This window comes from Bradyrhizobium sp. WYCCWR 12699, from assembly GCF_032144035.1.
Lineage (GTDB): Bacteria > Pseudomonadota > Alphaproteobacteria > Rhizobiales > Xanthobacteraceae > Bradyrhizobium.
Genome location: NZ_JAVTJN010000032.1, coordinates 167,876 through 222,528 on the forward strand (window position 1 = coordinate 167,876; position 54,653 = coordinate 222,528).

The following is a 54,653-nucleotide window of genomic DNA, read 5'->3' on the forward strand; positions in this document are numbered from 1 at the left end:
GAGGTCGACTTGAAGCCGCCATGGATGTAATTCGCCTCGATGCTGAGAACCACGTCGTCCCATTGCCCGTTATATCCGGCAAACACGCCGTAACCGGCCGTGCTGCTCTGCGCGGCGCCAAGCGGCTGCCAGTTGTAGCCTGGCCCGGGAGTGACGAAAGTCGATTGCAGATCGCTGTTGATCGTCGAGGAGACTTTCGAGGTGATCGTGCCGTAGTCACCCTGACCACCGACGTAGTAGCCCTGCCAATTCGGCCGGGCATTGGTCAGGCCGTCGGTGAAGCTCCCGCGCAGGATCGGCAGATCCGGCATGTCGGCCGCGTGCGCAGCTGACACCGTCCCCAACATCACCGCTGCCAACAAAAGCCCACGCATCGCAACGCTCCATCGAACTCGAACTTTTCGCTCGTGATCATGGCTCGTTAACCTTAACCAATGGTTGCGGCGGAGGCACCCATCGCCGCTTGCCATGAAAAATACGCAAAGCAAAACGGCGCGGGATGATCCCGCGCCGTTAAGAGAGTTTAACCGATGAGGCTTGTCAGCGAGAAAGCTTACGATCAGCCCTTGGTGACGAGCGGCGGCGGCGCGTAGACCGGCGGGCTGTCGAGATTCCAGCGCACGCCGAGCTTGAGGTCGTGCGACGTGATATCCTTGAACTTGAAGACGTTGTTGGTCGTCGCTCCGGTGTAATCCGACAGGATACCGGTCTGGCCCGGGCCCAGATCGACATAGCTGTAGGCCAGTTCGAGGACCAGGTTCGGATTGACCTTGTAGGCAAGACCCGCATGAGCCGCCCAGGCGAAATTCCACTTCGAGCTCGTCGGAGCCGTGGCGAAGCTCGTGGTGGAGAACGGCAGGCTGTTGGTGCCCGTGTCGGTGAAGTTCGAGATCGAGACCCGCGCGCCGCCGACGCCGGCGCCGACGAACGGCGTGATGCACCACCACGTACCAAGATCGACATACGCGTTGGCCAGGACCAGCCATTCGGACTTGCTGGCGCTGTAGTTGTCGATCCCGTTATAGGCAAGACCGCCCGCGGTGCCCGTGAAACGATCCGTGCCCTTGAAATTCGAATTGCCGCGGTATTGTCCGGTCACGTCGGCCCGGAACCAGTTGTTGAACCGGTAGCCCACGCCCACGCCGTAGATGCCGGCGGTATCGAACGACGTCTTCTGGTCGAACGACGTGAGCTGCGAATAGGCGGACTCGCGACCGTAGTGGAGATCACTGGTCTTCTGATTGCTGAAGCCGATGTCGCCGCGCAGATACCAGCCTCCGAAGTCGGCGGGCGGAGCCGGCGGCGCGTACATGGGAGGGGGCGCCGCGATCGGCATATCGGCGGCGAACGCCATCGACGAGATCAGGGTTGCCGCACCCGCGGCAAGGAGAGACTTAACGCTACGCATTGGCTTCGTCCTTTTGGCCGGTGAGGCAAATACGCAGGCCTCACGTTCTGGAAACTCACGGAGCGGACGATGCCAGCAAATGTTTAAGCGCCACTTAACCCTAATTTTTAAGGTTGATTTTTTCTGACTGCTCGCGCGCGCGGCGCGTGAGCGTTGCAGGAATGCCGCATCAATTGCGACGCCTCGGCCGCAATTGCTAACGATCCGTGAAAGTGCGCTGCAGCGAGAGAGGAAGTGTTAACGCGTGTGCCGCGGCAGCTTGGGCAGGAACACCGCAAGCAGGCCGATCGCCGGCAGATAAGCGCAGACCTGATAGACGAACTCGATCGAGGTGTGGTCTGCGAGCTTGCCGAGCACGGCGGCCCCGAGGCCCCCGATGCCGAAGGCGACGCCGAAGAAAACGCCGGAGATCATGCCGAAACGGTGCGGCACCAGCTCCTGCGCGAACACGATGATCGACGACGTCGTCGAGGAAATGATGAGGCCGATAATCACGCTGAGCACTGCGCTCGCATGGAGCCCGGCATAGGGCAGCGCCAGCGTGAACGGCAGCGCGCCCAGGATCGAAATCCAGATCACGATCTTGCGGCCGAAGCGGTCACCCAGGGGCCCGCCGAGAAATGCGCCGACCGCATTCGCCGCGAGGAAGATGAAGAGGTAGATCTGCGCGGCCTGCGTCGACACGCCGAAGCGGTCGATCAGATAGAAGATGTAGTAGCTGGACAGGCTCGATACGTAGAGCTGCTTCGAGAACAGCAGCGCGACCAGCACGAGCAGTGCGACGACGACGCGGCGCGAGCTCGGCGCGTCCGGATGAGCCTGAACGGCAGTCGTCTTCTTCGCCTTGATCTGCGGCGCGTACCAGCGGCCGATGCGCCAGAGGATGAGGATCGCGAGAAACGCGATCGAGGAGAACCAGGCGATGCTGCCCTGCCCGAACGGCACCACGATCAGCGCCGCCAGCACCGGCCCCATCGAGGTGCCGAAGCTGCCGCCGAGCTGGAACACCGATTGCGCAAAGCCGTAGCGGCCGCCGGAGGCGAGCCGCGCGATGCGCGCGGACTCCGGGTGAAACACCGCCGAGCCGAGACCGACGAAGGCCGCCGCGACGAGGATGACGAGATATTGCTGCGCGACGCTGAGCAGCAGCAGGCCGAAGAAGGTCGAGGCCATGCCGATCGCCAGCGAGTAAGGCTGTGCCTTCTTGTCAGTGTAGTGCCCGACCACGGGCTGCAGCAGCGAGGCGGTGAACTGGAACGCCAGCGTGATCATGCCGATCTGCGCGAAATCGAGCGCGTAGGTGTCCTTCAGGATCGGATACACCGAGGCGATCAGCGACTGCATGGTGTCGTTGAGGAAGTGCGAGACGCTGATGCCGGCGAGCACGATGTAGGCCGGCCCTGCCGCCTTGGCAGCTGACTTGGCGGCGGGTGCCACGTCAGCGACGACGACGGGTTCGGTCAGCGTTTCCTCTGAGACGACGACAGGCTTGTTCAATGCAGCGATCCCGGCAGGCGCGGCGAACCGCCGCATCCGCTCATTACGATGCAAGCGGATGCGGAACCAGCGTCAATCGCAAATGGCTGGGATGCGCGGGTGCTCTCGTCCCGGACCTCCAAGGGAGGGTAAGAGAGTCTTACGCCGCCGCCTGGCCCAGCGCCAAAACGATGGTGTCGACGACGTCCTCGACCAGGATGCGGTCCTCGCCCTCGCCCATCACGCGGATCACGGGCTCGGTGCCGGAGGAGCGGATCAAGAGGCGGCCGTGGCCGTTGAGCCGCTTCTCGCCGTCGGAGATCGCCGACTTCACATCGGTATCGTCGAGGGGCTTGCCGCCCTTGTGGCGGACGTTCTTGAGGATCTGCGGCAGCGGATCGAAGCGGTGGCAGACCTCGGATACGGGGCGGCGCAGCTTCTGCACCACGGCCAGCACCTGCAACGCCGCCACGAAGCCGTCGCCGGTGGTGGCGTAGTCGGACAGGATGATGTGGCCGGACTGCTCGCCGCCGAGATTGTAGCCGCCGTTCAACATCTGCTCGAGCACGTAGCGGTCGCCGACCGGCGTGCGGACGAGATCGAGCCCCTGCCCTTTCAGGAAGCGCTCGAGGCCGAGATTGGACATCACGGTGGCGACGATGCCAGGCCGCGACAGCCGGCCGTCTTCCTTCCAGCTCTGCGCGATCACCGCCAGCAGCTGGTCGCCGTCGACGACATGGCCGCGCTCGTCGACCAGGATGACGCGATCGGCGTCACCGTCGAGCGCGATGCCGATGTCGGCGCGCATCTCGCGCACCTTCCGCGACAACGCTTCCGGCGAGGTCGAACCGCAATCCTTGTTGATGTTGAAGCCGTCGGGCTCGACGCCGATCGGCACGACGTCCGCGCCCAGCTCCCACAGCGCTTCCGGCACCACCTTGTAGGCGGCGCCATTGGCGCAATCGATCACGACGCGCAGGCCGTCGAGCGAAAGGTCGCGCGGCAGCGTGCGCTTGGCGAATTCGATGTAGCGGTCATGCACGCCGTCGATGCGGCGGGCGCGCCCCAGGCTCGCGCTCTGTGCGAGCCGCTTGTCGATGGGCTCGTCGAGCAGCTGCTCGATCTGCCGCTCGACGTCGTCGGAGAGCTTGAAGCCCTGCGGGCCGAACAGCTTGATGCCGTTGTCCTCGAACAGATTGTGCGACGCCGAGATCATGACGCCGAGATCGGCGCGCATCGACTTGGTCAGCATGGCGACGGCCGGCGTCGGCATCGGGCCGACCAGCAGCACGTCCATTCCGACCGAGGTGAAGCCGGCGACCATCGCGTATTCGATCATGTAACCGGAGAGGCGGGTGTCCTTGCCGATCACGACACGGTGGCGGTGGTCACCGCGCTGAAACGCAAGGCCTGCGGCCTGGCCGACCTTGAGCGCGAGCTCCGGCGTGATCAGTCCGTTGGCGCGGCCCCGGATCCCGTCCGTCCCGAAATATTTGCGGCTCATATCGTCCCCCAACGCAACAATCAGGGACTCCCCTGAGACAACCACGGGGTGCCCGAACAGACCCCGCATCCCTGATTTGCTGGGGTCTTATAATGCCTGCGCGGCTAACTTGGCTTCAAAAAATATGATGAATCATTACGGAACCGGGCCGGCCGCCATTCAGATAAGATGTTGTTAACGCTTCATTTCCTTCCCTAGCGCCGGAGTCGGGCGGAACCTGCCCTAGCTGCTGCGCTTCACATGGCTGTCGCCGCGGCTCGGCGCCGGCTGGGTGACGTTGACGGGATCGGACCCCGGAAAGGTCTCCTCCAGCCCCTCTTCCAGGGCTTCCTCCAGATCATGCTTTTCCTTGATCTCTTCCGGGGACGGTGCGGCGTGCGGCCTCGTCATGGCGCTCTCCTGCAAAACGTTCTGCAAACGATTTGGCTGTGCATCCAACCATGCTAGATGACCTCAAAATGTTCTGATGCAAGTCTCTTGAGACAAGAACTCTTGAGACAAGACGGGCCGGGGGACACGAGCATGAAGCATATTACCTGTATCGACGATCTTCGCGCCCTGCATAAGCGCCGCGTGCCGAAGGCGTTCTTCGACTATTGCGACCGCGGCTCCTATGCCGAGGAGACGCTGCGCGCCAACCGCGAGGACATGCAGGCGATCAAGTTCCGCCAGCGTATCCTGGTCGACGTCTCCAAGCGCGACACCTCGACCACCATCCTCGGCGAGCCCTCGACCATGCCGCTGATGCTGGCGCCCGTCGGCCTGCTCGGCATGCAGCATGGCGACGGCGAGATCCACGCCTGCCGCGCGGCACAGGCCGCGGGTATCCCGTTCACGCAATCGACCATGTCGATCTGCTCGATCGAGGACATCGCCGCCAGCGTCGAGAAGCCGTTCTGGTTCCAGCTCTACGTCATGAAGGACCGCGGCTTCATCAAGGAATTGATCCAGCGCGCGATCGCGGCCAAGTGCAGCGCGCTGGTGCTGACCGTGGACCTGCAGGTGATCGGCCAGCGCCACGCCGACATCAAGAACGGCATGACGGTGCCGCCGGAATGGTCGCTGTCGAAGCTTTTGGATTTCGCCAGCAAGCCCGCCTGGGTCTCCGGCGTGCTGCAGGGCAAGCGCCGCACCTTCGGCAACATCGCCGGCCACGTGAAGAACACCGAGGATCTCAACCGCCTCGCCGAATGGACGGCGTCGCAATTCGACACCTCGCTGAGCTGGAAGGACGTCGAGTGGGTCCGCAGCATCTGGCCGGGCAAGCTGATCATCAAGGGCATCCTCGACGTCGAGGACGCCGAGGAAGCCGCCAAGACCGGCGCGCAGGCCCTCGTCATCTCCAACCATGGCGGCCGCCAGCTCGACGGCGCGCCGTCCTCGATCGAGGTGCTGCCGGAGATCGCGGACGCCGTCGGTGACAAGATGGAGATCATGTTCGACGGCGGCATCCGCTCCGGCCAGGACGTGATGCGCGCGCTCGCGCTCGGCGCAAAATCCTGCATGCTCGGCCGTGCCTATGCCTATGGCTTGGGAGCCGGCGGCCAGGCCGGCGTCGCCAAGGCCATCGACATCATCCAGAAGGAGCTGCTCACCACCATGGGCCTGTGCGGCGTCAACCGGATCGACGAGATCGACGATCATATCATCGCGGTGTAGCCGCAAGAGCGGTGCCGTAGGGTGGGTTAGCTCTGCGGCTGCGCGAAGCGCAGTCGCTGGGCGTAACCCACCAACTTGGATCGTCATATTTGGAAGCATGGTGGGTTACGGCTGCGCCTAACCCACTCTACGGGTTCGGTGCCTGGTCCTCACATCGGCGGCGTAATTCCGTCCCGCCCCACATTCACCCGGTTCGCTTCCAGCGAGCCGTCGTCCTTCTTCGCCGCGCCGAAGATGATCAGCTTGGCGCCCGGCTTCACTTCCGACTTGTCGCCGGCGACGAAGGTGACGATCGGCGTGTCCGGCGGCACCACGACCTTCTTCTCGCCGTCCTTGTATTTGACCGTAATGTTCTGGCCGTCGGTGCCCTTCACCGTCTGCGCCACGGTGGCGTTGGTCATGGTCGAGTTGGCGCGGGCGTCCCACGGGCGAAAGCCTTCGGCGGCGCCGCGCTGGTTCTCCGGGAAGATGTGCACCGCGATCGCCTTCTGGGTGCCGTCGGGCTCGGGCAGGCCGGTAACGCCGATATAGGAGCCTTCCTTGATCTCGGACAGCTGCGTCTTCACGACGGCGAACACCGCGACATTGTCGGTCATCTTCACCTTCACGTCGCTGCCTTCGCGCGTCTTGATGGCCAGCGTGTTGCCGTCGACGCTCTCGATGGTGCCGCGGATGCGCACCGTCGGCGCCTGCTGCGCGATTGCGCCGCCGATTGACAGAGCCACCATCGCGACGGCGATCAGCGGACGTGTGAAAGTTGCACGTTGAACAGACATGACGGTCTCCGATTGTCCCCACGAATGGAGAACTCCGGAAGACCTGAGCTATTCTCTCAAGTCTTTGTGAGATCGGCCTCGACCAAGGCGCGCAGCTCGGCAGTGACCTCCGGCCGCCGGCCGAACCACAGCTCGAAGCCGCGCACCGCCTGATGCAGCAGCATGCCGAGACCGTCGGCGGTCCGCAGACCCCGCGCCGTCGCGGCGGCGAGCAGCGGCGTCACCAGCGGAACATAGACGAGATCGGCAACCACTGCCGCCGGCGACAGGCGTGCGACATCGACCTCGAGCGACGGCTGGCCGTGCATGCCGAGCGAGGTCGTGTTCACGAGAAGTTTTGCGCGCGGCAGCGCGTCGTTGATCGCGTCCCATGCCAGCGGATGCACGCTCGGCCCAAACTGGCTTGCCAGCGCCTCGGCCCGCGCGATGGTGCGGTTGGCGAGATGCACGCGCTTGATGCCGCGTTCGAGCAGCCCGAACACGACCGCCCGCGAGGAACCGCCGGCGCCCAGCACCAGCGCCTCCTCGGCCGCGTCCCAGCCGGGCGCGCTGGCGTCGAGATTGCCGATGAAGCCTTCGACGTCGGTATTTGTCGCGCGCAGCTCGCCATCGGCAAACCACAGCGTGTTGGCCGCGCCCACGGCCTTGGCGCGGGCGTCGGGCACCGACAGCGCCAGCACGCCCTCCTTGTGCGGGATGGTGACGTTGGCGCCGACGAAGCCGCGCAACGACAGCCGCAGCACGAAATCCCTGAGGTCCTCGGGCGGCACCGCCTCGATGACGTAGCCGCCTTCGATGCCCAGCGTGCGCAGCCAGTAATGATGGATCAGCGGCGAGCGCGAATGCGCGGCCGGCCATCCGATCAGACAGGCTGCAGGCGTCTTGAGCGCGGTCATTTTTCCCTCGGAGTCGTCTTCCCGAGGCGATCCATTTCGCGTCACGCCCGCTCTGTCAAGCGCGCGGGCGCCCCGCGGTGGCGGCTGGAGAACGGCCCCCTCAGCCCGCCGCAGCCTCCTCGCTTGCGCCGCCCTTGATGTCGGCGATCGCGCGCTCGAGGCTCGTGCGATAGCGCGCGCGCGGCGGCGTCACGCCATGGGTGAGCAGCGCGCGGCGGACCGCGGGCGAGGCCCCTGTGATGAACAGCTTTATGCCCTGGCGGTGCGCCTTGACGGCGACGCGGCCGAGCACGTTGGCGGCCGTCGAATCCAGGAACGGCACCGCGGCGAAATCGACCACGAAGGCCTTGCGCTTGTCGGCGACTTCGTCGAGCACGCTTCCGATGGCGGAGGCCGCGCCGAAGAAGAACGCGCCGGTGATGCGATAGACCAGCACGTCACGATCGACCGCCAGCGCGGGATTGTAGGGCACGCGCTCGCCATTGCCGTCGTCGGGACGATCGGCCGCGACCAGCGGCGAGCGTTCCTCGATGCCCGTCATCTCCGCCATGCGATGGATGAACAGCACCGCGCCGAGCGCGAAGCCGACCAGGATGCCTTCCGTCAGGTCGCGGAAGACCGTCAGCAGGAAGGTCGCGAGCAGCACGACGGCATCGCCCCAGGACGAGCGCAGCAACGTGCCGAACTCATGCTTCTCCGCCATGGTCCAGGCCACCACGACCAGCACCGAGGCGAGCGCGGCGAGCGGGATGTAGCTGGCGAGCGGCGCCGCGATCAGCATGAACAGCAGCAGGAAGACCGCATGCAGCATGCCCGCGAGCGGCCCGCGGGCGCCGGCGCGGATGTTGGTGGCGGTACGCGCGATCAGCCCGGTGACGCAGATGCCGCCGAACAGCGCCGAGCCGATATTGGCCGCGCCTTGCGCCACCAGCTCGCAATTGGAGCGGTGACGACGCCCGGTCATGCCGTCGGCGACCACCGCAGACAGCAGCGATTCGATGGCAGCCAGCAGCGCGAACGCGATCGCGTCCGGCAGCACGGCGCTCGCCTTCGCGAGCGAGAACGCCGGCAACGCCGGCGAGGGCAATTCGCGCGGAATGCCGCCGAAGCGCGAGCCGATGGTCTCGACCGGCAGCGCGAACACCGCACAGATGACGGCCGCGAACACCACCGCGATCAGGATCCCCGGCCAGGACGGCCGCCAGATCCGCAAGGCGGCGATGATGGCGATGCTGACGACGGCGACCGCGACGGCGGACGGATTGATGGTGTTGAGGCCGCCGGCAAGCGCCAGGAGTTTCGGCACGAATTCGCTGGGCTCCTTGCCCGCGAGCGTGATGCCGGAGAGATCGCGGAGCTGGCTGGCGAAGATGATCACGGCGATGCCGGCCGTGAAGCCGACCGTCACCGGATAGGGAATGAACTTGATGTAGGTCCCGACCCTGAGCAGGCCCGCGGCGATCAGGAACAGGCCCGCCATCAGGGTGGCGAGAATGACGCCGTCGACGCCATGGCGCTCCGCCGTCGCCGCGACCAGGACAATAAACGCGCCGGCAGGTCCGCCGATCTGGAACCGGCTGCCGCCGAGCAGCGAGGCGATGAAGCCGCCGACGACCGCGGTGTAGAGGCCGCGGTCCGGCGTCACGCCCGAGGCGATCGCGATCGCCATCGACAGCGGCAGCGCCACGATCGCAACCGTCAGGCCTGCAAAAACGTCGGCGCGGAAATCCTCGAGCCCGTAGCCTTCACGCCAGACGGTGACCAGCTTCGGCAGATAGAGTTCGGCAAAGCTCGGCCGACGCAGCTGGTGCAGCCGGCTCGTGTGATCGCCTGTGATGCTCATCAGCAAAGTGCCCCACGATGCTCCGAAGCATCGTGCGTCCCGTGTTGCCGAGGTGCGACGATGCGCTAGCCCATTTTGATCCCGGGCACGATCACCGGCTGATCATGCTCCGACGCGGCGCGGCGGCCCGGGCTCCTTGAGGCGAACGCCACGCCCGCCGCTGTCGCTGCGGACCTGCTCGCCGATCAGCTCGACGCCGGCCCGGTCGAACGCCTCGACCACCTTGATCAGGGTCTCGACCACGCCACGCACGTTGCCGGTCGAGGCCTCCATCCGCTGGATGGTCGGCAATGACACGCCGGCAAGCTCGGCCAAGGTTTTCTGGTCAATGCCAAGCAGCGCGCGGGCTGCCCGCATCTGGAATGACGTAATCACCGCGGCCTCACTTACCAGAACTTATAAATGATATCTGAGACATATACAATGATGTAAAATACATCATTCCGCGGTAAGCGCAAGGGCCGCGTCGGTGATGCAGTTGTGCGTGGAAACACCGCTCTCGTGTCCCGGACGCAGCGCAGCACGAAGTGATGCGCTGCAGAGCCGGGACCCAAGCAGCGGCGCACTCCGTGGCTTTCTGGGTCCCGGCTCTGCGCAGCAATACTGCGCGTTGCAGCGCGTCCGGGACACGCTGCAGGGATCATCGCAGCCTCCCCGCGAGCGCGGAGAGAGTTGCGTCTCGACAGCTCACGCCGCGTGCTGATGCGCGGCGATGATCTGGTCGGCGGCACGGCCGGTGACTTCGGCCATGTGGTCGAACTGGCGGGTGAAGCTGCCCGCACCTGCTGTGGCCGAGCGCAGCTCGACGATGAGCTCGCCGATCTCGGCTTCCGGCATCATGGCGCGGACGCAGTCCCAGCCGCTCCAGCCATCGCGGGTGTCGAAGCCGAGGATCTGGCCGCGCCGCGCCGACAGGATCGCGTTGATCTTGGCGGTGGCCTCGGTCGGGCAGACGATCTCGACCACGTGGATCGGCTCCAGCAGCACGGGCTGGCATTGCGGCAGGCCTTCGTTGAGCCCGATCCGCGCCGCCGTGCGGAAGGCGAGGTCGGAGGAGTCGACGCTGTGATAGGAGCCGTCGGTCAGCGTCACCTGCACGTCGGTGACGGGGAAGCCGAGCGGACCGCGCGCCAATCCGTCGACGACGCCTTCCTCCACCGCGCCGATGTAGTTACGCGGCACGGCGCCACCCACCACCTTCTCCGTGAATTTGAAGCCGTCGCCGCGCGGCAGCGGCTTGATGTCGAGCACGACGTCGCCGAACTGGCCGTGGCCGCCGGACTGCTTCTTGTGGCGCCCGCGCTGGGTGATCGGCTTGCGGATGGTCTCCTGGTAGCCAATCCCGGGCGGATGCGAGGTGAGCTTGATACCGAAGCGGTCGCGCAGCCGCTCGCTGGCGACGCGTAGATGCATCTCGCCCTGCCCCCACAAGACGGTGTCGTGGGTCTGGGCGTTCTGCACGACGATGAGCGAGGGATCCTCCTCGTGCAGCCGGGCCAGCGCCTGGCCGAGCTTGACGTCGTCCTTGCGGTCGGTGGCCGCGATCGAGATCGCAAGCACCGGCGGCGTCGGCTCCGTGACGGCCAGCGCGGCCGGCGGAGCCTTGCCGTTCGAGACCGTGTCGCCGGTCTTGACGGGATCGAGCTTGGCGAGCGCCACGGTGTCACCGGCCTCCGCCGCGGCACGCTTGGTGTCGTAGGCGCCGTTGACGGCGAGGATGCCGGAGATGCGTCCTGAGCCGCCGGAGGCGGATTGCAGCGTCGCACCGTCGTCGAGATGGCCGGCAAGCAGCCGGGTCAGCGACAGCTTTCCGCCATGCTGCGAATGCAGCGTCTTGAAGACGTAGCCGAGCGCATCCTTGGTTTCGGGCACACCGAGACGCTTTGCGGTCTCAGCGATGCCCGGCGCCTCGTGACGCAGCGCCTTCATCAGGCGCAGCACGCCGTTCTCGCGCGCGGCGGCGCCCAGCAGCACCGGGCAGATCAGCCCGTCGCGCAACTCGCGGGCGAGATCGTCGAACACGGCATCGCGCGGCGGCTGGATGTCTTCGAGCAGTTGCTCCATCAGCGCATCGTCGTGATCGGCGAGCTTCTCCAGCATCGAGAAGCGGGCTTCCTTCTCGCGATCGAGATCGCCGCCTTCGAGCGCGACCACTTCGGAGGCTCTGTGCTCGCGATAGACGAAGGCGCGCTCCAGCGCGAGATCGACGAAGCCCTCGATCAGGTCGTCCTTCCAAATCGGGATCTGGCGCAGCACCAGCGGCACGCGCGAGGCGGGCTGCAGCATCGCGAGCGACTCGCGGATACGCTGGCTCGCGCGGTCGATCTTGTTGAGGAACAGGAAACGCGGGATCTTCAGCTCCTCCAGCTCGCGCAGGATGATCTGGAGCTGCGGCAGCTTCTTCTCATCGGCCTCGCAGACCACGATCGCCGCGTCGACCGCGGGCAACGCGGCGCGCATGTCATGGGCGAATTCGACGGAACCGGGACAATCGAGGAAGGTGTAGCTGTCGCCCATGAAACTCGTGGTAGCGGCAGTCAGCCCGACGGTCATCTTGTGATGACGGGCCTCTGGCGTGGCGTCGCCGACGGAAGTTCCGGCATCGACACTGCCGGCGCGCGGGATTGCGCCCGTTCGCGCCAGTATTGCTTCGAGAAGTGTGGTTTTACCGCTTTGGAAAGGGCCCACCAGCGCGATGCACCGTGGACCTCGGGGACTTCTGACGTCTTGTCCCATTCGCCGCCTCCTTGGTGTGGAGCTCGGCCCATGATTGGGTCGGCAAACGCAGATGCTCTGCCCGTCGCCGAGATTTGGCAAGCGTCAAACGTCGCTGCGGTGCGTCGTCAGTTAGATCAAGCCTTATAATTCCACGGCTTGTCGGCTCGGCGTTCCACCTCGCCAAAGGGAGAGGTGGAACGAGAGTTCGTCCGCAAATCGTTAGCGGCCCGGGCGAAGTTCCAGGCTCTCGAGGCCGGCGGCGACGTTGAGACCGACCTGGCCTTGCACGCTGAGCGGCTGCAGCGCGATCGAATTGTTGGAGCCGCCGACCAGCACGTTGCCCCCCAGGCCGACACCGACCGAGGCGCTGCCCTGCGCGCCGGCATAATTGCCGGAGAGGTCGCCCGGGCCGAGCCGGTCGACCGGTGCGAACACGCCCCACGCCAAAGCCGTCTCCTGGGTGATGCCGATGTCGAGACCCACTTTCCGGATCGTGGCGACGTAGCGATCGTCGGGCAGGCCGTCGGCGCGCAGCACGCAGCCGAGATGGGTCACCGATCCCACGATGAAGCCGACGCTGGCGCCGCCGCGGCATTCGAGCACGCCGACCCGCGCCATCCGCTGCTGCGCGCTGCTGCCGACGCTGGAGGCAACGAGGCTGGCAGCGGCGAGCCCGGCGAAGATGAACGAACGACGCATGACATATCTCCGGCGATGATGTGATGCGAGCAGAGAGAGCGCCCCACCCGCGTTGCGCGTCTATGCCACAAGAGCCGTGGTCGTGCCAGATCGTGCACGGCGATTGGCCTGCAAACAAGGAAAGGGCCCGCCAAAGGCGGGCCCTTTCGCAGAGGTCGCAGGGTGGGCAAAGCGAAGCGTGCCCACCCGCTTTTCGCGATCGAGAGAGAGAGATGGTGGGCACGGCGCACGTGCGCCTTGCCCACCCTACGATTCCAGACTCGCGGAGAGAACTCCGCTTGCCGCGACAGGCTTACCGCAGATTGCCGCAGAAGCGCTGGATGCGCTTGCAGGCGTCTTCGAGATCCGAGGTCTTGGTGGCATAGGAGATGCGGAACGCGGGTCCAAGGCCGAAGGCCGAACCCTGCACCACCGCGACGCCTTCGGTCTCCAGCAGCTCGGTGACGAAGTCCTCGTCATTGGCGATGACCTTGCCCGACGGCGCGGTCTTGCCGATCGTGCCGGCGCAGGACGGATAGACGTAGAAGGCGCCTTCCGGACGCGGGCACTCGATCCCCTTGGCCTGGTTGAGCATGGAGACGACGAGGTCGCGCCGCTCCTTGAACACCTTGTTGTTGGCGGGGATGAAGTCCTGCGGACCGTTCAGCGCTTCCACCGCGGCCCATTGCGCGATCGAGGACGGGTTCGAGGTCGACTGCGACTGGATCGTCGACATCGCCTTGATCAACTGCGCGGGGCCGCCGGCATAGCCGATACGCCAGCCGGTCATGCAATAGGCCTTCGATACGCCGTTCACGGTGAGGGTGCGGTCGTAGAGTTTCGGCTCCACTTGCGCGACCGTGGTGAACTGGAAATCGTCATAGACGAGGTGCTCGTACATGTCGTCGGTCATCACCCAGACGTGAGGATGCTTGACCAGCACGTCGGTGAGCGCCTTCAGCTCGGACTTCGTGTAGGCCGCGCCGGTCGGGTTCGACGGCGAGCACAGGATGACCCATTTGGTCTTCGGCGTGATGGCGCGCTCGAGCGCCTCGGCCTGGAGCTTGAAACCGGTCGCGGCGGTGCAGACCACCGGCACCGGCTCGCCACCTGCGAGCGCCACCATTTCGGGATAGCTGACCCAATACGGCGCGGGAATGATCACCTCGTCGCCCGGATTGATGGTGGCCATCAGCGCGTTGTACAGCACCTGCTTGCCGCCGGTGCCGACGATGATCTGGTTCGGCTTGTAGGTGACGCCGTTCTCGCGCTGAAACTTGGCGATGATCGCCTCCTTCAGCTCGGGAATGCCGTCGACCGCGGTGTATTTGGTCTTGCCGGCTTCGATGGCGCGGATCGCCGCCAGCTTGATGTTGGCGGGCGTGTCGAAGTCGGGCTCGCCGGCACCGAGGCCGATGACGTTGCGGCCCGCCGCTTTCAGCGCACGTGCTTTATCCGTGACCGCGATGGTCGCGGACGGCTTCACACGGTCGAGCGCAGCGGCAAGGAAGGACATCGTCATCTCCTGACAAGCGTCGTGAAACCTTTCGTCTCACGACTCCGATTGTGGGAATGCAGCCACCCTAAAACGTGAGCCGCTGCACCGCAAGAAACTTCGGCCCGATCCCGCAAAAGTTTACGAATTTGGCGCAGTCCAGCCGCGCATTCCGGCAATTTTGCGCAAACTTGCCGCGCAAACCCCTCATATCCGGCAAGCCTTGTCCTCGGAGCAATTTTACGCCCTCAACGGTCTCAACATGAGGGGGCATCATGCCCGCGCTTGCCGTCTTCGCCGGCCCGACATCGAGTACCCGGCGTAGCTTTGGAGTAGCCCGGTCCCGGGCATCCACGCTCTTGTGCCGCAGTTAAGACGCGGACGGACGGGTCAAACTCGGCCATGACGACGTGCAGATTTGAGCGGCCGTCTTACTGCCGTCAGCCTGCTGTCAGGTCTTCACACAAACGCATGCCGCGATAAGTCCGCTCGTTGACGCAAGCGTGAACTGATTTGCAGCGTCGCGCAGAAATGATCTTCCGCCGCATTGCAATGCGGTAGGGTTTTCGAGTTTTTCTATTGGCTGGCTCTTGCGGCGGATTCGCATCGGCATCATTGTTTAGCCGCGCTGCGGGGCAGCGAGCGCCGCGTCTTCCCGTCCTCGGAATCGAACTCCTGGAATGTACAAGCTCTATTCGATGCAACGCTCGGGCAACAGCTACAAGGTCCGCCTTGCGCTGGCGCTGCTCAACGTGCCCTACGAAGCGATCGAGGTGGACATTCTGCGGGGCGAGAGTCGCACGCCGGATTTTCTGAGCAAGAATCCGTCGGGACAGGTGCCGCTGCTCGAGGTCGGCGGCGACCGTTATCTGGCCGAGTCCAACGCCATCCTTTGGTACGTCGCCGTCGGCACCCCGCTCGCGCCCGAGAATCGCATCGACCGCGCCGAGGCGCTGCAATGGATGTTCTTCGAGCAGCACGCGCTCGAGCCGAATATCGGCGCCGCCTATTTCTGGCTGTCTCTGGTCAAGGGCGGCCGCGACCTGCAGACCCATTCGCTGGAGGACTGGATGGAGCGCGGCTATGCCGCGCTGCAGGTGATGGAGAACCACCTGAAGACCAACGCCTATTTCGCCGCGCGCCAGCTCACGGTCGCCGACATCGCGCTGTACGGCTACACCCATCTGGCCGACCGCTGCGACTTCGACCTCCAGACCTTCCCGGCGATCCGGGACTGGCTGCAGCGGGTGGAATCCGCGCCCGGCTTCGTGGCGATGGACTGGCGGCCGGCCGACATCGACGACCCCGCCAGCATCGCTGCCGGCGCATGACCCGGACCGCGCCCCGTTATGGGGAATAGCGGGTATAAAGGTAACATTTGCCGCATTCTGGCCATTTTCAGCGTGGTGGCCGCCGCAATGTTGCCGGTTGAAACTGGGAAATTCTGGAAAGTCGCGGGTGATTCGCTCGCGTGTTGAAGGATTTAGACCAATGACACGGGCGTTCGGCACGGCAGGCTTTCAGGGCCATCCCGCTACCGTCGCGTCTTCCCGGCTGACCAACGCGGTCGCGGCCTCGCTCGCCGTCGCCGCGCTCTCGCTGTGCCTGATCGTCACCCTGACGGTGCTGTCGACCAAGGCAACCATGGCGATGGGTCTGCCGGTCTGATTCCCGTTTCATCCCGGACCAGCCTTCAAGGCGCCGCATGCCCCGCGTCGGCCGGCATCGCGACAGGACGTCGATGAAATCACCTGTGGTAGTCGTTGCAATCACACTGACTGCGGCCATTCTGGTCGCGGCGTCCCTGTTGATTGTCGTCACGCGCAAGGGCCCGGGCATTTCGACGCTGAATGCGCCGGCGCTGCGACAGCCCCTCAAGCACGCGCACTTGGTTTAAAATCATCCGAAAGCCTTAGGCTTGCACGCAGGCGCGCCTTAAGCACGCCGCGCAAAAGCGCATCGCAATGGCGCAACGATCAGTCAGAGTTGCGGTCTTACCTCGTTCGGGAGGAGCGAGACTGGTCCATGCGGTTCGGATGGCGTGCCATCTCCGGTCCGGTACTGACGGCAGCAACTCTGCTGCTGGCGATGCTCCTCGATCGCGTGATCCCCATGCCCTCGCCAGTGCCGCTGCTCGTCGGCATCGTGGCGCTCGCCGGCGCGTTGTCGGGCCTCGCCTCCGCCGTCACAAGCGCAACCATCGGGGTGATCGGTGCGACTCTGTTCCTGATCAGCCGCCACGGCGTGTCCCCCTCTTTCGCCGATCTGGTCCAGCTCGGCCTACTGGCCATCACCACTGCCGGCACCGCCGGCGTCACCGGCCTGATGCGGGAGCGGCTGCTCGGCACCTTCGCGGCCGAGCGCCGCAGCCACGCGACCGCCGCGCGGCTGTCGGCCGCGCTCGACCAGGTCGATATCGGCATCGTGCTGCTCGATGCCGAAACACGGGCCGAGTTCATCAACCGCGCGTTTCGCGACTATTTCGCCCTGCCGGACGAGATCGCCGACGGCAAGCCGCCTTTCATCGCGCTGATGTATCACGGCCGCGACACCGGCGCGTTCGAGCTACCCGAAGACGAATTGGGCACCTTCATCGCGCAGCGCATGGAGATGGTGCGGACCGGCGATGCCACGCCGATCAACATCGCCCTGCGCACCGGCGAGGTGCTGCGCTTCGTCTGCACCGCGCTGCCGGACGGCGGACGGATGCTCAGCTACACCCCGGTGACCGACCTCGTGCGTCACACCGACGCGCCTGCAAGCGCCGACTACTACCGCTCGCTACGCGACCCCGCGGGCCGCGGGCTGATCCGGTATCTGCGCGTCGCGGAGTGATGTCACGGCGCGATTGATCGGCAATGCGATCATCACGTATGAAGGACATCATTTCGTCGTGCAGCACCGAGATCGCGGAAATCCACATGTCGCTCACCGTTCGCTCTGTCACCAAGCAGGACTATGATCAATGGGTGCCGCTGTGGGACGGCTACAATGCCTTCTACGGCCGCTCCGGCCCGACCGCGCTTGCACCCGAGATCACGCACATGACATGGCAGCGCTTCTTCGATGCCTATGAGCCGGTGCACGGCCTCGTCGCCGAGAGCGAGGGCAAGCTGCTCGGCATGACGAACTATCTGTTTCATCGCAGCACCACCGCGATCGAGCCGTCCTGCTATCTGCAGGATCTGTTCACGCTCGAGGCCGCGCGCGGCAAGGGCGTCGGCGCGGCGCTGATCCATGGGGTGTACGAGCGGGCGAAACTGGCGGGATCGCCACGCGTCTATTGGCAGACCCACGAGACCAACCTCACGGCGCAGCGCCTGTACGACAAGGTCGCCGAGCGCTCCGGCTTCATCGTCTATCGCAAGCTGTTTTGATCCCCGCGCGCATCCTGTGGATAACTCCCGCTGTCACCCGCGCGTAACATAGGGGGACTAGGCTGCACCTGCGTCTGATCAGGCCCCCCGTCACCGATCAAGCGCCCCAAAGCGGTCCCCGTCAGTCGCCGCGTCTGACTGGGGCCGCGTTTTTTTGTCCGCCCGGCCGGCATGGCAGCAGCGCGGCGCGCGCCTTGCTGCTGCGGCGCAGGGTGGTCAGAATGCCGCCCTCATCGCTGACAGGATATTCCATGGAAATTCGCAATCTCGGCGCCTCCGGCCTTCGCGTGTCCGCGGTCGGGCTCGGCTGCAACAATTTCGGGCAGCGCACGGACCTGGAGACCTCCCGCAAGGTCATCCATCGCGCGCTCGACCTCGGCATCACGCTGTTCGACACCGCCGACATCTATTCGAACATGGGCGGCTCGGAGACGGTGCTCGGCACGGTCCTGGGCGATCGCCGCAAGGACATCGTGCTGGCGACGAAATACGCCAAGCCCATGGCGGAAGACGGCACCAAGCAGGGCGCCTCGCGCCGCTACATCATGGCGGCCGTGGAAGCGAGCCTGAAACGGCTGAAGACCGACTACATCGATCTCTATCAACAGCACGATTACGATCCGCTGACGCCGATCGAGGAGAGCCTGCGCGCACTCGACGATCTCGTCCGCCAGGGCAAGGTGCGCTACATCGGCAATTCCAACTTTCCGGCCTGGCGCATCGCGGAAGCGGAGTACGTCGCCCGCGCGATGAACGTGAGCCGCTTCGTCTCCTGCCAGGACGAATATTCCCTCGTCATGCGCGATATCGAGAAGGATCTGTTGCCGGCCGCGACCGAATACCAGCTCGGCCTGTTGCCGTTCTTTCCACTCGCGAGCGGACTCCTCACCGGCAAATACAGGAAGGGCGAGGCCGCGCCCGGCGACACCCGCTTCGGCCAGACGCCGCGGCTGCGCGACCGCTACGTCACGCCGCGCAACGAGGACATGGTCGAGAAGCTCCAGGCCTTTGCCAAAGCACGCGGCCACAGCATGCTCGAGCTCGCCTTCTCCTGGCTCGCCGCGCGCCCGCAGGTGTCGAGCGTGATCGCCGGCGCCACCCGTGTCGAGCAGATCGAGCAGAACGTGAAGGCGATCGCCTGGAAGCTCAGCGCCGAGGACATGGCGGAGATCGACAAGATCACGCTGGGCTGATCTTCGGCGCAGATCTCCGAGGCGCGGCGCTATTTGGCGCCGCGTCCGACCGTCTGCATCACCTCGAAACCTTCGAACTGGGGATGACCGAGATAGGCCGGCTTGGTGTCACCGGCCCGCGCATGCGCCGCGCGAAACGCCTCCGACTTGGTCCAGGCCTCGAACGCCGCGTAGTTCGTCCACACCGTATGCGAGGCGTAGAGCGTGTGGTCCTCGGCTTCCGGTCCGCGCAGCAGATGGAATTCGACGAAGCCCGGCACCTTGTCCAGATGCGTGTCGCGCGTGAGCCAGACCTGCTCGAAAGCGGCCTCGGAGCCCTTGGCGACGCGGAAGCGGTTCATGGCGATGTACATGGGGATTCTCCTGATGCTCCGCCCATTATCTCGTCATTCCGGGATGCGCCGCAAGGCGCGGGCCCCGGAATGACGGCGCTTGTGGGTTAGGCAACCAGCCCCTTCATCGGCTTTGCGCTGGCGCTATCAGGGAACACCGTCTCCGCCAGCACGCGGTCCGACAGCCCGAACTGATCCTGCAGCACGCCCTTGATCACCGAGCGCAGATCGGCGGTGGGCTTGAGGTCGCGGCCTTCGTGGAGGTTGGCGAGCTTGAGGCCCGGCCAGTCCGAGATGACGCGGCCGCCCTTCACGGCGCCGCCGGCGAGCAGCGCGATCGTGCCAGTGCCGTGATCGGTGCCGTCGGTGCCGTTGATGCGCGCGGTGCGGCCGAATTCGGTGGCGACGACGACGACGGTGTCGCGCCAGCGCTCGCTGAGGCCGCTTTCGAATTCGGCGAGCGCGCCGTCGAGCCCGCCGAGCAGGAAGGCGAGACGGCCGACCGGGCCGCCTTCATTGGCATGCGTGTCCCAGCCGTCGAAGGCGAGCGCGGCGATCCGCGGGCCGTCGTCCGCCGCCATCAGTTTTGCGGCGCCGCGTGCCACCTGGCGCATTTGTGCGACGGCGTTACCGGGCTTGCGTTTCATGTCGTCGCCGCTCGCAGCCTTCTCGAGCTGCAACCCTTGCGACAGCGCCGTCGCCAGCGCGGGGTCGCGGTGACGGTAGAGATCGACGAGGCGCATCGCGGTATCGTCATCCGCCTGCGGTAGCGCCACCGGCGCCCAGCCGACGGTCGGCGCATTGCCGCGCAGCACCAGCGGCGTCGTGGGCCCGACCGCAAGGCCGCTCGACACGCGCTCGCCGCGCGGCAGCGCTTCCAGCGCGCGGTTGAGCCAGCCGGACTGGACGCGGCCCGGCCCGGCATAGCCGCTTTCGAGCACGTCCTGGCCGTCGAAATGCGAGCGGTCGCGATAGGGCGTCGCCACCGCATGGATCACCGCGGCGCACTTGTCGCGGTACATGCGCGAAAATTCCGGCATCGCCGGATGCAACGCGAAGAAGGAATCGAGCATGATCGCGGGATGGGCGCCATCCGCGGCGAGCGCGATCGAGCCGTGCAGGCCGGCATAATCGGGGTCACCGATCGGCGCGACGGTCGCAAGCCCGTCGAGCGCACCGCGCAGGATCACCACGACCAGGCGCGGATCGCGCCCATCGGCCGCGCGCGCGAATTTCGGCAGGTAGGCCCAGGCCGCGAACGAGGCGCCGCCAAGCAGGAGGCTGCGGCGTGAGGTGAGGAGCCGGTTCTCGACGCAGTCGATCATCATCATCTCCTCTGCATTTCCGGCGACATCAGGAGCAGTGCCAGCGCCTGCTGCCGCGACTCCGCACGCTCGATGGTTCGCCGCGTCTCGATCGAGGCCGCATCGGCCGCCGCGAACTCCAGCAGATCGAGCGGATCGATGTTGTTGCCGAGCCGCGCGCCCATCTGCGCGGCGATATCGAGCCTGAGCTTCATCCCTTCCGGCGCAGCCCAGGCCGCGCTGGTGTCCGGGAAACCGTTTGGCCCTGCCGGCGACCACAGCGGCTGGCCCAGCAGATTGAGATTGTTGAGGTAGGCGCCGGGATCCTCCGGCACGCGCGCGAGCAGCCGGCCGCTCGCGACGAGGAAATCGTAAGGGTTTCGCATCTTGGTCAGCGGCGCTTTCCACGCTTCATCGGAATCGACCAGCGTGGTCGCCATCGCCTTGAGATCGCCGTCGGTCCTAACGAAGACATCGCGCAGCCGCGCAACCAGCGCCGGCGGCGGATCGTCGGCCACGAAGTGGCGGACGAATTTGGTGGCGATGAAATTCGCGGTCGAGGGATGGCGCGCGATGTCGGCGAGCGCGGCCTCGCCCTGCGCAAGGCCGGTCGGCTCATAGGTCTTGCCGAGCAGCATTTGCGGCCCGGGTTGATGCGCATTGGTGTTGAAGACGAAGGAGCCCGGCGTGCCGAGCTGTCCTTGCCGTCCCGCAAAAGTCCAGCCGGTGATGATGCGCGCGAGCGAGGTGACGTCTTCCTGCGTATAGCCGCCGCCGACGCCGAGCGTATGCAGCTCCATGATCTCGCGCGCGAGATTTTCGTTCAGGCCGCGCTTGCGGTTCTGGCCCGCGCGCGAGTCCGGCCCGAGCGATTGCTGGTTGTCGAGGAAGAACAGCATCGCCGGATGCTGCTCGACCGCTTTCAGCATGTCGGCGAAGCGTCCGAGCACGTGCGGCCTGATCGCCTCGCGCTCGAATGCGCCGGCCCAGATCCGCGCCAGTTCGCCCTTGCTCGCGGAGATGCAGAAATGGTTGGACCAGAACACGACGAGGCGCTCGGTGAAGCCGCACGTGGTCAGCGTCGCGCGCTGCAGCCGCGCCAGCGCTTCAGCGCGGAAGGTCTTCTGGATCACGTTGAGCGGCTGCGGCGCGGGCTTTGCCGCCGGCGCGGCAACGCCCGGCTGCATCGTCTCGGGCTTCGCTGCATTGTCGGCCGGTTTGCCATCGGTCATCTGGCCGGCGATCTCGGTCGCGGCCGCGTTCAGCGAGAGATTGCGGCGGAGCGCTGGCTTCTGTTCGGCCGGCGCCGGCGTGTCGGCAGGTGCGGCAGCCTTCGCCGCCCCGCGCGCCTGCTTGACCTGGTCCTGATAGGCGAACACCGCCTGCCCGAGTTGCTGCGCCGATTGCAGGCCGGGGGCCTCCAGCAGCACGCTGCTGGGCCGCGCAAGCTCCGCCTTCACGAAGCCGCGCGGATCTGAGCTTGCGTTGATCAGATCGCCCGAGGCGCCGCCGCGGGCACCGAAGCCAAAACGGTTGAGCGCAACGAGCGCGGCTTGCGAATCGCGGGCCATCGATTTGTCCTTGGCGTGCCTGGAGCCGCTTTCCGAGTCCGCGCGCGGCGCCTAATATACCGCACCGACCGATGAACCCGACATGAAAATCACGGCGAAGCTTCGACGCAAATCATGACAAATCCGCAAGAAACCTCGGCCCCGGAACCGCGCCGCCTGACCTGCTCACGCTGCGGCACCGAGTTCGGCTGCGATCTCTCGGGCAATTGCTGGTGCGCGGAGGAAACAGCAAAGCTGCCGATGCCGGTCGAGGGCGAGGACTGCCTGTGCCGCGAGTGTCTAAGGAAAGCGGCGGCGAAGGCCCGTCGTTTCGGTGCTGCGACCACCCACACTCGATAGATCACGCGGGATGGGTCCCCGCGTTCGCGGGGACGACCCGAGGAGATATCGCGCCCTACACTTGATGCCCCGGCGACTTCCGCGCCATGCCGTCGAATGCGTCGAGCAATTTTTCCCGCCAGGCGTAGACCGGATCGTCCGCCTCCAGCAGCTTGAACGGGCTCACCACGCGCGCCCATTGGAAACCGCCGAACACGATGTAGTCGGCGTAGTTCGGCGCCTCGCCGCCGAGATAGGGCTGCTTCTTCAGCGTCTGCCGCATCACCTCGAGCGACTTGCGGAACGTGACCACGTCGGTGTCGCGGCTCGCCATCACCTCTTCCAGGCTCTTGCCGCCAAAGCGCGCCTCGCGCGATTTGCGGAAATAGGCGGCGTCGATTTCGGCGAGATTGCTCGGGATATCGGCGACGATCAGCGGGAAGATTCCGCCGACGATGGCAATGTCGCCGAAGGCGTTGATCATGCGCGCCATGGCACGGCCGCCCTCGCCGCCGAACAGCGACGGACGGCCCGGGAAAGTGTCTTCGAGATAATTCGCGATCGTCCAGGAATCGACCACCGGCTTGTCGTCATGCAGCAGCACCGGGACCTTTTCCGAGCCGTGCGGCGCAAGCGCGCTCTTCTCGGTGAAGCGCCAGGGAAGCGATTCCGCCGACAGGCCCTTGTGCGCCAGCGCCATCCGCGTGCGCCAGCAATACGGGCTGAACGGACGCGAGGGGTCGGTGCCGACGAGTTCGTAGAGTTTGAGCGACATATGCTGTTCCGTCATTGCGAGCGCAGCGAAGCAATCCAGACTGCCGCCGCGAAAGACATTCTGGATTGCTTCGCCGGCGCTCGCAATGACGATGTGGAGCGGAAGTGCCGGTCACCGCCCGTTGGTGCGCAGCAACCTCTCGCCATGCTCCGTCACCGCGATGACGAGCCCGAGGCCTGGCAGTGTCTCACGCGTGACAAGCCCGCGCTCGCTGGCGTCTTCCCAGATGGTGAGGCGCGGACACGAGGTTTTCCAGGTCGCGACCACCTCGGCATAGGCGCGCGGCTCGCGCGCGACCCATTCGACGAAGTCCAGCACCAACGGATCGGCAGTTTCGCTCATTGCAAACCTCCCTTGTCGAAGGCGGCCAGCACCGGCGCACGCAGCAACAGCCAGCCGCCATAGGCGATGTAGTAGCAGGCAATGGTGGTGATCAGCTTGTTCGACCAGGCGACGAATTGCTGGTCGGTCATGGCTTCCAGGATGCGCCGCGCCAGCGTGGTGCCGAGCATCGAGGCTGCGATCGCAACGCCGGCGAGCACGGGATCGAGGCTTGCGGCCTGATCGATGATGCCGCCGAAATAGATCAGCTTGGTGAAATGGCTGACGAGCTGGCACATCGCTTTCGTCGCCACCTTCTCGCGCCGGCCGAAATTGCCGCCAAGGAAGAAGGTGTCGAGCAGCGGGCCGGAGACGCCCGTCATCAGCATCAGGCCCATGCAGATCGTGCCGTAGACCGTGCCCTGCCAGAGCCTGTCAGGATCCGGCTTGATGTTAGCGGGCAGCAGCCGCGCCATGAACGGAGTGATGCCGAGCAGCAGCAGCGCCATCGGCTTGTCGGGCACGTAGCGCGTGAGCGACCAGGCCGCGAGCGCGACGGCAGCGCCGACCATGTAGTTCGCAACCGGCCGCCAGCGGATATGCGCCCGCCACAGGAACGCGCGCCAGCCGTTCGAGGCCATCTGCGTGATCGCGTGCAGCACCATCGCGGTCGGCAGCGGCATCAGGGCCAAGAGCACGCCGATCAGGATCAGCCCGCCCGCCATGCCGAACAGCCCCGACAGGAACGCGGTGGCGACCATCAGCAATCCGAGGGCAGCGATCATGATGGGCGTCACGTGAGGTTCTCCTGCCGGCAGGTAAGGGACGCGAGATGCCGATTTTGCCCGTCCGCTTGCGGGAAAAGCATAGAAGCCGCGCCCGCGTTCAACAAATCAGCCCAAATCTACATCGCAAAACCTGCCTCGCTTGCCGCCGCCGCGCAAACTGAGTTATCTTGCCCTGGCCTCAGCTTTCCTGAGGGTCTGGCGTAGGGGTCTTGCATTTGCGGCGGCTGCTGTTTCTCAACGGCATTAAGGCATTCGAGGCGGCGGCGCGGACCGGCAGCTTTGCCGCGGCCGGGCTCGAGCTGAGCGTGTCAGCGGCCGCCGTCAGCCGCATGGTGCATCTGCTCGAAGAGCGGCTCGGCGTCGCGCTGTTCGAGCGCAAGGCCAATCGCCTGGTGCTGACGCAGGCCGGCCGCGCCTATCAAAGCGGGCTGACGCCGATCTTCGACGCACTGGCCAGCCTCACCGCGCAGGTGACGGCGCCTGCCAGCGTCCGCGTGCTCACCATCGGCGTCGGCCACACCTTTGCGATGCGCTGGCTGATCCCGCGCCTGTCGGAATTCCGCAACGAGGAGCCCGATATCGAGGTGCGCTTCACCACGGGCGGCGCGGCGGTGCCGTTCGGCGAGGACTGGAACTGCGGCATCAAGCTTGGCACCGGCGACTGGCCGGGCCTCGTCGCCGAGCCGCTGTTCGCCGGCGACCTCACGCCGGTCTGCGTGCCCCGCCTCGCGAGCGGCCTGAAGCGCCCGGCCGACCTGAAAGGCCCAAGCCTGATCCGCGTCGCGCATTCACCTGAAGACTGGCCGATCTGGCTGAAGGCGGCGGGCGTTGCGCGGGTCAGCGCGCGCGGGCCCGAGTTCCAGTTCTACGGCCAGGCGCTGCAGGCCGCCGCCGACGGGCTCGGCATCGCCATGGGCATCCGCCCCTATATCGACGACGACCTCGCCGCCGGCCGGCTGGTCGCACCGTTCGACCTATCGGTGCCCAAGGGCATGCGCTGGTACCTGCTTTATCGCAGCTTCCAGACCGAGCAGCGCGACTTCGCCGCGTTCCGCCGCTGGATCATGCGCGCGGCGGCGGAACCCGCCGCCCGGCCGGTGAAGCGGATCGGCCGTACGGCCGCGCGGAACTGACGCGAGAGCAAAAAAGCCGGCCGCTTGTGAACGGCTTCACATCCCGAACTCTGCAAACGTGGTCCCCTGACTCTCCAACAAGACACGTACGGAACACTCGGGGACGACCATGACGACGCTCTACGACGGTTTTGACATCGAATCCTTCGAGGCCGGCAAAGGCCTCTGGCACGCCCGCATCCGCCGCGCCGATCTCAGCCCCCTCGCCATCGACGGCGTGCTGTTTCCGGCCATGGAAGTCGGTTTTGCCTGGCCCGATCAGAACGCCGCGATCGCCGACGCCAAGCACCACATCGACCGCTTCCGCCGGCGGACCGACAGCGACGACGAATAGATGGGCAGGACGGCAAGCGAAGCAGGGACAGCACAGCGCAAAAGGGGGCAACCGGTCATGTCAGTCATCGAATTCGAGGATGCATCACGGCCGAGCATCTACAGCCGCGCGGTGCTGTCGAATTGCCCGGAATGCGACGGCGATCTCGCCGTGCTCCGCGTGATCGGCGGGCGCGCCGGAAGCGAGTACTGGACCATGCGCTGCACCGATTGCGGCGGCATCCATCTCGACATCCTCACGCCAAATCAGGCGGGCGAGGACGACGAGGGTCCGCCGCCGGCGGCGTGAGGCCCTGCCCTGCTGCCAACCTGCTGTCAGCAGCCTGCATAGCGGGAGGCATTCGCCCTTTATTGCGCGACTGACTCGTCCCATATTCGCCTCATGGCGAAAAAACCTGCATCCTCCGAAAAATCCGGCAAATCCCCCAAGACCAAGACCCCGAACTCGAAGGCGCACCGCCCTGACGTGCAGCCGATCGGGCCGGCGCTGGCCGAATTGCTCAATCCCGCGATCAACCGTGGCGATGCCGGGCTGGGATCCGGCACCGGGCTGCAGCCCCCGCCGGATAATTCGCGCGACCGGCGATCCGGGGGCGAGGCCGCCGCGCATCGCGCGCGGGCTTCGACGCCGAAGGAGTTTCCGCAGGATGCGGCGCGCCCGATGCCGCTGCGGCCCAATCCGCAGCCGCCAGGCGCCCGGGCGTCGACCGAGGGTTTCGACGAGGCGCCGCAGGCCAATTACGGCACCGCGGCCACGATCCCGACGCTCGATCCGGAACTGGCGCGGCAGCTTGGCCTGCCCACCGAGGAGGACGATGCCGAGGCGCTGGCGCGGCCGCCGCGCAGCAAGATGGAAGCGCTCGGCGTCAAGGCGACCGCCAATGCGCTGGAATCGCTGATCCGTGAGGGCCGGCCTGAGTTCCGCAAGAACGACGGCTCCACCAAGGTGTGGACGCCGCACCGGCCGCCGCGCCCGGAAAAGTCCGAAGGCGGCGTGCGCTTCGAGATCAAGTCGCACTATCAGCCCAAGGGCGACCAGCCCACCGCGATCGCGGAACTGGTCGAAGGCGTCCAGCGCAACGACCGCACCCAGGTGCTGCTCGGCGTCACCGGCTCGGGCAAGACCTACACCATGGCGCAGGTGATCGAGAAGACGCAGCGCCCGGCGCTGATCCTGGCGCCGAACAAGACGCTCGCCGCCCAGCTCTACGGCGAGTTCAAGAACTTCTTCCCGGACAACGCGGTCGAATATTTCGTCTCGTATTACGACTACTACCAGCCGGAAGCCTATGTCCCTCGCACGGACACCTACATAGAAAAGGACTCCTCGATCAACGAGCAGATCGACCGCATGCGCCACTCGGCGACGCGTGCGCTGCTCGAACGCGACGACGTCATCATCGTCGCCTCGGTGTCCTGCATCTACGGTATCGGCTCGGTCGAGACCTACACCGCGATGACTTTCGCGCTGAAGAAGGGCGAGCGCATCGACCAGCGCCAGCTCATCGCCGACCTCGTCGCGCTGCAATACAAGCGCACCCAGGCCGATTTCACCCGCGGCACCTTCCGTGTCCGGGGCGACGTCATCGACATCTTCCCGGCGCACTATGAGGACCGCGCCTGGCGGGTGAATTTGTTCGGCGACACCATCGAGACCATCGAGGAATTCGATCCGCTCACCGGCCACAAGCAGGACGAGCTCGAATTCATCAAGATGTACGCCAATTCGCACTATGTGACGCCGCGCCCGACGCTGGTGCAGGCGATCAAGTCGATCAAATCAGAGCTGAAGCAGCGGCTCGACCAGCTCAACAACCAGGGCCGCCTCTTGGAAGCGCAGCGGCTGGAGCAGCGCACCACCTTCGACCTCGAGATGATGGAGGCGACGGGAAGCTGCGCCGGCATCGAAAACTATTCGCGCTACCTCACCGGGCGCCGCCCCGGCGAGCCGCCGCCGACGCTGTTCGAATACGTGCCCGACAACGCGCTGATCTTCGCCGACGAAAGCCACGTCACCATCCCGCAGATCGGCGCCATGTTCCGCGGCGACTTCCGCCGCAAGGCGACGCTGGCCGAGTACGGCTTCCGCCTGCCCTCCTGCATGGACAATCGCCCGCTCCGCTTCGAGGAGTGGGACATGATGCGGCCTCAGACCGTCGCGGTGTCGGCGACGCCGAGCGGCTGGGAACTGAACGAGAGCGGCGGCGTGTTCGTCGAGCAGGTCATCCGCCCGACGGGCTTGATCGATCCGCCCGTCGATATCCGTCCGGCCCGCACCCAGGTCGACGATCTCGTCGGCGAGGTGCGTGCCACCGCGCAGGCCGGCTATCGCTCGCTGATCACGGTTCTCACAAAACGCATGGCGGAGGACCTCACCGAATATCTGCACGAGCAGGGCATTCGTGTCCGCTACATGCACTCGGACATCGACACCATCGAGCGCATCGAGATCATCCGCGATCTTCGCCTCGGCGCCTTCGACGCGCTGGTCGGCATCAACCTGTTGCGCGAAGGCCTCGACATTCCCGAATGCGCGCTGGTCGCCATTCTCGACGCCGACAAGGAAGGTTTTCTGCGCAGCGAGACCTCGCTGATCCAGACCATCGGCCGCGCCGCGCGCAACGTCGACGGCAAGGTGATCCTCTATGCCGACCAGATGACGGGCTCGATGGAGCGCGCCATCGCCGAGACCAACCGCCGCCGCGAGAAGCAGGTCGAATACAATACCGCCAACGGCATCACGCCGGAGAGCGTCAAGAAGCAGATCGGCGACATCCTCAACTCCGTCTACGAGCGCGATCACGTGCTGGTGGAGGTCGGCGGCCACGACATGACCGACGACGTCATCTCGATCGGCCACAATTTCGAAGCCGTGCTGGGCGATTTGGAAACGCGGATGCGCGAGGCCGCGGCCGATCTGAACTTCGAGGAAGCCGCGCGCCTGCGCGACGAAGTCAAACGCCTGCGCGCCACCGAGCTGGCCGTGGTCGACGACCCCACCGCAAAACAGCGAGCGGTCACGGGCAAGGCCGGCGCCTATGCCGGCACCAGGAAGTACGGCGACTCGGCGAACCTGCCGGTCAGCGCCATGAAGAACAAGAGCGCCGCAACCGCGCTCAAGGCCGGCGGCGGCAAGGGCTCCCGCGTGCACAAGCCGCATCTCGACGAAATGCACGGCCCGGAATCGCTGCCTTACCGCGAAGGCCGCGCCTTGCCGTCAAAGCCGTTCGGCGGCGAGAGCCGGATCATCCAGCCGACAGATTCCAGGCAGTCGGGGCCGGAGTTCGGGCCGGCGCCGAAGTCGACGGGCGGGATGCCGGGGCGCCGGGGTGGGTGGAAGAAGCGGTAGGGGCGGCGTCGCTCTTCATTTCCGTTCGGGGTTATGGATTCTCAGATGCGCAATTGCGCATCATAGCTCGCCGCTTTGCGGCGCCCCGGAATGACGAGAGCCCCTCACCCCACGCTCGCCGTCACCACCGCCATCACCGACAGCAGCAGCACGATCGTCACCAGTTGCAGCGAGGCGACGGGCTGGGTGCGCCATGCCGTGATCTTGTCGGACAGCGACAGATGGGCCTCGAAGAATTTCGGCTCGTAGACGGTCTTGAAGAACGCCGGGAAGCTCGGGCCGAAGCTCACCGCGAACATCGCGTGGGCGAACGAGGCGATCGCGACGAAGATGGCGACGCCGGGATCGCCGACGAGATCGTGGTTGCCGCAGAGCTTGAGCAGGAAGGCGGCGGCGGCGAAGGTCGGGAAGCTCTGCAGGATCGCGGTCAGCGCGAGGCCTTCGATCGCGTTGTGCAGGCGGGACTTTCTGACGGTGGCGATGGCAGCCATGGCACGTCTCCCTGATGACATTGGGATGACGATAGCTGCGCCGGGACGGGCGTGATGTGAGATGGGTCACGCGCCTATTTGGCACCGGCCCAAGGAGCAGGATGGCGCCGGGTTCGCGGCTTCTCGGCGTCCCGGAACGACTACAACTTCCCCTGCCCGTTCATCTGGCTCTGCTGCTGCTGCCGCTGCTTCTCCTGTTCCTTGGCGTGGTGGCGGCCGTAGAGGCAGCCGGCGGCGGCGCCCAGCACGCCGTGATGGCCGGCATAGTGGCCGGCAACGCCACCGACGATGGCGCCCTTGATGCAGCCCTTGGCATTGGCCGCGGAGGTCGCGCCAAGCATGAGCAGTGCGGCGGTCACGGCGAGAAGCGGCGATTTCATGGATCGATGTCTCCAGATGCGATGTCGGACCTTCAACGATTGCGGGCGGGTCCGGGTTCCAGCACCTGGGCAAGGCGCGCCTCGCAGGTAAGCATGCGGCGTCATCGCCAATCGAAAAGCGCGCACCCAAGCCAGCAGCGTCGCCCGCGCTTGCACCCCCATGAACGCGGCATGGCGCTCGAGCGTCATAGTTGGCAAGCACCCTGTGTTTTTGCGGATTGATGGACCCGCGAGGCCCGCGGTAGCGTTTGCAATCCACGGCCGACGAGGGCGGGAGCAGCATGACGGTTGAATCGCTGAACAGGCAACGCGTGCTGCATCTGCTCGACGCCTTCGCGCGTGGCGATATCGAAGCCGCGCTGTCCTGCTGCACCGACGACGTCGACTTCCTCACCCATGCGCCGATCGACGTGCTGCCGCATCTGGTGCCGCGCCACGGCAAGGCCGAGCTGCGTGAACTCTGGCAGACGGTCTGGTCGCGCTATTCGGAGATCCGCTACAAGGCGCCGCACATCCTGGCCGAGGGCGAAGCGGTCGCGACCTACATGCAGGCCTATTTCAAAAAGCGCAGCAACGACCGCATCGTGCAATTCGACATGGCCGTGTTCTACACCTTCCGCGGCGGGCTGGTGGCGGAGATCCGCGAGATCATCGATTCCTACGATCTGGTGCAGCAGGTGCTGGAGCGCGAAATCGGGCCGTTGATCACCGGCGCGCGGGCGGATTAAGCCTCATCTCGGCGCGAGGACCCCACTGGGGCTCGCGCCCAACCCCGGAAAATTACGGGGTCCTGTTGCAAATCTCACATTTCGCAATCAATTGTGCATTGCGAAAACGTGAATTGCGTTTTGGCCAAAACGTCCTATTTTGTTCGTATACAAACGATTTGAGCCCCCCGGCGCCTGACTGCGCATGGGGTTGTTTTCCGTTTTTTTTCGCAAGCCAGCTTCAGGACTGCCCAAAATGACAGAGCATAGCCTCTGGCGTTTCTCGCGCGCGTTGCACCGCGCGATCAACGACCGGCATTTCCAGGACATAGAAGCCCTGATCGACGACGACGTCGAGTGGGCGCTCTACGGCCCGATCGACATGTTTCCGTTCCTCGGCGCGCGCCAGGGCAGGGACGCCGTGCTCGACGTCATCCGCCAGCTCGCCGACAATTTCCAAGTCCGCCGCTTCGACCGCGAGAGCATCATGCTCGGCGTCGATTCCGCCGCCTCGATGGTGCGCTACTCGTTGACCGCGCTGGATTCCAACAAGCCGATCAGCTTGCGGGTCGCGCAGTTCGCCCAGTTCAGGGCGGGCAAGCTCGTCAGCATGCGCGTCCTGATCGACACGTTCGACCTGGTCGAGCAGGCACTCGGCCGCGCCATTCATCTGCCGAAGATGACCCGCGTCGGCTGACGCATGCAACAACAACCTGAAGCGCGATGAGGATCATCGCGCTTCTGAGGGGATACCAACGGGCCCCATTTCGGGACCGATCAAGATGCCGGCTGCGACGTTCTGGCCTCCAGCCCCGCCGGATGCCGTCGCATCGAGACGCTTGTGATCGGGCGCGCCTGTCGCGCGGCCCGTTGGTTCGCTGCCCTGAAATGCCGCCACAATTTCGCAACGATGGATCAGCATTTTGCGCGCGGAATGGCGCATGGTCTTTGCTGACGGCCGATATATATATTCTCGGACAGCATGCGCCGGGGCTCGCGGGCAGGACGATGGAATTCTCGACAGGTTTCGGCTGGACCCGGCTGCCAGTGCTGGCGGCCGCATTCATTCTGGGCTCGGTGCTGACAGTCTCGGCGCAGATCATTCCGCCCTTCTCACCCCCCGCGGCCGCGCCTGACGACGAGGCCGAGACCGAGGCGGTTGCGGAGGCCCCCGACGTCAACGACCCCGACGTGCTCAAAGGCATCGACGTCGACAAGCTCGACTGGAGCCAGCTGGCGGTCGATGCCGGCACCGGCATCGACCCCATGGCCGCCAAGAAGCGCGCCCAGGCCGCCGCCAAGGACGGGCTGGACTGGTCGTCGAACGCCAATGCGAACGGCTCCTCGGCGGTCACGGTCAAGCAGTCCGTGTTCTCGTTCTGGGATACGCGGATCGGCGCCGACATGACGGTGACCGGCGAGCCGCGAACCATGTCCGAGCTGCTGGCACAGAAGGCCACCAACGGCGGCAGCCTGCCGCAATCCTCGGGCAGCGCTTGGGCGACGGCGACCGCGCCCGGCGCGGGTGTGATCTGGGACAAGACCGCGGTGGAAGCCCGCGTCAATCCCGCCTCGGAACAGAGCAAGCTCGGGGCCTCGCTGACCAAATCGGTGCCATTGTCGGGCGACACCTCGCTGACGCTGCAGAACGGCTACAGCGTCAACCAGCAGGGCACCAGCGCGGTGCCCGGCATCGGCGGCCACGTCACCCGCAATTACGAAACCGACCAGTCCGCCAAGGTCACCCTCACCGACACCGGCACCAGCATCACCGCCGGCCAGACGCTGTCGACCACCGACGACAAATGGCTGCGCAAGGTCGGCGCCGAGCAAAAGCTGTTCGACAACGTCACCGTCTCCGGCTCGGTCGGCGAGACCTCGCAAGGCGCGATCAACAAGAGCGTGTCGGCGGGATTCAAGAAGAGCTGGTAGCGACCTCAGCGCCCTCCCGCGTCCCGAAAGCGCATTGCGGCGTTCACACTCTCCTAACCATACGCCACGGCAAAGCCCCCGAATCGTCCGCCCTTGCCGTATCTCGGCCAAGTTGCGGTCAAATTCCGACGCCCTAGTCGGGCTGACCGAATTCGTCGTGCGGGGGACACTCGCGCTGCACTCAACGCGAACAGGGGAACAACGATGAACGCCATGCGCCCGGAAAAGATCGAAGGCACCGAGACCGAGACGGTCGACACCAACCTCGCCGCCGTGACGGAGGTCGAGGCCGGCATCCGTGACTTCGTTCGCAACGACATCGCCTATCTGCGCCGTCCGGCATCGACCACCACCGACGCACCGCCGCTCGACCCGAGCGCGGAAGCCACCGTCAACAACGTCAACTCGCTGATCCAGCGCGTCGCCGGCACCTCGCTCGCCGAGATCGAGAACCTGATCTCCGAGCTCGAGAGCCTGCGCGATCTGCTGCATGCCGAAGGCCAGCGCGTCCAGCGCGAGATCTCCGGCTATGCCCAGCTCAGCCAGGCCGCGATGAAGTCGACCCGCATGATCGCCGACAACGTCGCGCAGTGGAAGCGCGCCGCCGACGGCCTGCGCAACAGCTGATCGCTCAACCAAGCATCACCGGACCGCCGCGTTCCGCAAGGAGCGCGGCGGTTTTGATTCTGGCGGTCTCGTGCCCCGGACGCGGCGCGGCACGCAGTGACGCGCCGCAGAGCCGGGCCTATGGTCCGGCGCATGAGCGGCGAGATGGGCCCCGGCTCTGCGCCGCAGCGTTGCACGCTCCAGCGCGTCCGGGACACGAGCGTTCACCTTTGAACCCCCATCCCTTCCCCGGCGACCAATGCCAGGCGCCCATGGCCTCTTCGGCCGGGCCTGGGGGACATTCCACATGGAAAGCATTCGGCCCGACACCACGGACCCGATCCCGTTGCGGCCCGCGCCGAATCAATTCGGCACGATCATGCTGCGCTTTGTCGGGCTGCTGGCGGTTGCGATCGCCATATTGGCGTTCGTCTATAGCCGCTGAGTGCGGCGGCCGGATGCCGGCCGCGAAAACTTAACGAACTCTTACCGGCTCGCGTCGACGGCCGAGGCTTCCAGGGTGTAGGCGCCATCGGCGTAGCCCTTCACCACCATGCCGGCGACCAGCATCACGGCCAGCGTCGCGGTCGCGAAGATAAATCCAACAAACTTGAGTGCGCCGCGATCAGCCATGGTTCTCGTCCCCTGTCGTCTGCCCAATTCGTTTCAAATAGACAGCGACAGGTTCATAATTAGTTAGCACCTGAGTGGTTCCGCCAAACTGCTTCGCGGTAACCATGTTGCGCAGGCTTATGGCAGCCGCCCGGAATCGCGTCCATAGCGCGCGGGCAACACTCGCCCACGGATTTGGACCGTTCATCTTGGAACAGGTTTAAGCGCTCTTCGCACGCATCGGCACGAAGGCCGAGGCCGTGATGGAATAGACGTCCTCACCGCGCTGGTTGGTGCCGGTGGTGCGGGCGGTCAGGATGCCCCAGCCGGGGCGCGAGGCGGACGTGCGCTTGTCGATCACGACATTGACGTAAGCGACGGTGTCGCCGGCGAGCACCGGCCTGATCCAGCGCAGGTCGCGAAAGCCCGGCGATGGGCCCCACACCGCGACCTCCTCGCCGCGCGAGGCGGCCTCGCGCGCCAGACGCTGGCCGTCAGCGACAAGCAGGCTCATGCAGGCCGAACCGACATGCCAGCCCGACGCGGCGAGCCCGCCGAACAGCGAGTTCTTGCCCTCCTCCTCGTCGAGATGAAAACGCTGCGGATCGAACTTGGCGGCGAATGTCTTGATGGCTTCGGCCGTGAACGTATAGGTGCCGATCTCGCGGCGCTGACCGATCTCGATGTCGTCGAAGAACCGCATCAGACCGCTCCCTCGCGCCGCTTGATCAGGATCGGCGAGGTCATCTCGGCGAGCGCCTCACCCTTGGCGTTGCGCGCGGTGCATTTGAACTTGACGATGCCGAGCTCGGGGCGGCTCTTGGACGTGCGCGCCTCCAGCACGTCGACCTCGAGCGTGAGATCGTCGCCGGGCCGCAGCGGCGACAGCCAGCGCACCTCGTCGACGCCGGGAGACCCCAGCGATGCGGCGCGGGTAATGAAACCGTCGGCCATCATCCGCATCATCAGCGAGCAGAGGTGCCAGCCCGAGCCGGACAGGCCGCGCAGCATGCTTTTGCCGGCAGCCTCCTCGTCCAGATGCATGGGCTGCGGATCGAACTCGGCGGCGAAGGCCAAAATCTCGTCGCGGGTGACGTGGCGCGGGCCGAACGTGCCGAACCGGCCGGGCGGGAAATCTTCGAAGGTCAGGGTCATCTCGGGAAAGCTTTGCGGGAATGACAGATTGTGGCCGCACTTTGCGGCAATCTCAACCCGCCGGCCCGCATGGCTCGTGCTACATACCGGGTGGCGGCGTTGATCCGAGTCGGATCGACCGAGGACCGAGATCCATTTACCAAGGCCCAATGCCCTGGGGAGAGCAATGTTTTCATTCAGCGACCTGTTTCAATGGGACCGCTTCATCACGCCGACGATCATCAAGACCTTCTATTGGCTGGTGATCGCGCTGATCTGCCTGTTCGGTCTCTCCGGCATCTTCTCCGGCCTGGCTGCGATGGCGATCAGCCCGTTCGGCGGCTTCCTGGTGCTGCTGTCGTCGATCGCGAGCGTCGTCGTCGGCATCGTGTTCTCGCGCATCGTCGCCGAGCTGATCCTGATCGTCTTCCGCATCAACGAGCATCTCGGCGCGATCCGCGACCAGGGCGGCGGGATGCGGTGAGGCTCTCGTGTCCCGGACGCGGCGCGGCATGAAATGACGCGACGCAGAGCCGGGACCCATGCATCCGCAATCAAGACTCCTGGGCCCCGGCTCTGCAGCGCACCGCTGACGAAGCGCTGCGATGCGCCCGGGGCACGAGAGCGCCTCTTACGTATTGAACCTGAAATGCATCACGTCGCCGTCGGCGACGACGTATTCCTTGCCTTCGAGCCGGAGCTTGCCGGCATCGCGCGCGCCGGCCTCGCCGCCGAGCGCGACGTAATCCTCATAGGCAATGGTCTCGGCGCGGATAAAGCCCTTCTCGAAGTCGGTGTGGATCACACCCGCCGCGCCCGGGGCCTTGGTGCCGCGATGGATGGTCCAGGCGCGCGCTTCCTTCGGGCCGACCGTGAAATAGGTGATGAGGTCGAGCAGCGTGTAGCCGGCGCGGATCAGGCGATCGAGGCCGGCTTCCTCCAGACCCAGCGTCTCCAGGAAGTCGGCACGTTCGTCACGCGAGATCGTTGCGATCTCGGATTCGATCTTGGCGGAGATGACGACGGCGACCGCGCCTTCCTTGGCGGCCTGGTCCTGCACGGCTTTCGAGAACGAATTGCCTGTGGCGGCCGAGCCTTCCTCGACGTTGCAGACATAGAGCACGGGCTTGGACGACAGCAGGCCGAGCATCCCGAAAGCACGTTCCTCCTCCGCCTTGCGCTCGACGAGACGTGCGGGCTTGCCCTCGCGCAGCAGCACCAAGGTGCGGTTGACGAGGTCGAGTTGCTCCTTGGCGTCCTTGTCGTTGCCCTTGGCCTTCTTGGTGAGGTTGTCGACGCGCTTCTCGAGGCTGTCGAGGTCGGCGAGCATCAGCTCGGTCTCGATGGTCTCGATGTCGGCGAGCGGGGCGATCTTGCCCTCGACATGGGTGATGTCGGAATCCTCGAAGCAGCGCACCACATGCGCGATGGCATCGACCTCGCGAATGTTGGCCAGAAATTGATTGCCGAGGCCTTCGCCCTTGGAGGCGCCGCGGACGAGGCCCGCGATGTCGACGAAGGTCAGCCGGGTCGGAATGATCTGACCCGACTTGGCGATCGCCGCGAGCTTGTCGAGCCTGGGATCAGGCACGGCGACCTCGCCGACATTCGGCTCGATGGTGCAGAACGGATAGTTCGCGGCCTGCGCCGCGGCCGTCTCGGTCAGCGCATTGAACAAGGTCGACTTGCCGACATTGGGCAACCCGACAATCCCGCATTTGAATCCCACGAGCGTTATTCCTTGCCGTTGTCGTCCTTGGTCAAAAATCCCTTCGCCTGCATCGCAAGATGCACCCTGTTGGCGAAGGTCGCGTCCGTGCCCTTGGCGACCAGGCCTGCGTGCTCGGCCACCGCCTCGCACAGCGTCGCCACCCAGTCATTGTCGGCCTTGGCGAAGTCCGACAGCACGTGGCCGTGCACCAGTTCCTTGACGCCGGGATGACCGATGCCGAGGCGCACGCGGCGATAATCGTTGCCGATATGCGCCGAGATCGAACGCAGGCCGTTGTGGCCGGCGATGCCGCCGCCGACCTTCACCCGCACCTTGCCCGGCGGCAGCTCGAGCTCGTCATGGAACACGGTGACGTCGCCAGGCGCGATCTTGAAGAAGCTTGCAGCTTCCTGCACGGCGCGGCCGGACTCGTTCATGTAGGTCGTCGGCTTGAGCAGGATCACGCGCTCCGTGCCGAGCGTGCCTTCGGAGGTCTCGCCCTGAAAGCGGCGGCGCCACGGCGCAAAGCTGTGACGGCGCGCGATCTCGTCGACCGCCATGAAGCCGATATTGTGCCGGTGACGTGCGTATTTCGCGCCGGGATTGCCGAGCCCAACAAAGAGTCGCATGACGCGGCGCGCCCCTCAGCCAGCGCGCGATCAGGGACCGCGCGCCAGCTCTTTCGAGAGATTACTTCTTCTTGTCGCCGCCGGCGGGAGCCTTGGCAGCAGCAGCCGGTGCAGCAGCACCCGCAGCCGGAGCCGCAGCGCCAGCCGCCGGAGCAGCCGCAGCAGCGCCAGGAGCAGCAGCCGCAGCCGCGGCCTTCTGCTCTTCGGCGTAGCCGGACGGCGGCACGATGGTGACGAGGGTCGCGTCCTCGCGGGTCAGCGCCTTCACGCCGGCCGGCAGCTTGACGTCCGCCAGATGCAGCGAGTGACCGATTTCCAGCGCGCCGACATCGGCCTCGATGTACTGCGGAATGCTCTCGACGCCGCATTCGAGCTCGATCGCGTGGGCGACGATGTTGACGGTACCGCCGCGCTTCACGCCCGGGGAGGTTTCCGCCTTCACGACATGCAGCGGCACGCTGATGCGGATGGTGGCGCCTTCGCCGAGCCGCATGAAGTCGACATGGATCGGGAAGTCCTTAACCGGATCGAGGTGATAGTCGCGCGGAATCACGCGGTGCTTCTTGCCCTCGAGATCGATGTCCACCAGCGTGGTCAGGAACCGGCCGGCGAGGATGCGCTGGCGCAGTTCGCGATCTTCGATCGAGATCGTGACGGGGGGCTGGTTGTTGCCATAGATCACTCCGGGCACGCGCCCGGCGCGACGCTCAGCCCGGGCGGCCCCCTTGCCGCTCTTCGGACGTGCGGTCGCCTTCAATTCCTTGACGGTCGTCGCCATGTCGTTAAGTCCTTGTTTTTGCAAAAGTTAATGGGCCGCAGCGCGGCCCATGGCATAGCTCGCAGCAAGCCTCCAGGGGTGCGGGGGCCACGAACTTGGCGGGCTTTTACCCGGAAGATGCGGAAATGACAAGGAGAATGGGCTGGCGGAAGGTACCGGATCTGCCGTCATTCCGGGGCGATCGCGGCAGCGGTCGAACGATGGTGCGCAATTGCGCACCTGAGAATCTCGAGGTTCCGGGTTCGGGTGCGGCCCCCCCGAGCGACGCCGGTCAGGACGTCGGCGCGCCCCCCAGCTTCGCCTCCAGCGCCGCGATGCGTGCCTTCAGCGCCTCGTTCTCCTCACGCGCCAGGCGCGCCATGTCCTTGACCGCCTCGAACTCCTCGCGCTTGACCAGATCCATGTCGCGCAGGAATTTCTCGGCTTGGGTCCGCATCACCGTGTCGAACTCGCGCTTGACGCCCTGGGCGGCGCCGGCGGCATCGTTCATCAGGCGGCCGATCTCGTCGAAAAACCGGTTGTTGGTCTGGGTCATTTCGGCCTCCTGGCAGCTCAGATAAACTTCACGCAAACGCTCGGAAAGACAATGGCAATCCGCGCGAGGCCGTTCAAGTGCCCATCGGCGGTATCCTTGTCATGCCCCGGTTTCCTTGCAATCGTATTCGACGTCCCTGCATAAGAAGAATCACAAGGCGCAAGTAAAAGATCGAACAGATGATCGACCAGCAGATCGCGATCCCCACCAAGGACGGCCACACCGCAACCTTCATCAGCCATCCCGAACGCGGCGGGCCGTTTCCGGTCATCCTGTTCTACATGGATGCGCCGGCGATCCGCGAAGAGCTGCGCGACATGGCACGCCGGCTCGCGACGTCCGGCTATTACGTGATGCTGCCGAACCTGTACTACCGCTCCGGCGTGATGGAGCTCGGTGCGCTGCCGGCCGACCCGAACGCGCCGGAGCGAAAGCGCATGTTCCAGCTGATGGGCTCGCTCACGATTCCCATGATTATGGACGACACGCGAGCGCTGCTCACCTATGCCGAGGGTCAGGCGGAAGCGAACACCAAACTGGTCGGCACCGTCGGCTACTGCATGAGCGGCCGCTACGCCATCAACGCCGCGACGCACTTCCCTGCGAATGTCAAAGCGGCCGCCTCGATCTACGGCGTGCAGCTCGCGACCGATCAGGACGACAGCCCGCATCTCGCCGCAAGCAAGACCAAGGCCGAACTCTATTTCGGCTGCGCCGAGACCGACGTCTATGCGCCGCCAGAGATCATCGAGAAGGTCAAAGAGGGCATGAAAGGCGCGAAAGCCGAGGTCGAGATCTATCCCGGCACGCATCACGGCTTCGCCTTCCCCAAGCGCCCGGTCTATGACCGCGACGCTGCCGAGCGGCATTGGGAGCGTCTGCTGGCGCTCTATCGCCGCAATCTCGTCTAGGTATAGAAGGCGCGATGCCCTTTTTGCTCATCGACTTCCCCGCCTTCAAGCCGATCGCGCTCGAGATTGGTCCGTTCGCGATCCGCTGGTATGCGCTCGCCTACATCTGCGGCATCGTGTTCGGCTGGCTCTATGCGCGTTCGCTGCTGAAGAACGAACGCCTGTGGGGCCGCCCCGCGCCGATCTCGCTGCTCCAGGTCGACGACTTCATCCTCTGGGTCACGCTCGGCATCATTCTCGGAGGCCGCACCGGCTACGTGCTGTTCTACAACCTGCCCTTCTTCATCGACCATCCCGCGGCGATCTTCAGATTGTGGGAGGGCGGCATGTCCTTCCATGGCGGCTTCCTCGGCTGCGTCGTCGCGGTGATGTGGTTCGCCTACCGCAACAAGATTCCGATCCTGTCGCTCGGCGATATCACGACTGCTGTCGCCCCGGTCGGGCTGCTGCTCGGGCGGCTCGCCAATTTCATCAACGGCGAGCTGTGGGGCCGCGCCACCGATGCGAGCTTGCCCTGGGCGATGATCTTTCCCAACGATCCGACCCAGTTGCCGCGACATCCGAGCCAGCTCTACGAGGCCGGCATGGAAGGCATCCTGCTGTTCACGGTGCTTGCGATCATGATCCGCCTTGGCGCGCTGAAGCGGCCCGGCATGATCCTCGGCAGCTTCATCCTGATCTACGGCCTGACCCGGATCATCGGCGAGCATTTCCGCGAACCCGACGCCCAGCTCGGCTTCCTCTGGGGCGGATTAACCATGGGCATGCTGCTGTCGATCCCGATGCTTATCGTCGGCCTCGTCCTTATTGTATTGGCCGTCAGGCGCGGTGCGCCGAAGGCCATTGAGGCTATTCGTTAATTCATTTCGAGAAGATGGCCGTGACCGACCAGCCCTTACTCAACGAGATCAAGGCACTGATCAAAGCCTCGGGCCCCATGCCGGTCTGGCGCTACATGGAACTGTGCCTGATGCATCCGCGCTATGGCTATTACCTCTCGCGCGATCCGCTCGGACGTGAGGGCGACTTCACCACCGCGCCCGAGGTCAGCCAGATGTTCGGCGAGCTCTTGGGCCTGTGGACGGCCTCGGTGTGGAAGCAGATGGGCTCGCCGCAATTCTTGCGGCTGATCGAGCTCGGCCCCGGCCGCGGCACCATGATGGCGGATGCGCTGCGTGCACTGCGCGTGCTGCCGCCGCTCTACCAGGCGCTCCACATCCACATGGTCGAGGTCAATCCCGTGCTGCGCGAGCGGCAGGGTGCGACGCTGTCCGCCGTGCGCAACATCACCTGGCATGACAGCATCGACGACGTGCCTGAGGGACCGAGCATCATCCTCGCCAACGAATATTTCGACGTGCTGCCGATCCACCAGATGGTCCGCCTCGAGAACGGCTGGCACGAGCGCGTGATCGAGATCGATCCCAACGGAAAGCTTCAATTCGGCGCGGCGCCGGAGCCGACGCCGCGCTTCGACGTGCTGCTGCCGCCCCTGGTGCGCGCCGCGCCTGTCGGCGCCGTATTCGAATGGCGGCCCGACGGCGAGATCATGAAGCTCGCCACGCGCGTGCGCGACCAGGACGGCGCGGCCCTGATCATCGACTACGGCCATTTGCGCAGCGATGCCGGCGACACCTTCCAGGCGATTGCACGCCACACCTTCGCCGATCCCCTGAAGGCGCCGGGCCTGGCCGACGTCACCGCCCATGTCGACTTCCAGGCGCTGGCGCGCGCGGCCGAGGATGTCGGCGCCCGCGTGCACGGACCGGTGACGCAAGGCGACTTCCTGAAGCGGATCGGCATCGATACGAGGGCCGCCGCCCTGATGCAGAAGGCAACACCGGAAGTGGGCACCGACATTTCGATCGCGCTCAAGCGCCTGACGGACACCGGGCGCAGCGGCATGGGCTCGATGTTCAAGGTGCTCGGCATCTCCGAGCCGCGGCTGACGGGCATTGCCGGCCTGAGCGATCTCGAACAGGCCGGAGACGATTGATGACGGTCACTTCCTCGCTGCTCGCCGCGGTGCCCGGCCTGCGCCATGCCTTCTTCACCCGTGAAGGCGGCGTCTCAAGCGGCATCTACGCCGCGCTGAACGGCGGGCTCGGCTCCAACGACGATCAGGACCTGGTCGCAGAGAACCGCCGCCGCATGGCCGAGCATGTCGGCGTCGCCGCGGACCGCTTCATCAGCCTGCACCAGATCCACTCGCCCGACGTGCTCGTGGCCGAGACACCATGGCCGAGCGGACCGCGACCGAAGGGCGATGCGCTCGTGACGAAAACGCCCGGCATTGCGCTCGGCGTTTCCACCGCCGATTGCGGACCGGTGTTGTTCGTCGATCCCAATGCGCGCGTGATCGGCGGCGCGCATGCCGGCTGGAAAGGCGCGCTCACCGGCGTGCTGGAGGCGACGATCTCCGCGATGGAGAAGCTCGGCGCCACGCGTGGCGGCATCATCGCCGCGATCGGCCCCTTGATCCGCCAGGACAGTTACGAGGTCGGCAACGAGTTCGTGGCGCGCTTCATCGAGGCGGATGCGGACAACGCCATGTTCTTCATCCCCTCGGTGCGCGAGGGACACGCGATGTTCGATCTCGCCGGCTTCATCCGCAGGCGCCTCGACGCCGCCGGCATCCTGATGATCGACGATCTCGGTCTCGACACCTATGCCGACGAGCGCTTCTTCAGCTATCGCCGCTCGGTGCATCGCAAGGAGCCGGATTACGGTCGCCACGTCCACGCGATCGCGCTGGAAGGGTGAACACAAGAGCAACCTTTACGATCGTCATTCCGGGGCGGTCGGCAGGATCGAACCCGGAATGACGGGTGCATTGACGCGACGACGGTGAGTTGTGTCGCCCCTGCCCTAGACCTTAATCGATTTTAACGATATCGCTGCCCTCCATAATGAGGGACGCGTCATTCATCCTGGGCCGTGCGGGTTCGCGCGTGCTGGCGGTCATGCTGCTGGCGGCTGCGACCGCGCTTGGCGGCTGCGCCGGCGGTGGCGGCGGCGCCGCCAACTCCTATGCGATGGCGCCGAGCACCGGCTCGGGCGCGACGGTCGCCTTCGAATCGATCGACGGCCCGCCGCCGCCCGTATTCGACCGCATGGTCGGCGTGCTCGACAGCGAATCCAAGCTGCGCAGCCTGTCCGTCGTCTCCCGCGAGGGGACGGCCGCCTACCGCGTGCGCAGCTACCTGTCAGCCCAGGTCGTCCGCGGCAAGACCGTGATCGCCTGGGTCTGGGACGTCTATGACGCCAACCAGCAGCGCGCGCTGCGCCTCTCCGGCGAGGAACCGACCTCGGCCAGGGGCGGCCGCGATCCCTGGAACGCCGCCGACGACCTCGTGCTGCGGAAGATCGCCCAGGCCGGATTCAGCGGACTTTCCAACATGATCAACGGAACTCCGGATGGCTCCAGCCCGGCTCCAGGCTTGCGGGGACCGGCGGTGGCGAGCGTGATCAAGGACGTCCCGGCGCCAGAGATGCCGAGCTCGGCGCTCGGCTATGCCGAGCGATAACCCCCGCTAAACCACGGCCTCAAGTTGCGGCCAAGCCGTTGGCCCGACTCAGGATTTTCGAAGGGAAAACGTATCATCCCGGGTTGCCATTGCAGCCTCCCGCCTGATATTTCCTCGCCCGTTGTAACCGTGCTTCCAGTGGGATCTGAGATGTTGAACGTCGTATCCAGCAAAGCGCGGGAGGAAGCGTCCATGTCGGCCAAAAACGGCTCCATCAAGCTCGTCGCCGGCAACTCCAATCCGGCTCTTGCGCAGGCGATCGCGCAAGGCCTCGACCTGCCGCTGACCAAGGCGGTGGTGCGGCGCTTCGCCGACATGGAGATCTTCGTCGAGATCCAGGAGAACGTCCGCGGCTCGGATGCCTTCATCATCCAGTCGACCTCGTTCCCCGCGAACGACCATCTGATGGAATTGCTGATCATCACCGACGCGCTGCGCCGTTCCTCGGCGCGCCGCATCACCGCGGTGCTGCCCTATTTCGGCTACGCGCGGCAGGACCGCAAATCGGGCTCGCGCACGCCGATCTCGGCCAAGCTCGTCGCCAATCTGATCACGCAGGCCGGTGTCGACCGTGTCATGACGCTGGACCTGCACGCCGGCCAGATCCAGGGCTTCTTCGACATCCCGACCGACAACCTCTACGCGGCGCCGCTGATGGTGCGCGACATCAAGGACAAGTTCGACCTCTCCAAGACGATGGTGATCTCGCCTGACGTCGGCGGCGTGGCGCGCGCGCGCGGCCTTGCCAAGCGCATCAACACCCCGCTCGCGATCGTCGACAAGCGCCGTGAACGTGCGGGCGAGTCCGAGGTCATGAACGTGATCGGCGACGTCGCCGGCTACACCTGCATCCTGATCGACGACATCGTGGACTCCGGCGGCACGCTGGTGAACGCGGCAGACGCGCTGATCGCCAAGGGCGCCAAGGACGTCTACGCCTACATCACCCACGGCGTGCTCTCCGGCGGCGCGGCCGCCCGCATCACGAACTCCAAGCTGAAGGAGCTCGTGATCACCGACTCGATCCTGCCGACCGAGGCGGTGACCAAGGCGCCGAACATCCGCACGCTGCCGATCGCCAGCCTGATCTCCGACGCAATCGCGCGCACGGCGGCGGAAGAGTCGGTGTCGAGCCTGTTCGACTGACACCGTCATTCCGGGGCGGCGCGTAGCGCCGAACCCGGAATCCATCTTGCAGCGATCCGTTTCGATATATGGATTCCGGGTTCACGCCGCGCGCGCCCCGGATTGACCAGACCTACCCCACGATCCCCGCCGCGACCTGGCCGCGCAGGCGTTCGAGGCCGAGCAGCGTCTCCGCGCAGGCGGCCGCCACCTCGACGCCCTTGATGGCAAAGTGCCTGCGGAAGAAGTCGTAGTGCACCTCGGTCTCGTGGAATTGCTGCGGCGTCAGCACGGCCGAGAACACCGGCACCTCGGTGCGGAGCTGCACATCCATCAGCGCCTTGATCACGGTGTCGGCGACGAATTCGTGGCGATAGATGCCGCCGTCGACGACGAGGCCGGCCGCGACGATCGCGGTATAGCGCCGCGTCTTGGCGAGGACCTGCGCATGCAGCGGGATCTCGAAGGAGCCCGGCACCTCGAACACGTCGACATGGGTGAGGTGCCGCGCCGCGGCCTCCTTCATGAAGGCGATGCGGGCCTCCTCGACCACGTCGCGGTGCCAGCAGGCCTGCACGAACGCCACCCGCTGCGGTTTGGCGAAGCGCGGGTGCTCGGCCGCAGGTCCTTGCGGAACCGGCGGATGGGGGACTTCAGTTTCGACTTGGGAAGCTTCGACTTGGGGATCTTGCAACATCTGATTCATGGCTTTCCTTCTCGAGGACCAGAATCAGGGCACACGGAACGACAAACAGCCGCACCTTGCGATGCGTCTGCCACCGACCGTTCTCTTTCATCCGGACTTTAACCGTCGGCTTCGGAGTTGCACCGAATCTGCTGACCCTTCCGTTCGGGATACCCCTCGCGGAAGGCGCTCGCGGGCTTAGGCCTTTCGGCCCTTACCGCCGGTGGGGACTTTCACCCCGCCCTGAGAACATCGGCCGTCCGGAATGAACGGCCTGTCCGGAAATATGCCGCCGGCGCGGCGGCGCGGCAAGTATGTTCCGCATGGGCAAATCGCATGGTCCCATGCCGGCGTTGGGGTCCTCTTGGCGGTCCGGCCCCGCGGGACGGAATTAACGATTGGCGCCCCTGCGTGTTTGATTCTGATTTGTTCTCCTCGCTCGTGACCAGCGACTTCCGGCGTTAAGAATTGTGGCGGAGATGAGCTGTGGACGAACGAGTCCTGGCTTGTGGACGGACTCGGGACCCCGTTGCGCAGATTCCGCAAATCACATCACTTGATCCGCGAAAGGCCCGCGCTGATCCGAGGATCGCGAGAGCGACTCCAGGGATCGCGGTAGCGTCTAGGGAGCGCGCGCCGGGCCCAACCGCGTGCGTATCAAAGACAACAAGAAGGCAAGAGGTCGAGACGGCATGTCCCTGCTCGAAAGCACCATCGATTCCAAAAGCCATCCGCTCGCGGTGGTCGAGGACATCGCTGCCAGCAACAACTGGCCGTTCGAACGCTCCGGCGAAGACGAACTCACGATTGTCTCGAAGGGACAATGGACCGACTACCAGCTCTCCTTCACCTGGATGGGCGAGATCGAGGCGCTGCATCTGGCCTGCGCGTTCGACATGAAGATTCCGCTCGCGCGGCGCGGCGAGGTGCAGCGGCTCGTCGCCGCCGTCAACGAGCAGCTATGGGTCGGCCATTTCGACCTGTGGACCAGCACCGGCATGGTGATGCACCGCCAGGCCCTGGTGCTGCCGGGCGGCCTCACCGCCTCGACCGCGCAATGCGAAGCCATGCTCGCCGGCGCCATCCACGCCTGCGAGCGCTATTTCCCGGCGTTCCAGTTCGTGGTGTGGGCGGGCAAGTCCACGACCGAGGCGATGGACGCCGCGATGTTCGATACGGTCGGAGAGGCGTAGGGCTCAACTCCTCTCCGCTGTCGCCCCGGACGAGCGAAGCGCAGATCCAGGAACCATCCCGCGTGATTCATCCTTGGGCACGCGGCTTGTTGCTCTGCCCTCCATCCACTAGAACCGCCTGTGGTAACGCGACGAGCAAGTGCTCGCGCGGGGGTCCCTGCGCCCGTGCGCAATTGCGCACCAGGCAGGGACGACACCTTTGTTGATGGTGAGCACAGTGGCAGACAACAGCACACTCCAAAACATCACCGGCACCATCCTGCTCGCCGGCGCCGGCAAGATGGGCGGCGCGATGCTGACCGGATGGCTCGCGGGTGGGCTCGACCCGCGCCGCGTCGCGGTGATCGATCCGCACATCTCGCCTGAGATCACCGCACTTGCCACTAGGGGCGTCGCGCTCAATCCCGACGCAGCCACGGTCGGCCGGGTCGAGACGCTGGTCGTCGCGGTGAAGCCGCAGATGTTCCGCGAGGCCGGTGCGAGGCTGAAATCGTTCGTCTCGGACAGGACCTCCGTGGTCTCGATCATGGCGGGAACCACGATCGCTGCGCTCCAGGACATCTGCGGCGGCGCCGTCGTGCGCGCGATGCCGAACACGCCGGCCGCGATCGGCCGCGGCATCACCGTAGCCGTCGCAGCGAACAACGTCAGCACCGCGCAGCGCGCCGTGGCCGACGCGCTGCTGCGCGCCACCGGCGCGGTCGAATGGGTCGAGGATGAAGGGCTGATGGACGCGGTGACCGCCGTCTCCGGCTCAGGCCCCGCCTATGTGTTCCTGCTCGCCGAGGAGCTCGCCCGCGCCGGCGTCGAGGCCGGGCTGCCCGAGGCGCTGGCGACCAAGCTCGCGCGCGAAACCGTCACCGGCTCCGGCGAATTGCTGCACCAGTCGGAGCTGCCTTCGAGCACGCTGCGCCAGAACGTCACCTCGCCCGGCGGCACCACCGCGGCAGCGCTCAGTGTGCTGATGGGCGAACCGGGCCTGCGCGATCTCATGATCCGCGCGATCGCCGCGGCGACGCAGCGGTCGAGGGAATTGGCGAAGTAGGCAGGGAGTGCTTGGGGCCGACTTGGGCGGACCGATGCGAAGCGAGCTCGGCTGTTGCCGAAAGGGAGAGCGATCGTGAACCTGTACGCGAAACTTCTCGAACGACACGCCAGCGGGCGCCCGATCAGAATCGGACTGATCGGAGCGGGCAAATTCGGTGCAATGTACCTTCATCAGGTTTTGCGCACACCGGGCGTCCATCTCGTCGGCATTGCGGACCTGTCACCGTCGCGTGCTCGCGAGAACCTGAACCGGGTTGGCTGGCGCCCGGAGCAATTCGCCGCGCTCTCGCTTGAGGATGCCCTCAAGAACGGTACGACCTTTCTGACCGACGACTGGGAAGCGTTGGTGAAGTGCCAAGCCGTGGAGGTGATCGCCGAGTGCACCGGCAATCCCGTGGCGGCGGTGGAACACTGCCTTGGCGCCTTTTCTGCTGGCAAACCTGTCATCAACGTGACGGTCGAAGCCGACGCATTCTGCGGACCGATCCTCGCACAACGAGCGAGGCAGGCCGGGGTGATCTACAGCCTCGCCTATGGCGATCAGCCGGCGCTCGCCTGCGACCTCGTCGATTGGGCAAGGGCTTGCGGTTTCCCGGTCGTCGCAGCGGGCCGCGGCCACAAGTGGCTGCCGCACTACCGGGAGTCGACCCCCGAAACCGTCTGGGATCACTGGGGCCTGACCGCCGAGCAAGCCGCGCACGGCGGCATGAATCCAAAAATGTTCAACGCGTTCCTCGACGGCTCCAAGCCGGCGATCGAATCCGCCGCAATCGCGAACGCAACCGGGCTGGAGGCGCCCTCGCAAGGCCTCGCATTCCCACCGGGATCGGTCGACGACATCCCGACGCTGATGCGCCCTCGCTCCGAGGGCGGCGTGCTGGAATCCAAGGGCCAAGTCGAAGTCGTGTCCTGCCTGACGGCCGAGGGCAAACCGATCCCCAACGATATCCGCAAGGGCGTCTGGGTCTGCTTCGAAGGCGACAGCGAGTACATCCGCAACTGCTTCAAGGAATACAGCGTCGTCACTGACCCGAGCGGCCGTTACATGAGCTCGTACAAGAAGTGGCACCTCATCGGTCTGGAGCTTGGAATTTCGGTGGCCTCGATCGCTCTGCGCAAGGAGGCGACGGGGGTCGCGACAACGTTCAACGCCGATGTTGCCGCGACGGCCAAAAAGGAGCTGCGCGCGGGGGATACGCTCGACGGAGAAGGCGGCTACACCGTCTTTGGCAAGCTGACGCCGGCCGGCACGTCGCTTGCTAAGGGCTATCTGCCGCTCGGACTTGCGCACAATGTGCGATTGACCAGAGCGGTTGCCAAGGACGCCTGCATCACCTGGGCCGACGTGGCAATCGACGAGACGCTGCCTGCCGTGCGCATCCGCAGGGAGCAGGAAGCGTTCTATGCCTCTTCGACGGTACGTTAGGCAGGTTGAGCGAGGTGGCGCCCGGCCGCAGCGCTACGCGCCAAGCCGCTTGTTGAACATCTCGACATTGACCAGCCCGCGCGCATGGCGGCCCTCGCCGAGCTTGCGCGTGCCCTCGAAGGCCTCGACCTCGAAGCGGATGACGCGGCGCTCCACCGCGACGACCTTCGCATTGGTCCGTACCGTCGCGCCGACGAGGGCGGCGGCGAGATGGCGGATATCGACCTCGGTCCCGACGGTGACCCAGCCCGGCTGAAGCGCGGCGCGGATCGCATCGCCCGCCGTCATCTCCATTTCCAGGATCATCATCGGCGTCGCGTAGACCATGGGCATGCCGGGCACGAAATGCCCGACCGTGCGCTCGGCCGGCACCACCAGTGTGCGCTCGGCGCTCATGCCGATCGTGATGAAATCGCGTGCGTCCATGGGGCTTGCTCGTCATTCCGGGGCGGCGCGTAGCGCCGATCCCGGAATCCAGAAGTTTGCGGCACGAGAGTCCGGGGTCGCGCTTCGCGCGCCCCGGAATGACGCTAACGCGTCACTTCTTCGCCGCCGCCGCGCGCTCCACGAAGGTCTTGCCGCCCTTCATCTTGTGACGGAGCGGGGCTTCGTTGATCTGGATGACGACGGCATCGGCATCGACGCCGAGATTCTTCACCAGCGCCTGCGTGATGTCTCGCATCATGCCGGCCTTCTGCTCGTCGGTGCGGCCTTCGGCCATGCTGACGGTGATCTCAGGCATTTGTCTCTCCCTTGCGGCCGGACGCCGGCCATTGACGGTCGCCATCAAACAAGACGTGGCTGCCCGGGACAAGCCCGGGCACGACGGCCTCTCGGAATGGCTATCCCCACTTTACGTCATGGCGGGCCAAAACCTCGCGCACCTTCGCAACGAGATCGGCTTCGCTGCACGAGAACTGCGCCGGCCGGCTCTCGCGCCATTCCTGGTTGGACGCAATCGCGGCCGCCGCCTTGGCGCCTTCGATCAAATCCTTGATCTGCAGCTCGCCGCGCGCCTTCTCGTCGGAGCCCTGGATGATCACGCAAGGCGAGTTGCGACGGTCGGCATATTTGAGCTGGTTGCCCATGTTCTTGGGATTGCCGAGATAGAGCTCGGCCCGGATGCCGGCGTTGCGCAACGACGCCACCATCTTCTGATAGTCGGCGACGCGGTCGCGGTCGAACACGGTGACGACGACGGGGCCGAAGTCCGGCTTGGTGTCGAGCTTGCCGAGCAGCGTCAGCGCGGCCTGAAGCCTGGACACACCGATCGAGAATCCGGTGGCCGGCACCGGCTCGCCGCGGAAGCGCGAGACGAGACCGTCGTATCGCCCGCCGCCGCCGACCGAGCCAAAGCGCACCGGGCGGCCCTTCTCGTCCTTGGTGTCGAGCAGCAGTTCGACCTCGTAGACCGGGCCGGTGTAATATTCGAGGCCACGCACGACGGAGGGATCGATCTTGATGCGGTCCGCACCGTAACCCGACGCGGTCACCAGCTTGGCAATCTCTTCCAGCTCGCTCACGCCGGCCTGGCCGACCTGGCTCTTGGCGAGGTAGGTTTCTGCGGCGGCAATCGCCTCTTTCCAATCCTCGCGCGGTTTGGTGATGGCGAGAACGACGTCGGCTTCTGCTTCGCTCAAATTGGCGCCCTTGGTGAAGTCGCCCTTGCCTTCTTCGCCGCCGTCCCATCGTCCGGGACCGAGCAGCTTGCGCACCTCGTCGGCGGAAAACTTGTCGAGCTTGTCGATCGCGCGCAACACCGTCAGCCTGCGGCCGGCGTTCTCTTCGCCGGCGAGCCCGATGGCTTCCAGAACGCCGTCGAGCACTTTTCGGTTGTTCACCTTCACCACATACTGGCCGCGCTGAATGCCGAGCGCCTCCATCGTGTCCGCCGCCATCATGCAGATCTCGGCATCCGCCGCGGGCGTCGCCGATCCCACCGTGTCGGCGTCGAACTGCATGAACTGGCGGAAGCGGCCGGGGCCGGGCTTCTCGTTGCGAAAGACATAGCCGACGCGGTAGCTGCGATAGGGCAAAACCAGCGCGTCGGTGCCGTAGCGCTCGCCGACATAGCGCGCGAGCGGCGCTGTCAGATCGTAGCGCAGGCTGATCCACTGCTCGTCGTCGTCCTGGAACGAGAACACGCCCTCGTTCGGACGGTCCTGGTCGGGCAGGAACTTGCCGAGCGCATCGGTATATTCCATCGCCGGCGTCTCCACCGGCTCGAAACCGTAGAGCTCGTAGACGGCGCGGATTTTCTCGACCATCTCGCGCGTCGCCCGGATCGCTGAGGGGTCGCGATCCTCGAGCCCGCGCGGCAGGCGCGCCTTCAGTTTCTGGGGTTTTTTGGGTTTCTCGGCCATGCGCGGCGTTTACCAGCCGGGGCGCGAGGCGGCAACTGGTGCCTTTTCCCTCTCCCCTTGTGGGAGAGGGTGGCTCGCCGCGAAGCGGCGAGACGGGTGAGGGGTCTCTATCCGCGCGAGAAAATCTCACGATGAGATTCGCGGAGATAGCCCCTCATCCGGCGCTTCGCGCCACCTTTTCTCCCACAAGGGGAGAAGGAAGAAGAGAACCTACGGCTGCTCCATCCGCGCCCGCAGGGCATCGGCATCCGCCTTCGGCAGCGACTTCAGCGTCGGCTTGATGGTTTCGCCGCCGACGATCTTGCCGTTGCGCATGAACATCCAGTCCGAGATGTCGGCTTCGCCGAACGAAACCTTATCGCCGGCGTGCTTGCCCGGCAGGTCGCGCGGTTCGTTGGCGAACAGGCCTGAATAGGTCCCGCCGGGCTGCTTCTTCACCTCGCCGATCCAGATGTGCTCGCCGCCCTTGCGGGTCGAAAAGCGCACCTTCAAGGCGTGCCCGGTCTCGGACGACTTCGGCGCCTCGTAGGACGCCCAGAAGGTCGGCAGCGTGCCGCGGGCCCGCGCGATCGCCGCATTCATCTCGGGATCGCTGGTGCGCACGTCGACGATCGGCGAGCGGTCTTGCGCGACGACCTCGTGCGTCGGACCGATGGTCAGGATGCCGAAGACGGAGACGCCGGTGATGGCGGCGAAAACGACCCATTTCACGGGTTGGGAGAGTTTGGTTGCCATGATCGCGATGTCCGGGATGCTCGTTGTATCCGGACTTTGTCGCGGGATCGTGGCAGGGCGTTCATGGCGCTAAACGGCAGCAGCCCCCGGATGCTGCGCAGCGCGGCGCCTCCTGGCGGCGTGGTACGCTGCTGATCCGGGGTCCAGCCACTGGCACTCTGGGTCCCGGCTCGCGCTTTGCGCGTCCGGGACACGAGACCTCAAAACACCTTGCGGATCCAGTTGTGCGGATCGTTGGTGCGGCCGTACTGGATGTCGACGAGCTGCTTGCGCAGGCCCATGGCGACGGGACCGGCGGCGCCGCCCGAGATCTCGAAATCGCCGCTCACCGAGCGCACCTTGCCGATCGGCGAGATGACGGCGGCGGTGCCGCAGGCAAAGGCCTCCTTCAGCTTGCCGCTCGCCGCGTCCTTGCGCCACTGGTCGAGCGAATACGGCTCCTCGCGCACGATCTTGCCGGCGTCCTTGGCCAGCGCGATGATGGAATCGCGGGTGATGCCGGGCAGGATGGTGCCGAGCGGCGGCGTCGAGAGCGAACCGTCGTCGAACACGAAGAACACGTTCATGCCGCCGAGCTCCTCGATGTAGCGGCGCTCGATCGCGTCGAGGAAGACGACCTGGTCGCAGCCATGCTGGATCGCTTCGGCCTGCGCGCGCAGGCTCGCGGCATAATTGCCGCCGCATTTGACGGCGCCGGTGCCGCCGACGGCCGCGCGCGTATAGTTTTCCGACACCCAGATCGAGACCGGCGCGGGACCGCCCTTGAAATAGGAGCCGACCGGCGAAGCGATGACCGAGAAGATGTATTCGGACGACGGCTTGACGCCGAGGAAGGTCTCGCTCGCGATCATGAAAGGCCGCAGGTACAGGCTGCCCTCGCCGCCCGGCATCCAGGCGCGATCGATGCGCACGAGCTGCTCGACCGCCTCGATGAAGACGTCCTCGGGCAGCTGCGCCATCGCCATGCGGTCGGCCGAGTCCCTGAAGCGCCGCGCATTGGCGTCGGGACGGAACAGGTTCACGCCGCCGTCGTCGCGCTTGTAGGCCTTCAGGCCTTCAAAAATCTCCTGCGCGTAGTGCAGGACGGCGCCGGCCGGATCCATCTGGAAGTTGGCGCGCGCCTCGATCTTCGCCTCGTACCAGCCGCCCTTGGCCTGGTTGTAGCGGACGATCGCCATGTGATCGGTGAAGACCCGGCCAAAGCCGGGGTCCACCAGCTTGGCCACGCGGTCCTTCTCGGACGTCGGATTGGTGGCGGGCTGGATGTCGAATGTCATGCTCATGTCCTTGGCTCCCGCTGCCGGTATCGGCGCTGTTCTGGCGCCCGCCCGCCCCGCTCCGGGGCCAGCTGGCTCGATTGGTTTCTGGCCGGACCACCGCCAGCCTTGTTACGGCCGGTTTCCCGTGGCCAGCATGTCGGGCAGGACATGCTTTTGCGCGAGACGGAAGTCCAGTATGTTTTGCCGAAATGCCGCTCGACAATCGCACGGTAGATCTGATCCGGCTGTCGTCGCCTGTCCGGCTCTTTCCGCCGTCCCTGCATCGACGCCGCCCGTCGCGAAACGATCTAAAATTTCGTGCGGGTTGATCGTTTTGTAACATTGAACCCAAGATACGTCAATATGCCTGACATAAATTTCGCGAGTCCCTCTCAAGACGCCGCCGAGCCTCGGCCGGCCGCAGGCGATGGAGGCAATTTGCGCTGGGATATCATCGAGCTGCTGTTCTTCGCCTATCGCGACTTCGTCGGCGATCCCGACCAGGAGCTGGAGGCTTTCGGCTTCGGGCGGGCCCATCACCGGGTCATGCACTTCGTCTACCGCTATCCTGGTCTCAAGGTCGCCGATCTGCTCGACGTCCTGCGCATCACAAAACAGTCACTCGGCCGCGTGCTCAAGCAGCTCCTGGACGAGGGCTACATCGTGCAGAAGACCGGCGACAACGACCGCCGCCAGCGCCTGCTCTACGCGACGCCGAAGGGCGAGGCGCTGGTGCAGAAGCTCGCGGGTCTGCAGACCACGCGGATCACCAAGGCGCTCGCCGAGATGAGCCCGCAGGATGCCGAGACGGTCAAGCGCTTCCTGCGTGCGATGATCGATCGGGACGATCCGGACAAGGTGCTCGAGACGATCTTCGCCTCCGTCAACCAAGACGCCAAGGAGTAACCGTGACGCTCGCCGCCACTCTCGCCCGCGCACCGGCGCGCCCGGCCGACGATGCTCCGCATCTGTTGCTCGTCGACGACGACCGCCGCATCCGCGATCTGCTCTCGCGTTTCCTTGCCGGCGAGGGCTACCGCGTCACCACGGCCGCCAGCGCCGGCGATGCACGGTCGAAATTGCTGGGTCTGCATTTCGACTTGCTGATCCTCGACGTCATGATGCCCGGCGAGACCGGCTTCGATCTCGCGCGCTTCATCCGGACCTCCTCCTCGGTGCCGATCGTGATGCTGACGGCGCGCCATGAAGCGGAGGCCCGCATCGAGGGCCTGCAGATCGGCGCCGACGACTATGTGGCAAAACCGTTCGAGCCGCGCGAGCTTGCGCTGCGCATCAACAACATCCTCAAGCGCGCCGCGCCGCCGCCGCAGGCCACGACGATCGAGAAGATCGCCTTTGGTCCCTACATCTACCATCTCGATCGCGGCGAGCTGCGCCAGGGCGAGGAGGTCATCCACCTCACCGACCGCGAGCGCGAGATGCTGCGCATTCTCTCGGAGACGCCGGGCGAGACCGTGCCGCGCAGCGCGCTGACCGGCAATGGCAGCGTCAACGAGCGCGCCGTCGACGTGCAGATCAACCGCCTCAGGCGCAAGATCGAGACCGACCCCGCCAATCCGCTGTTCCTCCAGGCGGTACGCGGCATCGGCTACCGCCTGG

General features: G+C 65.6%; 62 protein-coding genes and 1 riboswitch (2 of these 63 running past the window's edge). Of the genes, 28 read left to right on the forward strand and 34 right to left on the reverse strand.

The genetic code is table 11. The features are described from left to right. The 5 genes from RPS27_RS15550 to RPS27_RS15570 form a co-directional block, all read right to left on the reverse strand. On the reverse strand, positions 1–374 hold the 5' end (the start) of the coding sequence (locus tag RPS27_RS15550; protein ID WP_212068013.1) for an outer membrane protein. 385 nt of this gene lie to the left of the window's left edge; only the first 374 of its 759 coding nucleotides appear in the window; its start codon is at positions 372–374; its stop codon lies beyond the left edge, outside the window. Between the two features lie 185 nt (positions 375–559). Then, on the reverse strand, positions 560–1,408 hold the full coding sequence (locus RPS27_RS15555) for an outer membrane protein (RefSeq protein ID WP_249132076.1): 849 nt from the start codon (positions 1,406–1,408) through the stop codon (positions 560–562). 237 nt (positions 1,409–1,645) lie between these two features. Continuing rightward, positions 1,646–2,905: an MFS transporter gene (locus tag RPS27_RS15560; RefSeq protein ID WP_212068012.1), complete on the reverse strand. Its 1,260-nt coding sequence runs from the start codon at positions 2,903–2,905 to the stop codon at positions 1,646–1,648. A gap of 139 nt (positions 2,906–3,044) precedes the next feature. After that, positions 3,045–4,388, reverse strand: a complete 1,344-nt coding sequence (gene glmM, locus RPS27_RS15565; protein ID WP_212068011.1) for a phosphoglucosamine mutase — start codon at positions 4,386–4,388, stop codon at positions 3,045–3,047. A gap of 222 nt (positions 4,389–4,610) precedes the next feature. Continuing rightward, positions 4,611–4,778 (reverse strand): hypothetical protein, encoded by a 168-nt coding sequence (locus tag RPS27_RS15570; protein ID WP_194406138.1) that lies wholly within the window; start codon positions 4,776–4,778, stop codon positions 4,611–4,613. A 132-nt stretch (positions 4,779–4,910) separates the two neighbouring features. On the opposite strand from RPS27_RS15570, the gene RPS27_RS15575 reads away from it, so the two are divergent. Next, a complete protein-coding gene (locus RPS27_RS15575) occupies positions 4,911–6,047 on the forward strand; it encodes an alpha-hydroxy acid oxidase (protein WP_313754112.1) in 1,137 nt (378 codons plus the stop codon). 149 nt (positions 6,048–6,196) lie between these two features. Here the strand turns inward: RPS27_RS15575 and RPS27_RS15580 are convergent, their stop codons facing one another. The 7 genes from RPS27_RS15580 to RPS27_RS15610 all read right to left on the reverse strand — a co-directional run bounded on the left by RPS27_RS15580 (position 6,197) and on the right by RPS27_RS15610 (position 14,474). After that, complete coding sequence (locus RPS27_RS15580; protein WP_212068123.1) at positions 6,197–6,775, reverse strand: hypothetical protein; 579 nt, start codon at positions 6,773–6,775, stop codon at positions 6,197–6,199. Positions 6,776–6,879: 104 nt separating this feature from the next. Then, entirely contained in the window at positions 6,880–7,719 is an 840-nt protein-coding gene (locus RPS27_RS15585; RefSeq protein WP_212068009.1) for a shikimate dehydrogenase, read from the reverse strand. A gap of 100 nt (positions 7,720–7,819) precedes the next feature. Beyond that, positions 7,820–9,562, reverse strand: a complete 1,743-nt coding sequence (locus tag RPS27_RS15590) for a SulP family inorganic anion transporter (protein ID WP_212068008.1) — start codon at positions 9,560–9,562, stop codon at positions 7,820–7,822. A gap of 102 nt (positions 9,563–9,664) precedes the next feature. Further along, on the reverse strand, positions 9,665–9,937 hold the full coding sequence (locus RPS27_RS15595) for a helix-turn-helix domain-containing protein (protein WP_026201995.1): 273 nt from the start codon (positions 9,935–9,937) through the stop codon (positions 9,665–9,667). 312 nt (positions 9,938–10,249) lie between these two features. After that, complete coding sequence (locus tag RPS27_RS15600) at positions 10,250–12,298, reverse strand: elongation factor G (RefSeq protein WP_212068007.1); 2,049 nt, start codon at positions 12,296–12,298, stop codon at positions 10,250–10,252. 201 nt (positions 12,299–12,499) lie between these two features. Beyond that, positions 12,500–12,979: a DUF992 domain-containing protein gene (locus RPS27_RS15605; RefSeq protein WP_212068006.1), complete on the reverse strand. Its 480-nt coding sequence runs from the start codon at positions 12,977–12,979 to the stop codon at positions 12,500–12,502. A 292-nt stretch (positions 12,980–13,271) separates the two neighbouring features. Then, on the reverse strand, positions 13,272–14,474 hold the full coding sequence (locus tag RPS27_RS15610) for a pyridoxal phosphate-dependent aminotransferase (RefSeq protein ID WP_194406132.1): 1,203 nt from the start codon (positions 14,472–14,474) through the stop codon (positions 13,272–13,274). 659 nt (positions 14,475–15,133) lie between these two features. Between RPS27_RS15610 and RPS27_RS15615 the strand changes: the two genes are divergently transcribed. The 4 genes from RPS27_RS15615 (at position 15,134) to RPS27_RS15630 (ending at position 17,830) form a co-directional block, all read left to right on the forward strand. Next, positions 15,134–15,784 (forward strand): glutathione S-transferase family protein, encoded by a 651-nt coding sequence (locus RPS27_RS15615; protein ID WP_212068005.1) that lies wholly within the window; start codon positions 15,134–15,136, stop codon positions 15,782–15,784. 160 nt (positions 15,785–15,944) lie between these two features. Then, positions 15,945–16,121 (forward strand): hypothetical protein, encoded by a 177-nt coding sequence (locus RPS27_RS15620; RefSeq protein ID WP_194406130.1) that lies wholly within the window; start codon positions 15,945–15,947, stop codon positions 16,119–16,121. Positions 16,122–16,478: 357 nt separating this feature from the next. Further along, on the forward strand, positions 16,479–17,288 hold the full coding sequence (locus tag RPS27_RS15625) for a PAS-domain containing protein (RefSeq protein WP_212068004.1): 810 nt from the start codon (positions 16,479–16,481) through the stop codon (positions 17,286–17,288). 86 nt (positions 17,289–17,374) lie between these two features. Further along, a complete protein-coding gene (locus RPS27_RS15630) occupies positions 17,375–17,830 on the forward strand; it encodes a GNAT family N-acetyltransferase (RefSeq protein ID WP_212068122.1) in 456 nt (151 codons plus the stop codon). 121 nt (positions 17,831–17,951) lie between these two features. Here RPS27_RS15630 and RPS27_RS15635 read toward each other — a convergent pair whose 3' ends face one another. Next, entirely contained in the window at positions 17,952–18,083 is a 132-nt protein-coding gene (locus RPS27_RS15635; protein WP_283818396.1) for a hypothetical protein, read from the reverse strand. Here RPS27_RS15635 and RPS27_RS15640 point away from each other — a divergent pair. Further along, complete coding sequence (locus RPS27_RS15640) at positions 18,082–19,023, forward strand: aldo/keto reductase (RefSeq protein WP_194406128.1); 942 nt, start codon at positions 18,082–18,084, stop codon at positions 19,021–19,023. The genes RPS27_RS15635 and RPS27_RS15640 overlap by 2 nt on opposite strands. 29 nt (positions 19,024–19,052) lie before the next feature. On the opposite strand, the gene RPS27_RS15645 is transcribed toward RPS27_RS15640, so the two are convergent. The 3 genes from RPS27_RS15645 to RPS27_RS15655 form a co-directional block, all read right to left on the reverse strand. Further along, entirely contained in the window at positions 19,053–19,376 is a 324-nt protein-coding gene (locus RPS27_RS15645; RefSeq protein WP_194406127.1) for an antibiotic biosynthesis monooxygenase family protein, read from the reverse strand. Between the two features lie 86 nt (positions 19,377–19,462). Next, positions 19,463–20,680: a DUF1501 domain-containing protein gene (locus tag RPS27_RS15650; RefSeq protein ID WP_212068121.1), complete on the reverse strand. Its 1,218-nt coding sequence runs from the start codon at positions 20,678–20,680 to the stop codon at positions 19,463–19,465. 2 nt (positions 20,681–20,682) lie between these two features. After that, on the reverse strand, positions 20,683–22,230 hold the full coding sequence (locus tag RPS27_RS15655) for a DUF1800 domain-containing protein (protein ID WP_212068003.1): 1,548 nt from the start codon (positions 22,228–22,230) through the stop codon (positions 20,683–20,685). A 114-nt stretch (positions 22,231–22,344) separates the two neighbouring features. Between RPS27_RS15655 and RPS27_RS15660 the strand changes: the two genes are divergently transcribed. Continuing rightward, positions 22,345–22,569, forward strand: coding sequence for a cysteine-rich CWC family protein (locus RPS27_RS15660; RefSeq protein ID WP_249132073.1), 225 nt, complete (start codon positions 22,345–22,347; stop codon positions 22,567–22,569). Between the two features lie 55 nt (positions 22,570–22,624). Here the strand turns inward: RPS27_RS15660 and RPS27_RS15665 are convergent, their stop codons facing one another. The 3 genes from RPS27_RS15665 to RPS27_RS15675 form a co-directional block, all read right to left on the reverse strand. After that, a complete protein-coding gene (locus tag RPS27_RS15665; protein ID WP_212068002.1) occupies positions 22,625–23,323 on the reverse strand; it encodes a glutathione S-transferase family protein in 699 nt (232 codons plus the stop codon). Between the two features lie 111 nt (positions 23,324–23,434). Then, positions 23,435–23,665 (reverse strand): hypothetical protein, encoded by a 231-nt coding sequence (locus tag RPS27_RS15670; protein WP_194406123.1) that lies wholly within the window; start codon positions 23,663–23,665, stop codon positions 23,435–23,437. Next, the gene (locus RPS27_RS15675; RefSeq protein ID WP_194406122.1) at positions 23,662–24,441 is read right to left on the reverse strand and encodes a sulfite exporter TauE/SafE family protein; all 780 of its coding nucleotides are present in this window, start codon (positions 24,439–24,441) and stop codon (positions 23,662–23,664) included. The genes RPS27_RS15670 and RPS27_RS15675 overlap by 4 nt, the downstream gene beginning before the upstream one ends. 206 nt (positions 24,442–24,647) lie before the next feature. Here RPS27_RS15675 and RPS27_RS15680 point away from each other — a divergent pair, with 206 nt between their 5' ends. The 4 genes from RPS27_RS15680 (at position 24,648) to uvrB (ending at position 29,247) form a co-directional block, all read left to right on the forward strand. Then, a complete protein-coding gene (locus RPS27_RS15680; protein ID WP_211418471.1) occupies positions 24,648–25,565 on the forward strand; it encodes a LysR substrate-binding domain-containing protein in 918 nt (305 codons plus the stop codon). A 109-nt stretch (positions 25,566–25,674) separates the two neighbouring features. Next, complete coding sequence (locus RPS27_RS15685; protein WP_028134417.1) at positions 25,675–25,899, forward strand: hypothetical protein; 225 nt, start codon at positions 25,675–25,677, stop codon at positions 25,897–25,899. 57 nt (positions 25,900–25,956) lie between these two features. After that, positions 25,957–26,187: a hypothetical protein gene (locus tag RPS27_RS15690; RefSeq protein WP_212068001.1), complete on the forward strand. Its 231-nt coding sequence runs from the start codon at positions 25,957–25,959 to the stop codon at positions 26,185–26,187. 93 nt (positions 26,188–26,280) lie between these two features. Further along, positions 26,281–29,247, forward strand: a complete 2,967-nt coding sequence (uvrB, locus tag RPS27_RS15695; RefSeq protein WP_313754113.1) for an excinuclease ABC subunit UvrB — start codon at positions 26,281–26,283, stop codon at positions 29,245–29,247. A 104-nt stretch (positions 29,248–29,351) separates the two neighbouring features. Here the strand turns inward: uvrB and RPS27_RS15700 are convergent, their stop codons facing one another. Next, a complete protein-coding gene (locus tag RPS27_RS15700; protein WP_211418474.1) occupies positions 29,352–29,738 on the reverse strand; it encodes a hypothetical protein in 387 nt (128 codons plus the stop codon). Positions 29,739–29,878: 140 nt separating this feature from the next. Next, the gene (locus RPS27_RS15705) at positions 29,879–30,118 is read right to left on the reverse strand and encodes a hypothetical protein (protein ID WP_211418475.1); all 240 of its coding nucleotides are present in this window, start codon (positions 30,116–30,118) and stop codon (positions 29,879–29,881) included. A gap of 281 nt (positions 30,119–30,399) precedes the next feature. On the opposite strand from RPS27_RS15705, the gene RPS27_RS15710 reads away from it, so the two are divergent. The 5 genes from RPS27_RS15710 (at position 30,400) to RPS27_RS15730 (ending at position 33,808) form a co-directional block, all read left to right on the forward strand. Beyond that, positions 30,400–30,846 (forward strand): nuclear transport factor 2 family protein, encoded by a 447-nt coding sequence (locus RPS27_RS15710; protein WP_211418476.1) that lies wholly within the window; start codon positions 30,400–30,402, stop codon positions 30,844–30,846. A 235-nt stretch (positions 30,847–31,081) separates the two neighbouring features. After that, entirely contained in the window at positions 31,082–31,522 is a 441-nt protein-coding gene (locus RPS27_RS15715) for a nuclear transport factor 2 family protein (RefSeq protein ID WP_211418477.1), read from the forward strand. Between the two features lie 311 nt (positions 31,523–31,833). Next, positions 31,834–32,757: a hypothetical protein gene (locus RPS27_RS15720; RefSeq protein WP_212067999.1), complete on the forward strand. Its 924-nt coding sequence runs from the start codon at positions 31,834–31,836 to the stop codon at positions 32,755–32,757. A 204-nt stretch (positions 32,758–32,961) separates the two neighbouring features. After that, positions 32,962–33,384, forward strand: a complete 423-nt coding sequence (locus tag RPS27_RS15725) for a hypothetical protein (RefSeq protein ID WP_194406111.1) — start codon at positions 32,962–32,964, stop codon at positions 33,382–33,384. Between the two features lie 286 nt (positions 33,385–33,670). Continuing rightward, entirely contained in the window at positions 33,671–33,808 is a 138-nt protein-coding gene (locus RPS27_RS15730; RefSeq protein WP_007614812.1) for a hypothetical protein, read from the forward strand. Positions 33,809–33,849: 41 nt separating this feature from the next. Here RPS27_RS15730 and RPS27_RS15735 read toward each other — a convergent pair whose 3' ends face one another. The 3 genes from RPS27_RS15735 to RPS27_RS15745 form a co-directional block, all read right to left on the reverse strand. Then, complete coding sequence (locus RPS27_RS15735; protein ID WP_018318322.1) at positions 33,850–33,996, reverse strand: hypothetical protein; 147 nt, start codon at positions 33,994–33,996, stop codon at positions 33,850–33,852. Between the two features lie 199 nt (positions 33,997–34,195). Beyond that, on the reverse strand, positions 34,196–34,678 hold the full coding sequence (locus RPS27_RS15740) for a MaoC family dehydratase (RefSeq protein ID WP_212067998.1): 483 nt from the start codon (positions 34,676–34,678) through the stop codon (positions 34,196–34,198). Then, the gene (locus tag RPS27_RS15745; protein ID WP_212067997.1) at positions 34,678–35,130 is read right to left on the reverse strand and encodes a MaoC family dehydratase; all 453 of its coding nucleotides are present in this window, start codon (positions 35,128–35,130) and stop codon (positions 34,678–34,680) included. The genes RPS27_RS15740 and RPS27_RS15745 overlap by 1 nt, the downstream gene beginning before the upstream one ends. 166 nt (positions 35,131–35,296) lie before the next feature. Here RPS27_RS15745 and RPS27_RS15750 point away from each other — a divergent pair, with 166 nt between their 5' ends. Beyond that, positions 35,297–35,593, forward strand: a complete 297-nt coding sequence (locus tag RPS27_RS15750) for a DUF4282 domain-containing protein (protein ID WP_018648333.1) — start codon at positions 35,297–35,299, stop codon at positions 35,591–35,593. Positions 35,594–35,740: 147 nt separating this feature from the next. On the opposite strand, the gene ychF is transcribed toward RPS27_RS15750, so the two are convergent. The 4 genes from ychF to RPS27_RS15770 form a co-directional block, all read right to left on the reverse strand. Further along, positions 35,741–36,838: a redox-regulated ATPase YchF gene (gene ychF, locus RPS27_RS15755; RefSeq protein ID WP_211418480.1), complete on the reverse strand. Its 1,098-nt coding sequence runs from the start codon at positions 36,836–36,838 to the stop codon at positions 35,741–35,743. 5 nt (positions 36,839–36,843) lie between these two features. After that, complete coding sequence (pth, locus tag RPS27_RS15760; protein WP_211418481.1) at positions 36,844–37,449, reverse strand: aminoacyl-tRNA hydrolase; 606 nt, start codon at positions 37,447–37,449, stop codon at positions 36,844–36,846. 61 nt (positions 37,450–37,510) lie between these two features. Then, positions 37,511–38,227 carry a 50S ribosomal protein L25/general stress protein Ctc gene (locus RPS27_RS15765; protein WP_194406106.1) on the reverse strand — a complete coding sequence of 239 codons (717 nt, stop codon included), beginning with the start codon at positions 38,225–38,227 and terminating at the stop codon, positions 37,511–37,513. Between the two features lie 271 nt (positions 38,228–38,498). Then, entirely contained in the window at positions 38,499–38,762 is a 264-nt protein-coding gene (locus tag RPS27_RS15770; RefSeq protein WP_211418482.1) for an accessory factor UbiK family protein, read from the reverse strand. 179 nt (positions 38,763–38,941) lie between these two features. Here RPS27_RS15770 and RPS27_RS15775 point away from each other — a divergent pair, with 179 nt between their 5' ends. From RPS27_RS15775 to RPS27_RS15800, 6 genes are all read left to right on the forward strand, one after another. Then, positions 38,942–39,673, forward strand: a complete 732-nt coding sequence (locus tag RPS27_RS15775; protein ID WP_211418483.1) for a dienelactone hydrolase family protein — start codon at positions 38,942–38,944, stop codon at positions 39,671–39,673. A 14-nt stretch (positions 39,674–39,687) separates the two neighbouring features. Further along, on the forward strand, positions 39,688–40,533 hold the full coding sequence (lgt, locus tag RPS27_RS15780) for a prolipoprotein diacylglyceryl transferase (protein ID WP_212067996.1): 846 nt from the start codon (positions 39,688–39,690) through the stop codon (positions 40,531–40,533). Positions 40,534–40,553: 20 nt separating this feature from the next. Then, a complete protein-coding gene (locus RPS27_RS15785) occupies positions 40,554–41,669 on the forward strand; it encodes a class I SAM-dependent methyltransferase (protein ID WP_194406102.1) in 1,116 nt (371 codons plus the stop codon). Then, positions 41,669–42,436: a peptidoglycan editing factor PgeF gene (gene pgeF, locus RPS27_RS15790; RefSeq protein WP_211418485.1), complete on the forward strand. Its 768-nt coding sequence runs from the start codon at positions 41,669–41,671 to the stop codon at positions 42,434–42,436. The genes RPS27_RS15785 and pgeF overlap by 1 nt, the downstream gene beginning before the upstream one ends. A gap of 146 nt (positions 42,437–42,582) precedes the next feature. Then, entirely contained in the window at positions 42,583–43,200 is a 618-nt protein-coding gene (locus RPS27_RS15795; RefSeq protein ID WP_212067995.1) for a hypothetical protein, read from the forward strand. A 192-nt stretch (positions 43,201–43,392) separates the two neighbouring features. Then, the gene (locus tag RPS27_RS15800; RefSeq protein ID WP_194406099.1) at positions 43,393–44,346 is read left to right on the forward strand and encodes a ribose-phosphate pyrophosphokinase; all 954 of its coding nucleotides are present in this window, start codon (positions 43,393–43,395) and stop codon (positions 44,344–44,346) included. Between the two features lie 112 nt (positions 44,347–44,458). Here RPS27_RS15800 and RPS27_RS15805 read toward each other — a convergent pair whose 3' ends face one another. Then, entirely contained in the window at positions 44,459–45,031 is a 573-nt protein-coding gene (locus RPS27_RS15805) for a 6,7-dimethyl-8-ribityllumazine synthase (RefSeq protein WP_194406098.1), read from the reverse strand. 75 nt (positions 45,032–45,106) lie between these two features. Then, positions 45,107–45,265, reverse strand: a riboswitch (FMN riboswitch). Between the two features lie 437 nt (positions 45,266–45,702). Here RPS27_RS15805 and RPS27_RS15810 point away from each other — a divergent pair. The 3 genes from RPS27_RS15810 (at position 45,703) to RPS27_RS15820 (ending at position 48,676) form a co-directional block, all read left to right on the forward strand. Next, complete coding sequence (locus tag RPS27_RS15810; protein WP_194406097.1) at positions 45,703–46,203, forward strand: YbjN domain-containing protein; 501 nt, start codon at positions 45,703–45,705, stop codon at positions 46,201–46,203. A 205-nt stretch (positions 46,204–46,408) separates the two neighbouring features. Continuing rightward, complete coding sequence (gene proC / locus RPS27_RS15815) at positions 46,409–47,248, forward strand: pyrroline-5-carboxylate reductase (protein WP_212068120.1); 840 nt, start codon at positions 46,409–46,411, stop codon at positions 47,246–47,248. 75 nt (positions 47,249–47,323) lie between these two features. Beyond that, positions 47,324–48,676 carry an NAD(P)H-dependent oxidoreductase gene (locus tag RPS27_RS15820; protein ID WP_212067994.1) on the forward strand — a complete coding sequence of 451 codons (1,353 nt, stop codon included), beginning with the start codon at positions 47,324–47,326 and terminating at the stop codon, positions 48,674–48,676. Between the two features lie 33 nt (positions 48,677–48,709). Here the strand turns inward: RPS27_RS15820 and RPS27_RS15825 are convergent, their stop codons facing one another. From RPS27_RS15825 to RPS27_RS15845, 5 genes are all read right to left on the reverse strand, one after another. Continuing rightward, positions 48,710–49,102: a thioesterase family protein gene (locus tag RPS27_RS15825; protein WP_212067993.1), complete on the reverse strand. Its 393-nt coding sequence runs from the start codon at positions 49,100–49,102 to the stop codon at positions 48,710–48,712. 112 nt (positions 49,103–49,214) lie between these two features. Next, a complete protein-coding gene (locus tag RPS27_RS15830; protein ID WP_259215989.1) occupies positions 49,215–49,463 on the reverse strand; it encodes a tautomerase family protein in 249 nt (82 codons plus the stop codon). 55 nt (positions 49,464–49,518) lie between these two features. After that, positions 49,519–51,039 (reverse strand): histidine--tRNA ligase, encoded by a 1,521-nt coding sequence (hisS, locus tag RPS27_RS15835; protein ID WP_211418490.1) that lies wholly within the window; start codon positions 51,037–51,039, stop codon positions 49,519–49,521. 210 nt (positions 51,040–51,249) lie between these two features. After that, positions 51,250–51,774, reverse strand: coding sequence for a YegJ family protein (locus RPS27_RS15840; RefSeq protein ID WP_211418491.1), 525 nt, complete (start codon positions 51,772–51,774; stop codon positions 51,250–51,252). A gap of 200 nt (positions 51,775–51,974) precedes the next feature. Continuing rightward, positions 51,975–53,057 carry a branched-chain amino acid aminotransferase gene (locus tag RPS27_RS15845; RefSeq protein WP_212067991.1) on the reverse strand — a complete coding sequence of 361 codons (1,083 nt, stop codon included), beginning with the start codon at positions 53,055–53,057 and terminating at the stop codon, positions 51,975–51,977. A gap of 339 nt (positions 53,058–53,396) precedes the next feature. On the opposite strand from RPS27_RS15845, the gene RPS27_RS15850 reads away from it, so the two are divergent. Further along, the gene (locus tag RPS27_RS15850) at positions 53,397–53,939 is read left to right on the forward strand and encodes a MarR family winged helix-turn-helix transcriptional regulator (protein ID WP_211418493.1); all 543 of its coding nucleotides are present in this window, start codon (positions 53,397–53,399) and stop codon (positions 53,937–53,939) included. 2 nt (positions 53,940–53,941) lie between these two features. Further along, positions 53,942–54,653: the 5' portion of a response regulator gene (locus tag RPS27_RS15855; protein WP_194406090.1), read on the forward strand. It continues 14 nt past the right edge of the window; only the first 712 of its 726 coding nucleotides appear in the window; the start codon lies at positions 53,942–53,944; its stop codon lies beyond the right edge, outside the window.

Excerpts from the sequence above, each read along its gene's own strand:
- RPS27_RS15605 (WP_212068006.1), bottom strand. The coding sequence starts at position 12,979 with ATGCGTCGTTCGTTCATCTTCGCCGGGCTCGCCGCTGCCAGCCTCGTT.
- RPS27_RS15665 (WP_212068002.1), bottom strand. The coding sequence starts at position 23,323 with ATGTCGCTCAAACTCTACGAACTCGTCGGCACCGACCCCTCGCGTCCG.
- RPS27_RS15800 (WP_194406099.1), top strand. The coding sequence starts at position 43,393 with ATGTCGGCCAAAAACGGCTCCATCAAGCTCGTCGCCGGCAACTCCAAT.
- RPS27_RS15640 (WP_194406128.1), top strand. The coding sequence starts at position 18,082 with ATGGAAATTCGCAATCTCGGCGCCTCCGGCCTTCGCGTGTCCGCGGTC.
- RPS27_RS15635 (WP_283818396.1), bottom strand. The coding sequence starts at position 18,083 with ATGGAATATCCTGTCAGCGATGAGGGCGGCATTCTGACCACCCTGCGC.
- RPS27_RS15765 (WP_194406106.1), bottom strand. The coding sequence starts at position 38,227 with ATGGCGACGACCGTCAAGGAATTGAAGGCGACCGCACGTCCGAAGAGC.
- RPS27_RS15570 (WP_194406138.1), bottom strand. The coding sequence starts at position 4,778 with ATGACGAGGCCGCACGCCGCACCGTCCCCGGAAGAGATCAAGGAAAAG.
- RPS27_RS15615 (WP_212068005.1), top strand. The coding sequence starts at position 15,134 with ATGTACAAGCTCTATTCGATGCAACGCTCGGGCAACAGCTACAAGGTC.
- RPS27_RS15795 (WP_212067995.1), top strand. The coding sequence starts at position 42,583 with ATGAGGGACGCGTCATTCATCCTGGGCCGTGCGGGTTCGCGCGTGCTG.
- RPS27_RS15705 (WP_211418475.1), bottom strand. The coding sequence starts at position 30,118 with ATGAAATCGCCGCTTCTCGCCGTGACCGCCGCACTGCTCATGCTTGGC.
- RPS27_RS15555 (WP_249132076.1), bottom strand. The coding sequence starts at position 1,408 with ATGCGTAGCGTTAAGTCTCTCCTTGCCGCGGGTGCGGCAACCCTGATC.
- RPS27_RS15745 (WP_212067997.1), bottom strand. The coding sequence starts at position 35,130 with ATGACCCTGACCTTCGAAGATTTCCCGCCCGGCCGGTTCGGCACGTTC.
- RPS27_RS15600 (WP_212068007.1), bottom strand. The coding sequence starts at position 12,298 with ATGGGACAAGACGTCAGAAGTCCCCGAGGTCCACGGTGCATCGCGCTG.
- RPS27_RS15710 (WP_211418476.1), top strand. The coding sequence starts at position 30,400 with ATGACGGTTGAATCGCTGAACAGGCAACGCGTGCTGCATCTGCTCGAC.
- RPS27_RS15740 (WP_212067998.1), bottom strand. The coding sequence starts at position 34,678 with ATGCGGTTCTTCGACGACATCGAGATCGGTCAGCGCCGCGAGATCGGC.
- RPS27_RS15590 (WP_212068008.1), bottom strand. The coding sequence starts at position 9,562 with ATGAGCATCACAGGCGATCACACGAGCCGGCTGCACCAGCTGCGTCGG.
- RPS27_RS15575 (WP_313754112.1), top strand. The coding sequence starts at position 4,911 with ATGAAGCATATTACCTGTATCGACGATCTTCGCGCCCTGCATAAGCGC.
- RPS27_RS15730 (WP_007614812.1), top strand. The coding sequence starts at position 33,671 with ATGGAAAGCATTCGGCCCGACACCACGGACCCGATCCCGTTGCGGCCC.
- uvrB (WP_313754113.1), top strand. The coding sequence starts at position 26,281 with ATGGCGAAAAAACCTGCATCCTCCGAAAAATCCGGCAAATCCCCCAAG.
- RPS27_RS15775 (WP_211418483.1), top strand. The coding sequence starts at position 38,942 with ATGATCGACCAGCAGATCGCGATCCCCACCAAGGACGGCCACACCGCA.
- RPS27_RS15715 (WP_211418477.1), top strand. The coding sequence starts at position 31,082 with ATGACAGAGCATAGCCTCTGGCGTTTCTCGCGCGCGTTGCACCGCGCG.
- RPS27_RS15810 (WP_194406097.1), top strand. The coding sequence starts at position 45,703 with ATGTCCCTGCTCGAAAGCACCATCGATTCCAAAAGCCATCCGCTCGCG.
- RPS27_RS15650 (WP_212068121.1), bottom strand. The coding sequence starts at position 20,680 with ATGATCGACTGCGTCGAGAACCGGCTCCTCACCTCACGCCGCAGCCTC.
- RPS27_RS15845 (WP_212067991.1), bottom strand. The coding sequence starts at position 53,057 with ATGAGCATGACATTCGACATCCAGCCCGCCACCAATCCGACGTCCGAG.
- RPS27_RS15580 (WP_212068123.1), bottom strand. The coding sequence starts at position 6,775 with ATGGTGGCTCTGTCAATCGGCGGCGCAATCGCGCAGCAGGCGCCGACG.
- hisS (WP_211418490.1), bottom strand. The coding sequence starts at position 51,039 with ATGGCCGAGAAACCCAAAAAACCCCAGAAACTGAAGGCGCGCCTGCCG.
- RPS27_RS15625 (WP_212068004.1), top strand. The coding sequence starts at position 16,479 with ATGCGGTTCGGATGGCGTGCCATCTCCGGTCCGGTACTGACGGCAGCA.
- pgeF (WP_211418485.1), top strand. The coding sequence starts at position 41,669 with ATGACGGTCACTTCCTCGCTGCTCGCCGCGGTGCCCGGCCTGCGCCAT.
- RPS27_RS15610 (WP_194406132.1), bottom strand. The coding sequence starts at position 14,474 with ATGTCCTTCCTTGCCGCTGCGCTCGACCGTGTGAAGCCGTCCGCGACC.
- RPS27_RS15720 (WP_212067999.1), top strand. The coding sequence starts at position 31,834 with ATGGAATTCTCGACAGGTTTCGGCTGGACCCGGCTGCCAGTGCTGGCG.
- RPS27_RS15830 (WP_259215989.1), bottom strand. The coding sequence starts at position 49,463 with ATGGCGACCGTCAATGGCCGGCGTCCGGCCGCAAGGGAGAGACAAATG.
- lgt (WP_212067996.1), top strand. The coding sequence starts at position 39,688 with ATGCCCTTTTTGCTCATCGACTTCCCCGCCTTCAAGCCGATCGCGCTC.
- RPS27_RS15700 (WP_211418474.1), bottom strand. The coding sequence starts at position 29,738 with ATGGCTGCCATCGCCACCGTCAGAAAGTCCCGCCTGCACAACGCGATC.
- RPS27_RS15770 (WP_211418482.1), bottom strand. The coding sequence starts at position 38,762 with ATGACCCAGACCAACAACCGGTTTTTCGACGAGATCGGCCGCCTGATG.
- RPS27_RS15735 (WP_018318322.1), bottom strand. The coding sequence starts at position 33,996 with ATGGCTGATCGCGGCGCACTCAAGTTTGTTGGATTTATCTTCGCGACC.
- RPS27_RS15620 (WP_194406130.1), top strand. The coding sequence starts at position 15,945 with ATGACACGGGCGTTCGGCACGGCAGGCTTTCAGGGCCATCCCGCTACC.
- proC (WP_212068120.1), top strand. The coding sequence starts at position 46,409 with ATGGTGAGCACAGTGGCAGACAACAGCACACTCCAAAACATCACCGGC.
- RPS27_RS15750 (WP_018648333.1), top strand. The coding sequence starts at position 35,297 with ATGTTTTCATTCAGCGACCTGTTTCAATGGGACCGCTTCATCACGCCG.
- RPS27_RS15585 (WP_212068009.1), bottom strand. The coding sequence starts at position 7,719 with ATGACCGCGCTCAAGACGCCTGCAGCCTGTCTGATCGGATGGCCGGCC.
- RPS27_RS15655 (WP_212068003.1), bottom strand. The coding sequence starts at position 22,230 with ATGGCCCGCGATTCGCAAGCCGCGCTCGTTGCGCTCAACCGTTTTGGC.
- RPS27_RS15670 (WP_194406123.1), bottom strand. The coding sequence starts at position 23,665 with ATGAGCGAAACTGCCGATCCGTTGGTGCTGGACTTCGTCGAATGGGTC.
- RPS27_RS15825 (WP_212067993.1), bottom strand. The coding sequence starts at position 49,102 with ATGGACGCACGCGATTTCATCACGATCGGCATGAGCGCCGAGCGCACA.
- pth (WP_211418481.1), bottom strand. The coding sequence starts at position 37,449 with ATGCGACTCTTTGTTGGGCTCGGCAATCCCGGCGCGAAATACGCACGT.
- RPS27_RS15690 (WP_212068001.1), top strand. The coding sequence starts at position 25,957 with ATGTCAGTCATCGAATTCGAGGATGCATCACGGCCGAGCATCTACAGC.
- RPS27_RS15645 (WP_194406127.1), bottom strand. The coding sequence starts at position 19,376 with ATGTACATCGCCATGAACCGCTTCCGCGTCGCCAAGGGCTCCGAGGCC.
- glmM (WP_212068011.1), bottom strand. The coding sequence starts at position 4,388 with ATGAGCCGCAAATATTTCGGGACGGACGGGATCCGGGGCCGCGCCAAC.
- RPS27_RS15685 (WP_028134417.1), top strand. The coding sequence starts at position 25,675 with ATGACGACGCTCTACGACGGTTTTGACATCGAATCCTTCGAGGCCGGC.
- RPS27_RS15725 (WP_194406111.1), top strand. The coding sequence starts at position 32,962 with ATGAACGCCATGCGCCCGGAAAAGATCGAAGGCACCGAGACCGAGACG.
- RPS27_RS15850 (WP_211418493.1), top strand. The coding sequence starts at position 53,397 with ATGCCTGACATAAATTTCGCGAGTCCCTCTCAAGACGCCGCCGAGCCT.
- RPS27_RS15630 (WP_212068122.1), top strand. The coding sequence starts at position 17,375 with ATGTCGCTCACCGTTCGCTCTGTCACCAAGCAGGACTATGATCAATGG.
- RPS27_RS15840 (WP_211418491.1), bottom strand. The coding sequence starts at position 51,774 with ATGGCAACCAAACTCTCCCAACCCGTGAAATGGGTCGTTTTCGCCGCC.
- RPS27_RS15805 (WP_194406098.1), bottom strand. The coding sequence starts at position 45,031 with ATGAATCAGATGTTGCAAGATCCCCAAGTCGAAGCTTCCCAAGTCGAA.
- RPS27_RS15660 (WP_249132073.1), top strand. The coding sequence starts at position 22,345 with ATGACAAATCCGCAAGAAACCTCGGCCCCGGAACCGCGCCGCCTGACC.